The 46,378-nt window shown below is 45.5% G+C and carries 41 protein-coding genes and 2 tRNA genes; 26 read left to right on the plus strand and 17 right to left on the minus strand.

The window, feature by feature from the left end; genetic code table 11:
- The first annotated feature begins 411 nt into the window (after positions 1 to 411).
- From der to topA, 5 genes are all read left to right on the plus strand, one after another.
- Positions 412 to 1,968 (plus strand): ribosome biogenesis GTPase Der, encoded by a 1,557-nt coding sequence (gene der / locus PHE24_04265; protein MDD4902327.1) that lies wholly within the window; start codon positions 412 to 414, stop codon positions 1,966 to 1,968.
- Positions 1,969 to 2,081: 113 nt separating this feature from the next.
- On the plus strand, positions 2,082 to 2,621 hold the full coding sequence (gene pth / locus PHE24_04270) for an aminoacyl-tRNA hydrolase (GenBank protein ID MDD4902328.1): 540 nt from the start codon (positions 2,082 to 2,084) through the stop codon (positions 2,619 to 2,621).
- A 98-nt stretch (positions 2,622 to 2,719) separates the two neighbouring features.
- Complete coding sequence (locus PHE24_04275) at positions 2,720 to 3,115, plus strand: NUDIX domain-containing protein (GenBank protein ID MDD4902329.1); 396 nt, start codon at positions 2,720 to 2,722, stop codon at positions 3,113 to 3,115.
- A gap of 529 nt (positions 3,116 to 3,644) precedes the next feature.
- Positions 3,645 to 4,745 carry a DNA-processing protein DprA gene (gene dprA, locus PHE24_04280; protein MDD4902330.1) on the plus strand — a complete coding sequence of 367 codons (1,101 nt, stop codon included), beginning with the start codon at positions 3,645 to 3,647 and terminating at the stop codon, positions 4,743 to 4,745.
- 106 nt (positions 4,746 to 4,851) lie between these two features.
- Positions 4,852 to 7,110 (plus strand): type I DNA topoisomerase, encoded by a 2,259-nt coding sequence (gene topA / locus PHE24_04285; protein MDD4902331.1) that lies wholly within the window; start codon positions 4,852 to 4,854, stop codon positions 7,108 to 7,110.
- 471 nt (positions 7,111 to 7,581) lie between these two features.
- On the opposite strand, the gene PHE24_04290 is transcribed toward topA, so the two are convergent.
- The 8 genes from PHE24_04290 to PHE24_04325 form a co-directional block, all read right to left on the minus strand.
- Positions 7,582 to 8,649: a nuclease-related domain-containing protein gene (locus PHE24_04290; GenBank protein ID MDD4902332.1), complete on the minus strand. Its 1,068-nt coding sequence runs from the start codon at positions 8,647 to 8,649 to the stop codon at positions 7,582 to 7,584.
- 51 nt (positions 8,650 to 8,700) lie between these two features.
- Positions 8,701 to 9,084: a hypothetical protein gene (locus tag PHE24_04295; GenBank protein ID MDD4902333.1), complete on the minus strand. Its 384-nt coding sequence runs from the start codon at positions 9,082 to 9,084 to the stop codon at positions 8,701 to 8,703.
- A gap of 94 nt (positions 9,085 to 9,178) precedes the next feature.
- On the minus strand, positions 9,179 to 9,571 hold the full coding sequence (locus tag PHE24_04300) for a hypothetical protein (GenBank protein ID MDD4902334.1): 393 nt from the start codon (positions 9,569 to 9,571) through the stop codon (positions 9,179 to 9,181).
- A 260-nt stretch (positions 9,572 to 9,831) separates the two neighbouring features.
- Positions 9,832 to 12,261: a phenylalanine--tRNA ligase subunit beta gene (pheT, locus tag PHE24_04305; protein ID MDD4902335.1), complete on the minus strand. Its 2,430-nt coding sequence runs from the start codon at positions 12,259 to 12,261 to the stop codon at positions 9,832 to 9,834.
- A gap of 52 nt (positions 12,262 to 12,313) precedes the next feature.
- Complete coding sequence (locus PHE24_04310; protein MDD4902336.1) at positions 12,314 to 12,685, minus strand: four helix bundle protein; 372 nt, start codon at positions 12,683 to 12,685, stop codon at positions 12,314 to 12,316.
- A gap of 41 nt (positions 12,686 to 12,726) precedes the next feature.
- Positions 12,727 to 13,755, minus strand: a complete 1,029-nt coding sequence (pheS, locus tag PHE24_04315; GenBank protein ID MDD4902337.1) for a phenylalanine--tRNA ligase subunit alpha — start codon at positions 13,753 to 13,755, stop codon at positions 12,727 to 12,729.
- 100 nt (positions 13,756 to 13,855) lie between these two features.
- Complete coding sequence (locus tag PHE24_04320) at positions 13,856 to 14,224, minus strand: hypothetical protein (GenBank protein MDD4902338.1); 369 nt, start codon at positions 14,222 to 14,224, stop codon at positions 13,856 to 13,858.
- A 143-nt stretch (positions 14,225 to 14,367) separates the two neighbouring features.
- A complete protein-coding gene (locus PHE24_04325; protein MDD4902339.1) occupies positions 14,368 to 17,556 on the minus strand; it encodes a class I tRNA ligase family protein in 3,189 nt (1,062 codons plus the stop codon).
- Between the two features lie 398 nt (positions 17,557 to 17,954).
- On the opposite strand from PHE24_04325, the gene PHE24_04330 reads away from it, so the two are divergent.
- The 10 genes from PHE24_04330 (at position 17,955) to PHE24_04375 (ending at position 24,632) form a co-directional block, all read left to right on the plus strand.
- Positions 17,955 to 19,127, plus strand: a complete 1,173-nt coding sequence (locus tag PHE24_04330; GenBank protein MDD4902340.1) for a DHH family phosphoesterase — start codon at positions 17,955 to 17,957, stop codon at positions 19,125 to 19,127.
- 205 nt (positions 19,128 to 19,332) lie between these two features.
- Positions 19,333 to 19,409 (plus strand) — tRNA-Ile (locus PHE24_04335).
- Positions 19,410 to 19,527: 118 nt separating this feature from the next.
- Positions 19,528 to 19,604: transfer RNA gene (locus PHE24_04340), tRNA-Val, on the plus strand.
- Positions 19,605 to 19,782: 178 nt separating this feature from the next.
- Positions 19,783 to 20,772 (plus strand): DKNYY domain-containing protein, encoded by a 990-nt coding sequence (locus PHE24_04345; protein MDD4902341.1) that lies wholly within the window; start codon positions 19,783 to 19,785, stop codon positions 20,770 to 20,772.
- A gap of 106 nt (positions 20,773 to 20,878) precedes the next feature.
- Positions 20,879 to 21,190 carry an RNHCP domain-containing protein gene (locus PHE24_04350; GenBank protein ID MDD4902342.1) on the plus strand — a complete coding sequence of 104 codons (312 nt, stop codon included), beginning with the start codon at positions 20,879 to 20,881 and terminating at the stop codon, positions 21,188 to 21,190.
- Between the two features lie 10 nt (positions 21,191 to 21,200).
- Positions 21,201 to 21,515 carry a hypothetical protein gene (locus PHE24_04355; GenBank protein MDD4902343.1) on the plus strand — a complete coding sequence of 105 codons (315 nt, stop codon included), beginning with the start codon at positions 21,201 to 21,203 and terminating at the stop codon, positions 21,513 to 21,515.
- Between the two features lie 63 nt (positions 21,516 to 21,578).
- Complete coding sequence (locus PHE24_04360; protein MDD4902344.1) at positions 21,579 to 21,857, plus strand: hypothetical protein; 279 nt, start codon at positions 21,579 to 21,581, stop codon at positions 21,855 to 21,857.
- Positions 21,858 to 22,042: 185 nt separating this feature from the next.
- On the plus strand, positions 22,043 to 22,456 hold the full coding sequence (locus PHE24_04365; protein MDD4902345.1) for an Hsp20/alpha crystallin family protein: 414 nt from the start codon (positions 22,043 to 22,045) through the stop codon (positions 22,454 to 22,456).
- Between the two features lie 35 nt (positions 22,457 to 22,491).
- Entirely contained in the window at positions 22,492 to 22,686 is a 195-nt protein-coding gene (locus PHE24_04370; protein ID MDD4902346.1) for a hypothetical protein, read from the plus strand.
- Between the two features lie 80 nt (positions 22,687 to 22,766).
- Positions 22,767 to 24,632, plus strand: a complete 1,866-nt coding sequence (locus PHE24_04375; protein ID MDD4902347.1) for a VanW family protein — start codon at positions 22,767 to 22,769, stop codon at positions 24,630 to 24,632.
- Between the two features lie 115 nt (positions 24,633 to 24,747).
- On the opposite strand, the gene PHE24_04380 is transcribed toward PHE24_04375, so the two are convergent.
- A complete protein-coding gene (locus PHE24_04380; protein ID MDD4902348.1) occupies positions 24,748 to 24,981 on the minus strand; it encodes an acyl carrier protein in 234 nt (77 codons plus the stop codon).
- A gap of 930 nt (positions 24,982 to 25,911) precedes the next feature.
- On the opposite strand from PHE24_04380, the gene PHE24_04385 reads away from it, so the two are divergent.
- The 8 genes from PHE24_04385 (at position 25,912) to PHE24_04420 (ending at position 31,256) form a co-directional block, all read left to right on the plus strand.
- Complete coding sequence (locus PHE24_04385; GenBank protein ID MDD4902349.1) at positions 25,912 to 26,184, plus strand: hypothetical protein; 273 nt, start codon at positions 25,912 to 25,914, stop codon at positions 26,182 to 26,184.
- The gene (locus PHE24_04390) at positions 26,181 to 26,450 is read left to right on the plus strand and encodes a hypothetical protein (GenBank protein ID MDD4902350.1); all 270 of its coding nucleotides are present in this window, start codon (positions 26,181 to 26,183) and stop codon (positions 26,448 to 26,450) included. Before PHE24_04385 ends, PHE24_04390 begins: the two co-directional genes overlap by 4 nt.
- An 87-nt stretch (positions 26,451 to 26,537) precedes the next feature.
- The gene (locus tag PHE24_04395; protein MDD4902351.1) at positions 26,538 to 27,251 is read left to right on the plus strand and encodes an ABC transporter ATP-binding protein; all 714 of its coding nucleotides are present in this window, start codon (positions 26,538 to 26,540) and stop codon (positions 27,249 to 27,251) included.
- 41 nt (positions 27,252 to 27,292) lie between these two features.
- Positions 27,293 to 27,616 carry a MazG nucleotide pyrophosphohydrolase domain-containing protein gene (locus tag PHE24_04400; GenBank protein ID MDD4902352.1) on the plus strand — a complete coding sequence of 108 codons (324 nt, stop codon included), beginning with the start codon at positions 27,293 to 27,295 and terminating at the stop codon, positions 27,614 to 27,616.
- Between the two features lie 41 nt (positions 27,617 to 27,657).
- Entirely contained in the window at positions 27,658 to 28,911 is a 1,254-nt protein-coding gene (locus PHE24_04405; GenBank protein ID MDD4902353.1) for an ABC transporter permease, read from the plus strand.
- Between the two features lie 105 nt (positions 28,912 to 29,016).
- Entirely contained in the window at positions 29,017 to 30,312 is a 1,296-nt protein-coding gene (locus PHE24_04410; protein MDD4902354.1) for an ABC transporter permease, read from the plus strand.
- A 159-nt stretch (positions 30,313 to 30,471) separates the two neighbouring features.
- Positions 30,472 to 30,846 carry a hypothetical protein gene (locus tag PHE24_04415; GenBank protein ID MDD4902355.1) on the plus strand — a complete coding sequence of 125 codons (375 nt, stop codon included), beginning with the start codon at positions 30,472 to 30,474 and terminating at the stop codon, positions 30,844 to 30,846.
- A 107-nt stretch (positions 30,847 to 30,953) separates the two neighbouring features.
- Positions 30,954 to 31,256, plus strand: coding sequence for a hypothetical protein (locus tag PHE24_04420; protein ID MDD4902356.1), 303 nt, complete (start codon positions 30,954 to 30,956; stop codon positions 31,254 to 31,256).
- A gap of 96 nt (positions 31,257 to 31,352) precedes the next feature.
- Here the strand turns inward: PHE24_04420 and PHE24_04425 are convergent, their stop codons facing one another.
- Positions 31,353 to 32,723 carry a replication-associated recombination protein A gene (locus PHE24_04425; GenBank protein MDD4902357.1) on the minus strand — a complete coding sequence of 457 codons (1,371 nt, stop codon included), beginning with the start codon at positions 32,721 to 32,723 and terminating at the stop codon, positions 31,353 to 31,355.
- A gap of 167 nt (positions 32,724 to 32,890) precedes the next feature.
- Between PHE24_04425 and PHE24_04430 the strand changes: the two genes are divergently transcribed.
- Complete coding sequence (locus PHE24_04430) at positions 32,891 to 34,177, plus strand: TIM barrel protein (GenBank protein ID MDD4902358.1); 1,287 nt, start codon at positions 32,891 to 32,893, stop codon at positions 34,175 to 34,177.
- Between the two features lie 109 nt (positions 34,178 to 34,286).
- Here PHE24_04430 and PHE24_04435 read toward each other — a convergent pair whose 3' ends face one another.
- Both PHE24_04435 and PHE24_04440 read right to left on the minus strand, forming a co-directional pair.
- The gene (locus PHE24_04435) at positions 34,287 to 34,580 is read right to left on the minus strand and encodes a hypothetical protein (protein MDD4902359.1); all 294 of its coding nucleotides are present in this window, start codon (positions 34,578 to 34,580) and stop codon (positions 34,287 to 34,289) included.
- Positions 34,581 to 34,826: 246 nt separating this feature from the next.
- Positions 34,827 to 36,269, minus strand: a complete 1,443-nt coding sequence (locus PHE24_04440; protein ID MDD4902360.1) for a Mur ligase family protein — start codon at positions 36,267 to 36,269, stop codon at positions 34,827 to 34,829.
- 374 nt (positions 36,270 to 36,643) lie between these two features.
- Here PHE24_04440 and PHE24_04445 point away from each other — a divergent pair, with 374 nt between their 5' ends.
- Together PHE24_04445 and PHE24_04450 are read left to right on the plus strand one after the other, a co-directional pair.
- A complete protein-coding gene (locus tag PHE24_04445) occupies positions 36,644 to 38,500 on the plus strand; it encodes a hypothetical protein (protein MDD4902361.1) in 1,857 nt (618 codons plus the stop codon).
- Positions 38,501 to 38,968: 468 nt separating this feature from the next.
- Positions 38,969 to 40,897 carry a hypothetical protein gene (locus PHE24_04450; GenBank protein ID MDD4902362.1) on the plus strand — a complete coding sequence of 643 codons (1,929 nt, stop codon included), beginning with the start codon at positions 38,969 to 38,971 and terminating at the stop codon, positions 40,895 to 40,897.
- Positions 40,898 to 41,221: 324 nt separating this feature from the next.
- On the opposite strand, the gene pcm is transcribed toward PHE24_04450, so the two are convergent.
- The 5 genes from pcm to PHE24_04475 form a co-directional block, all read right to left on the minus strand.
- A complete protein-coding gene (gene pcm, locus PHE24_04455) occupies positions 41,222 to 41,818 on the minus strand; it encodes a protein-L-isoaspartate O-methyltransferase (GenBank protein ID MDD4902363.1) in 597 nt (198 codons plus the stop codon).
- A 36-nt stretch (positions 41,819 to 41,854) separates the two neighbouring features.
- Complete coding sequence (amrA, locus tag PHE24_04460; GenBank protein ID MDD4902364.1) at positions 41,855 to 42,409, minus strand: AmmeMemoRadiSam system protein A; 555 nt, start codon at positions 42,407 to 42,409, stop codon at positions 41,855 to 41,857.
- A 59-nt stretch (positions 42,410 to 42,468) separates the two neighbouring features.
- A complete protein-coding gene (gene amrB, locus PHE24_04465; protein ID MDD4902365.1) occupies positions 42,469 to 43,323 on the minus strand; it encodes an AmmeMemoRadiSam system protein B in 855 nt (284 codons plus the stop codon).
- Between the two features lie 89 nt (positions 43,324 to 43,412).
- Positions 43,413 to 44,459 carry an AmmeMemoRadiSam system radical SAM enzyme gene (amrS, locus tag PHE24_04470; GenBank protein ID MDD4902366.1) on the minus strand — a complete coding sequence of 349 codons (1,047 nt, stop codon included), beginning with the start codon at positions 44,457 to 44,459 and terminating at the stop codon, positions 43,413 to 43,415.
- A 134-nt stretch (positions 44,460 to 44,593) separates the two neighbouring features.
- Positions 44,594 to 46,378, minus strand: a 1,785-nt coding sequence (locus PHE24_04475) for a phosphoribosylformylglycinamidine synthase subunit PurQ (GenBank protein MDD4902367.1), incomplete at its 5' end; no start/stop codon positions are given.

Here is a 46,378-nt window from a genome sequence, read left to right on the forward strand (position 1 = left end):
CGGCCAGGAAAAACCCGACTTCGTCTTAGTGCTTGGCCAAGACGCGGACAAAACCAACTCGGGAACGGCGAATACACAGTAAGCAAAAAGTAATAAGTTAAAAGTAAAAAATTGGGGTTAACTATCCCTGTTTTTTATTTAAAAACATTACTAGTATATTAGTTAATTGGTTAATTGGTTGAAGCTGTTTTTATTTCCGATAAAAATAAATTAATTCCCCTTGTAGCACGCATTGAAAAATTTTGGATAAGACGCGCAGCGTCCCAAAATTTGTCCTTGCGCGCAGTTTTTCTTGTCCCGTCATTTTTGCGGGATGCGCCACTTTTTTTAAAAAAAGTGGCAAAGATTTTTGATGAATAGCCTTTTTTTATCTATTGCTACATCTAATTTTCTCCTCTATACTTGAAATATATGCCTAAAACTAAGAAAAAATTGCCCTTGGTGGTCATTTTCGGCCGGACCAATGTGGGTAAATCCACGCTTTTCAACACTTTGGTCGAAAAGCACCAGGCGATCGTCTCCGATATCGCCGGCACGACCCGCGACAGCAACGTCAATATCGTCCGCTGGGGCGGTTTTGCTTTTGAATTGATCGATACCGGCGGCATCATCAACCCTAACGAGGAAACACTTTTCGATAAACGCAAACCTATATCGACTGAAAACCCACCCCGCCTCGCCGGGCTCGGCACCCCTCCCAAGAGGGGAAGCGGCAAAGAGATCAAAACCGAGGAAGAGATCAATATCAAAGTCCAAAAACAGGCGGTGCAATATTTAAAGTTAGCCGACCTGGTACTTTTTGTCGTTGATAATAAAACCGGCATTTTGCCTGCCGACCGGCAAATGATCAATGTCTTGCGGAAAAATTTGACCGGCGAAATCGAAAAAAAAATAATGCTCGTTGCCAATAAAGTCGATTCACAGGCGCAACAGGCTGACGCGGCTGAATTCAACAAACTCGGTTTGGGCGAACCGTTTATGATTTCCGCCGTGACCGGTTCAGGCACCGGCGATCTTTTGGATCTCATTGCCAAATTCTTGAAAAAGAAAAAATTGTCCGTCAAAGAAAAAACCGAGGAAGAGGAAAAAATCTCCGTCTGCATGCTGGGCAAACCGAACGTCGGCAAATCCTCGCTTTTGAATTCTTTGTTAGGTTATGAAAAAGTGATCGTCTCGCCGATTCCCCATACGACCCGCGAACCGCAGAACACCGAATTGGAATATCTGGGCAAAAAAATTATTTTAATCGACACAGCCGGAATCTCCCAGCACGCGCACCAGGCCGAAGGTTTGGAAAAATACGGCGTGGAAAAATCTCTGGCCACGTTGCGCCGCTCGGATATCGTCTTGCTTGTTTTGGATATTAATGAAATTTTAACCCATCAGGATGCCAAACTGGTCGAAGAAATCGTGGAAGCCGGCAAAAGTTTGATCATCATCGCCAATAAATGGGACTTGGTCAAAGAAAGGAATACTAAAAAATATACGGCGGAAATTCGCGATCATTTTCCTTTTGCCAATTGGGCGCCGATCCAATTCGCTTCGGCCAAGACCGGCGAGAAGGTACAGAAAATATTTGATCTGATTCTGGAATTGGAAGCGGCCAGAAAAATCCAATTATCCAATTCACAGTTGGCGCATTTTCTTTCCAAGATCGTCAAAATCCACCGCCCGGCCAAAGGCAAAGGAACGCGGCCGCCGCATATTTATGAATTCAAACAGGAGGGCATCGACCCGCCGGTTTTTGAAGTCCGCATCGGCCCCGATGACAATCTGCATTTTTCCTATACCCGCTTTATCATTAATCAATTGCGCGAGAAATACGGCTTCAACGGCGTGCCGATCAAAATTTTTGTGTCGAACAAACCGAAAGTTCACGGCCAAATGGGCTTGCCCGGCCGCAAGCGCGCCATCCCCGGCCGCCCGCCGGCCGTACCGAGAAGATTCAGGGCGGCAAGACGGAAATAAAACATGATGCGAATCCGCTAATGGGCGCGAATGCCGCAAATCAATGCGAATATTTTATTAGCATCCATTCGCGGCATTCGCGTAAATTTGCGGATTAGCATCATATTAAAAATATGAAAATAATAGTAGGCTTAGGTAACCCGGGCCAGGAATACGAAAATACGCGCCACAATTCCGGCTTTATGCTGGTCGATAAATTAGCCGCCGATGCCGGAGCGACTTGGAAATTCAACAAGCACTTCAAGGCCGAGCTGGCCGAAAGCCGGGGCGTTTTTTTCGTGAAACCGCAAACTTTTATGAATGAATCGGGCGTCGCGGTCGCTTTAGTCCTGTCTTATTATAAATTGCTTCCCAAAACTTTGGGAATTTTGAAAGCCAAAGGCGCCGATCTGTCCCAAATATTAACCGTCATTCATGATGATCTGGATATTGAATTCGGCACCTACAAAATTTCCGTTGATTCCCGCTCGGCCGGGCATAAGGGCGTGCAATCGATCATTGATCATCTCAAGACCAAAAATTTCCAGCGCATCCGCCTCGGCATCAAATCCGCCGACCGCGGCCAAATTCCGGCCGACAAATTCGTCTTGATGAAATTCAGCAATGAGGAAAAAGAAAAAATCGGTAATTTAATTAGAACTATAAAAATTTAATTTTTGCTTTGCCATGCGGCAGTCTCCCGATCAGGGGGCTGCCGCAGTCCGCCGACGCGAGACTGCGGCATGGCGAAAACTCTAATCACCAAATATTTATGGTGCGCAACGTAGCCGTTATAATTCTTTTCGACAAAGATAAAAAAATATTGCTCCAGCATCATGCGGATAATTTAAGATTGACGCCTGGCTATTGGGCATTTTTCGGCGGCCCGATCGAAGATGGAGAAACTCCGGAGCAAGCCGTAAAACGAGAGGCTCTGGAAGAATTAGAATACCCGCTTAGCAATCCAAAACTAATAATGAAGCAAAACTTTTTATCACACGGCGACAATAACGAAAAATATGTTTTTATGGAAGAGTATGATCTGAATAAAAAAATCACTTTGGGCGAAGGGCAAGATTTGGGCTGGTATGCTCTTCCTGAAGCAACCCAATTAAAAATTTTCGGCCACGATCTGGAAGTTCTCAAATACATTGCAAACAAATACTAAAAACCTATTTGCCTTGTCGCAGTCTCGCCTCGGACTGCGACGCGACCGCAATCAGCAGCAGTCCGCGGCGAGACTGCTGCATGGCAAAAACCGCAAAACAAAAAAACCGGCCTCGAACCGGATTTTATTTTAAATTTTTTACTTTTTGTTTTTTACTTTTTGCTTCTGCGTTCTGCCGCGCGCAATTCTGCTTAAAAGCAAGGTTGCCCTTTTTAAAGCTAAGCCGAATCAAGGAGGGGCGATCCAACAAAGCTACTTTCAAGCAGAACTCCAGGCGCCAGTCCCCCCAGGCTGTCGTCAAATATTAATCTTTCGTGATACAATAGATAACGTTCGCTTTGCCGCTTGCTTTACGGCGAGTGAATGAACAAGGAGGAATGCATCCACAAACCGATAAAACAGGCGGCAAGCCGAACGCTAAAAATCGTGAAATGAAAATATCAATTGTCGTATTATATTAACATAGTAAAAAATCCCGTCAAGTGCAAAATGATTATTGCTTTAATAATTCAAATATTAGCCAAATATTATGAATTTTGCCGATAAAAATTATTTGGTCGCCCTGACTTATTTTCGAAAATTCGGCCCGGTCAGCTTGAAAAAATTAAAAAATTATTTTCCTTCCTGGCAAAATATTTTTCATGCTCCGGTTGGAGAAATCGTTCGCGCCGGAATCGAAGAAAAAACCGCGCTGGAATTTTCTCAAGAGAGAAAAAATATCGTGCCGGAAAAAATCGCCGAATATTTGGCGCGGGAAAATATCCAGACCATTTCGCTTGAGGAAGATGAATATCCCGAATTGCTTAAAGAAATATTTTATCCGCCTTTTCTTCTGTATTATAAAGGTGATCTTGCGCTTAATGGCCTGAAAACTTTGGCCGTGGTCGGCGCGCGCAAATGCACTTATTACGGCCAGCAGGCGATCGAAAAAATAATTCCGCCGCTGGTCGCCCACAAGATATTAATAGTCAGCGGTTTGGCGATCGGCATTGATTCGCTGGCGCAATTGGAAACAGTTAAGGCAGGCGGCCGGACGATCGCCGTGCTTGGGTCAGGAATTGATAAAAAAAGCATCTATCCGGCGCAAAACTTATTGCTCGCCGAACAAATTATCGCCCGAGGCGGAAGCGTAGTTTCCGAATTTCCTCCCGGCACTCCGCCGCTCCGGCAAAACTTTCCCCAGCGCAATCGGATCATCGCCGGATTAGCCCAAGCAACGCTCGTTGTCGAGGCCAACCAGAAATCCGGTTCGCTCATCACGGCGCGCTTCGCCTTGGAAGAAGGCCGCGAGGTCATGGCCGTGCCAGGAAACATCTTTTCTCCGTCTTCCGAAGGCCCGAATAACTTAATAAAATCAGGGGCAAAACCAATATTTTCCGCTGATGATATTTTGGAATCTTTTGGATTTTTTTCCGAAAAAAATCCGGAAAATTCTCCCAAAGATTTCTCGCAATTCAACATCGATGAAAGGAAAATTCTGGAAAAATTATCCTGCGAACCGATTCATACTGACGAACTCATCCGCGCCACTCAACTTGACACAAAAATAATAAATAGTACACTAACAATATTGGAACTGAAAAAAGCCGTAAAAAATGTCGGCGGCGGGAATTACATACTAGCTAATTAGAATCTTTTCATAAAAAAACCTATATTGTTAAATTGTTGCATTGCTACATTGTTAAAACTTTAACTTCGTTGCGCAACAATGTAACAATTTAACAATGTAACCATTTATGGATCTAATCATCGTTGAATCTCCAACTAAGGCTAAAACCATCACCAAATTCTTGGGCAAAGGTTTTACCGTCGAATCTTCCTACGGCCACGTGCGCGATCTCCCTAAAAGCGAGATGGGTATTGATATTGAGCACGATTTCGCGCCTTCCTATATTATACCGACCGCGGCCAGAAAAAATGTCACTAAATTGAAAAAATTGGCGGCCAAAGCCGACAAAGTCATACTCGCGACCGATGAAGACCGCGAAGGAGAAGCGATCGCCTGGCATTTGCTGGAAGCTTTGGATATTCCGGCCGAAAAAACCGAACGCATCGCCTTCCATGAAATCACCAAGGAAGCGATCGAAGAAGCTTTGAAAACTCCGCGCGAACTGGATCTGAACCTGGTCGATGCCCAGCAGGCGCGCCGCATTCTGGATAGATTAGTCGGCTATGAACTCTCCCCTTTCCTTTGGAAAAAAGTCGCCCGCGGCTTGTCCGCCGGCCGCGTCCAATCAGTCGCCGTCCGCTTGATCGTTGAAAAAGAACGGGAAATCCAGGCCTTCAAACCGGAAGAATATTGGGATATCTTGGGTAAATTCTTGACTGCCAAGAGTGAAAGCTTTGAAGCGTCGCTCAACAAGATCGACGGCAAGACCGTGGAAAAATTGGCCATCAAGAGCAAAGAAGAAGCTGATAAGATTTTAGCCGATCTGAATAATGCTAAATATATAGTAGCCGGTGTCGAACAGAAGCAAAGCAAAAAAAATCCGCCCGCCCCGTTCACCACTTCGACCCTGCAGCAGGCGGCCAACTCGATCCTGGGCTTTTCCGCCAAACAGACGATGATGATCGCCCAGCAATTATATGAAGGTACGGAAATAGCCGGCGAGGGCCAGGTCGGTTTGATCACTTACATGAGAACCGACTCGCTGAATTTATCGATAAAATTCCTGACTGACGCCCAGGCTTATTTGAAAAATAATTTTGACGCTAAATATCTAATCGCCGAGCCGCGGACATTCAAGACCAAGAGCAAGGGCGCCCAAGAAGCGCATGAAGCGATCCGCCCGACCGAAGCCAGCCGCGCTCCGGAATCTTTGGAAGCATCGCTTACTCCCAACCAATTCAAGCTATATAAATTGATCTGGCAAAGAGCTATTGCCTCGCAGATGCCGGAAGCGATCGTCAACTCGGCTTCGATCAATATCGACGCGCAAAATACTCCTTATCAATTCCGCGCCACCGGTCAGACTTTGGTGTTCGACGGCTATCTGAAGATCTATCCGGAAAAAACTTCCGACAATATTCTGCCGACCGTGGCGGAAAAAGAAGAGGTTAAGCTTGAATCGCTCGGCGGCGAACAGCATTTTACCAAGCCGCCAGCCCGCTATTCCGACGCGACCTTGGTCAAACAACTGGAAGAATACGGCATCGGCCGCCCTTCCACTTACGCGCCGACCATCGCCACGATCATTGAAAGAAATTATGTCGAGCGCGATGATGCCAAGAAATTAAAGCCGACCGAGATCGCCTTTGTCGTCAATGATCTCTTAGTGGCGCATTTTCCTCAGATCGTTGATTTTAAATTTACCGCTGATATGGAAAATAATCTGGACGCGGTCGCCGAAGGCGAAAAGAAATGGCAGCCGGTGATCAATGATTTTTATCAGCCCTTCCATAAAAATTTAACGGCCAAATATGACGAGGTCGATAAGAATAAAATTATGCCTGAAGAAAAATCCAACGAAGTCTGCGACAAATGCGGTTCGCCGATGATCATTAAGACCGGCCGCTATGGAAAATTCCTGGCCTGTTCCGGTTTCCCCAAATGCAAGAACATCAAATCGATGGACAAAAACAAAGACGGCAAAAACGACGGCCAGGACGAAAAGATCACCGCGCAGATGGACGCCCTAAAAGAAAAATACAAAGCCGAGGTCTGCGAAAAGTGCGGTTCGCCGATGATCATCCGCAACGGCCGCTTCGGTATGTTCCTCGCCTGCTCCGCCTACCCGAAATGCAAGAATATCAAGAATATGGAAGAGAATAAGGTCGGCACCGGCATCACCTGCCCGGCCTGCGGCAAAGGCGAAATAGTGCAAAAACGCTCCCGCCGCGGCATCTTCTACGCCTGCAACAATTATCCTGAATGCAAGAACGCCTACTCCGGCAAACCGGTTGAAGAGAAATGCCCCGAGTGCGGCGCACTCTTAATGGAAGGCAAAGACGGCCTCAAATGCTCGAGCAAGGAGTGTGAATACGAGAAGAAGTAATTAGTTGATTAGTTAATTGGTTAATTAGTTTTAAAAATTTCAAGTTCTCTCTATAAAAAAATCGTCTGCCTAGGGTAGACGGTTTTTTTGTCCCCCTCCTTACGAAGGAGGGGCTAGGGGTGGTTTTCCCCTCTTGGGAGGGGTGCCGAGCCCGGCGAGGCGGGGTGGGTTTATTCCTCTGACATTATTTCAAAAATCTTTGCCACTTTTTTAAAAAAAAGTGGCGCAAATAACACACCCCGCCCTCGCTAATCGCTCGGGCACCCCTCTCGAGAGGGGACTTGCGCGCTGAACAAATTTTGGGACGCTCCGCTATGAAACCTAGCCCCGCCGCTGGCGGGGCACGGTTTCCTTGCCCCGCCAGCGGCGGTGGTACGCTGCGCGTCTAATCCAAAATTTTCCAATGCGCACTACAATGAATATTATTTAAAAAAATCGCCAACAATTTGCTAACGATTTTTTTAAAAATGATTATTCTTCTGCTCTTAAATATTTTACCAACGCATCAACCTCTGTATTTGAAAAAACTTTATTTCCATAAATAATATGTCTGTTAATCTCATTAAGGGATAATATTTTTACATATTGAAACTCTTCTGATGGTTTATGATTCATCAATAAAATAATATTCTTTGGTGATATCTTTTGACCGCCCCAACTTATGTTAAATACATTTAATTCACCGTTTTCTACGGCTTGGTTTAATAAAACGAACATGGCAAAACTGGAACGGCGCAATTGCTTTACCGGGGAAAATAAATCAAGATTTTCAACAGACGCCTGACTCCAATTTTTCGTTTCAACGATATGGATACCAGTTGGACCAACCACTATATGATCTATTTGTATTGAATGAATCCGGTCATCATTTCTCTTGTCATAAATTGGCCGATAAAATTCTCTACGGTAATCATTTATAACAAAATAAGAATCGGGAAGTCTTGAAAGTTCACTAAAAGCACGTTCTTCCCCTTCTGCACCGTAAAATAAATTTTTATTCTCATCAAGAACTGATAACACAAATTTCATCCTATCTATTTCTGCTTCTGATAGGGAATCAATCCATTTTTCAGTATTATTGCTTTTATCTTCATGCTCTTTCTTTAATGCTTCAATTACCTTAATCTCATGACGAAAAGGTTTTTTAACTTCCTCTTCGAAATTTAACTCCAAAACTGACATCCTATTAAGTAATTTTTTTCTTTTAAACCAAGAAATGAATTCTGTTATAGGATTATTTGTTTTTTTCAAATAAGCTATTTTCTGAAAAATATCTACCTTTTCTTTTTCTAACAACTGCCTTCTTTCTTTTGTCGCTCTATCTAGCTCTAGCGAAAATTTTGCATATTCAGACTCCAACCTGCTTATGTCTTGTAATAAACGTTCCTTGTTTTTCTGTTTTATTAATTCTAAGGAACCCTGATAATTTCTTCTAAAAAGACGAATATCTTCTAAAGTTTGAAAATCGTCTATTTTTCGCTCGCCCAATTTACTTAAAAGTTCAGTTAGTGATCCAATTTGATTATATGTCGTAGCCATATTAATAAAAATAATTCAAAAACCGCCCCAAAAGGAGCGGCTTTTATATTTCTATTTCTCTTTAACCTTTACTTTCCGCGGCTTTTCTTCCTTGGCTTTTTCTTCGGCGCACTCCTGGCAATCGCATTCTTCATCGTCGTCGCATTCGCATTCTTCGCCGCCCTGCTTGGCGTGCCAGGCTTTGGCGATCTCGACGATTTTCTTGAGGCCTTCGCCGATTAGATATAAATATCCGGCGCTGGAATTGATTTTTTCCTTGAGCGCATCGACCACGCCCTCGGCTTTATCGATGATGCGGCGAATGTCTTTGACGATCTTAAAAAAGTTGCGCGCCATCGCGACAAGATAGTACATCCCCCAGCAGAGGAAGATCGTGAAGGCGGCGACGCAGGCGGCGATAGTCAGAAGCAAAATGTCGTGGCTAGTCGAAAACATAAAATTGAAAGTCATTCCCGCGAAAGCGGGAATCCAGAAAATCATTTCGAGGCCCGAAACTGGATCCCCGCTTTCGCGGGGATGACAAAGTAAATTAATATTTAAAAAGTTCTTGTTTTTCTTTGCCCGCCGTAGCCTTGGCGAAGGCGGGTTTCTCTTTTGTCCCCTCGCCAACAGTTTCCTCCGTCAATTCAACCTTCACTCCCCCGATCTGCCGGGCTAGATAATTATAGCAGGCGGCGATTACTAATCCGAGCAGCCAGCCCATGATGCCCGCAATAAGCGCGGCGGCGAGAGCAATCAGAAAACCCAAGCCCAAATTGGTCGCCATATATATAAGAAGCTTATCGGCCATCGGCTTTTGGGTGATTACGGTTAGCAAAGAATAAATTGTCACCGAAAAAGACGCAACAAAACCGAACAGCGCGTAGATTAAGGCGATGATATTAGCTAGGGATAATTTTTTGATTTTTTTAATTTCCTGCATAATTTCCGTAATATTTACTTCCGGCTGTAACACACCCCGGCGCTTCGCGCCACCCCTCTCTAGAGGGGACTAAATATATTATTTCGTTGCGAAGTCCCCTCTTGCCTGCCCCGCAAAGCGAAGCGATGCGTGGGAGAGGGGTGCCGAGCCCGCTTGCCCGCCTCGGGCGGGGCGAGGCGGGGTGTGTGAGGCGCGGCGTTCACAGCGGCAAACCACCCCCGCTCCCACCACCCCCAACCCCTCCTCAGGCAGGAGGGGAATTAAAAATTCCTGATCTGCGCGTCGTATTTTTCTTTAAGATGATTGATTAATTTTTCCTGCAAGGCATCGACTTCGGCGGATTCCAAGGTCCGGTCCGGCGAAGAATAGGTGACATGGAAAGCCAGGCTTTTCTGGCCAGCCGGCAGATTCTTGCCCTGATAAACATCGAATAATTCCGTTTTGGTTATCAAGATATCGAATTTTTCAATTTCAGCTTTGATGTTATTATACAGGACATTTTCCTTGACCACAAAAGCCAGGTCGCGCTCTAAGGTTGGATATTTATTCGGCTTGGCATACATCTTTCCGGGCAGCGACAGGATTATCTTGGTCAGTTTTTCCAGATCAATTTCCAGCGCGGCGGTTTCCTTTTTGACGCCCAAAGAAGCGGCGATCGCTCGGGGCAGATTAGCTACCCAGCCGATCTCCTCGCCGGCAACGATCACTTTGGCGAAAGTTCTCTTGTCTGCCCATTCCGGGGTCATCTCGCTTCCTTCAAATCTGGCTTCAAGATCAAAATTTTCCAAAAGATATTCCAACTTGCCTTTGACTTTATCATAAGCTTCCGCGGCCTTAGCGCCGGCCTCGATCAAGCCCAAATGTTTTATCTGAAAAGGTAAATTTTCTTTCTGATCAGAATCTTTATTGATTCGGCCGACTGAATCCCAGAAAATGCTGCCGACTTCGAACAGACTTAATCTGTCGTATTTGGCCTGGTTAGATTTGATGTTATCGACCAAATTTTCCAGCAGATTCTGCCGCAGCATGGTCTGATGGCTGGCGATCGGATTGACCAAACGGATATAACCCTTCGGGTTGAGTTTCAATTTGCTCAATTTTTCCTCGCCGACGAAAGAATAATTATAAACTTCAGTCGAACCGGCGCCCAAGGCCAGGATATTTTTTATCTTGCGCTCCAACTTTCTTTCTTCGTTGACGAGCGGCGCTCTCATTTCCAGAACCGGCATGCTGATCGGAAAATTATTGTAGCCGTGGACGCGGGCAATCTCTTCCAGGACGTCTTCGCGGATGGAAATATCTTTGGTGGCGCGCCAGGTCGGGATCGCCACGCGCAAAAGATGCGCGCCGGCGCTGTCCACCTCAAAACCCAGCGCTTCCAATATTTTAATAATTTGTTTTTTACCTAAATCTTCCCCTAATCTTTTCGCGGCCCAGTTCAGATCAAATTCGATCGGCCCGGTCTTGATGGTGAAATTGCTCAAATCAGCGACTTGGCTATCGACTTCAGCTTCCTTGCAAGTTTCCGTAATCAACTCGAAGCAGCGCGCCAGGGCCGCGTCGCAGATATTCGGATCAAGCGCTTTTTCAAAACGCATCGAGGCTTCAGTGCGCAAACCGAGTTTAGTGGAAGTTTTTCGAATCGATGAGGCATCAAAATTCGCCGCTTCCAAGATAATCGCTTTGGTTGATTGGTTGATTTCGCTTCCTTCCGAACCCATCACGCCGGCAATGGCGATCGCCTTTTCTTTATCGGCAATAACGAGCATCGAATTATCCAAAATGCGGTCAATACCGTCCAAAGTCTTGATGGTTTCATCTTTTCCCGCGCGCCTTACGACAATATCCTGAACTAGGGCGGCGTCAAAAGCGTGCATCGGCTCACCTAATTCCAGCATCACATAATTTGTCGCATCGACGATATTATTGATCGGCCTCATTCCCGCGGCGGTCAATCTTTGCTGCATCCATTCGGGCGATTCCTTGATCTCCACGTTGGAAATTTTCACCGCCGCGTAGCGCGGACAGAGCTTATCGTCTTCGACTTTGACTGATAATTTTCCCAGGCTCTCGCTATCTTCAATTTTGCCGGTCAAAAATTTTTTAAATTCTTTGGTCGTTTTAGAATCCAGGAGCACGGCGATTTCTCTGGCCATGCCGAGGTGCCCCCAGAGATCCGGGCGGTTGGACAGACTTTTATTATCAACTTCAAAAACAACATCGTCTAATTTTAGATATTCGGCGAACGGCTGGCCGACTTTGACTTTCTTGCCGAGCACCATTATGCCGGCATGTTCTCCGCCCAAACCCAATTCGTCTTCAGCGCAGATCATCCCAAAAGACTTTTCGCCGCGGACATCGCGCTCCTCGATTTTCATTCCATTGGGTAAGACTGCGCCGACTTTGGCCACCGGCACCAATTGACCCGCCGAAACGTTGGGCGCGCCGCAAACGATCGCGAGCGGCTCTTTGGCACCAACATCAACGCGCGTCAAATTAAGCCGATCGGCATTAGGATGCTTTTTGACTTCCAAAACTTTGCCGACCACGACATTATCAAACCGCGCCGCTTGCTTTTCGATCTTCTCGACTTCGACGGTGTAGTTAGTCAATTTAGTTCCAAGTTCTTCCGGCGATACCGAGTTGGGTATGTTCACTAGATCTTTAAGCCAATTGAGGGATAAAAACATATATTAGTTGATTAGTTAATTAGTCACTTAGTCTACAAGAAACCTCCATTAACTATTTTAATTTTTTATGTTTCAAAAAATTTATATAACAATTTGTTTGCTTTAATAATTCAATATATTTATTTACTGCGAATTCAGATAATTCTTTAGAAATAAAACCCTTCAAAAAGGCGCGTTCTAGCCCGCTTTTCGTTTCCATCATTTCTCCCCTGGCAATGAACAAATTATTTATCTTAGCTCCAAATGAATATTTTCCGTAACTTTCGGCTATATTATCAGATGACGAAGATGACGATCTCTTTAACTGGTCAGAGCCGCGAAATTTTTCTTCCTTGGGAAATTTTTCGTCAACTACGCGATGAACAAAAACTTCCAAGCGGACTGATAGCTTATAGATTTTTAATTTCTCTAAACCCCCTCCCATAAAAACTAATTGACTAATTAACTAATTGACTAAGAACCTTGCTAGAATTGCGAAAGAAATCTCATATCTCCGCTCATCGCCAATCTGGCATCGTCTATTCCATATTTAAGTTGGGCTAAGCGGGATAAGCCGAAGCCGAAGGCGAAGCCGGAATAGATTTCCGGATCAATTCCGCCGGCGCGCAAAACATTGGGATGAACCAAGCCGGCGCCGATGACTTCCAGCCAGCCGGAATTCTTGCAAAGGCGGCAGCCCTTTCCCTTGCACAATAAGCAAGTGTATTCGCCATTAGTTCCGGGTTCGACAAAGGGGTAAAACTTCGGGCGCATGCGCAACTTCGTATCCGGACCGAATAATTTTTTCCCGACCATTTCCAGCACGCCTTTGAGATGGGAAAAATTTATATCTTTATCGATCAGCAATCCTTCAAACTGATATAAAGTGTGCTCGTGGCGGGCATCGGTCGCTTCCGAACGGAAACAGCGGCCGGGCACCACGATCTTCAGCGGCGCGCCGTATTTCTGCATCGCCCGCACCTGCACCGGCGAAGTGTGCGTCCTAAGGAGCAGGTCATATTCGCCGTCGGCGTTTTTCTTGTCGATGTAAAAAGTGTCCTGCATGTCGCGGGCCGGATGAGTCTTGGGAATATTCAGCGCTTCAAAATTATAATAATCGCTTTCCAATTCCGGTCCGTCCGCCACCAAAAAACCCATCGAAATAAATAGATCCTCCATTTCCGCCTGAATTATGGAAATCGGATTAAGGTGGCCTCGTTCGATTTTTTTGCCAGGCAGCGTGACATCGACAAAATCAGCGGGCGTTTCCTTGCCTTCGACTTCCCGTTTGATCTCCTCGAATTTGGCGGTCACGTCATTTTTAATCGAATTGGCCAGCGCGCCGATTTCCTGACGCTCCTTTTCGCCTAAATCTTTGATGGTGCGCAAAATATTGGACAATTCGCCTTTGCGGCCGAGATATTTTATCTCCAGCTCGTTAAGCAATTCCCCGCTCTTGGCCTTATCCAATTCCTCCAAAATTTTCTTCTGCAAATCTTCTAATTTATTTTTCATATCGAATATATTATTAAATTGTTACACTGTTGCATTGTTACATTGTTGCGCGACGATCTTAGAACAGTTAGCAATGAAACAATGCGACAATGAAGCAATCTTACTTTGTCCTTAATATCCTCGATCTTGAATAAGATATTAAAAATAATTCTAATAAAGCAAGGCCGGCTATCAAGAAGGTTATATTCAGCCAGGTGAAAAGATGATGGGATAAAAGGAATAAGGCGGCAATGATCAAAATGGCGAATAAAAATGATTGCCGAAAAGCTTCCCCTACCGCCCGAAAGGCCAGCTGTTGTTTTAGCAACAAAAAACGGAATAAAAAGCCGAAGATCGTACTCGTACCCAGTATGGCTAAAAATAACGAAGCATAAAACATAATGAACCCCGGCCAGTTGGTAGTATTCGGATCAATAGTTATCACCACGCCGACAAAAATCCCCCAGCAGACCAGGGTGGTGAAAATCATTAGTAATAAGTAGCTCTTAAGCGTCATTTTTTTAGTTAATTGGTTGATTAGTTAATTAGTTTTATATTAAACAGGGGCTCGGTATTCTTCAACTAATTAACCAATTAACTAATTAACTGCCCTAAAATAGAAAAAATGCTTTTTTATTTTAAAGCTAATAATTGTTCTTTAAGCTTATCTAATTCAATCTGTGCTTTGGCCAATTTTTCCTTTTCGACGGCGACGACTTTTTCCGGCGCTTTGCCGATAAACTCTTGGTTGGATAATTTTCCCTGCAGAGCCGCGGCGAATTTTTCCAGACTGGCAATCTCTTTTTCCAAACGCGCTTTTTCCTTAGCCGCATCGACCGCGCCCAAAAGATAAATCTCAATTCCGCCGACCGTGGCATAGATCGCATTGGGGATTTTCTCTCCTTTGGCCAAGATTTTCAGATCACTGATCCCGGTGCGCAGACTCTTGATCAAAATTTCATTTTCCCTGATCAATTTCGCGTCCGATCCGGCATAAATGACCGCTTCGACTTTTTTGGCCGGCTCAACTTTATTTTCGGCGCGCGCGTTTCTGATCGCCATGATAACTTCTTTGGCCAAATCAAAACTATTGCTGACTTCGAGTTCGTCAGTGCCAAGCATCGGCCAGGGCTCGACCATCAATAAAGAATCATTGAATTTTTTCCAGATCACTTCCGTGACGAACGGAGCAAAAGGATGCGCGAGTTTCAAGACTTTGCGTAAAATCTCCAGCAAGATGGCTTTATTATTTTCACCGTCTTCGAATTTACTCGCTTCCAGATACCAATCAGCCAGATCATTCCAGACAAAATCGATCAATTTTTCACCGGCTTGGGAAAAAGAAAATGATTCAATATCCTTGGTGATGGCGGCAACCGCGTCATTGATCCGATACGAGATCCAAATATCAGCGGTGGTTAAATTATTCACATCGACTTTTCGATTAAAATTTCCTTCTGCTCGGCTTAAAATATAACGGCTGACATTCCAAAGCTTATTCACAAAATTACGCTGTGCCTCGATCCTCTCCCAGGACATCCGCGAATTATTTCCCGGCGTGCTGCCAATTAATAAGGCCAGACGCAAAGAATCAGTACCGTATTTGGCAATCACGTCCAGCGGATCAATGCCATTACCTTTAGATTTAGACATTTTTTTGCCCTTGTCGTCCAAGATCATCCCGTGCAGATAAACATCGCTAAACGGCTTTTCGCCCAAAGCGTAATAAGACATCAGAATCATCCGCGAAACCCAGAGCGTCAAAATTTCAAAGCCGGTTTCCAGCACGGCCGTTGGATGAAATTTGGCCAGATCGCCTGATTTTATCCCATCTTTATAAGTATCCGGCCAGCCTAAAGTCGAGAAGGTCCACATCCCTGACGAAAACCAAGTGTCCAGAGTATCTTCATCCTGAGTCCAAATGTCCTTTTGCAGTTCTTCCAAAATCTTTTGATTTTCTAATTCATTGAAGTGCGAGGCGGCCTCGGGGACTTTTATCACTCTCGCGCCCAACAACCGAGCCAACTCTTCCTGATCTTCCAGCGGGACAGCATGATCAATCCCCGGCTGAAAGCAGACGATTTCGCCGACATTTTTTTTCACCTTGGCAAAATCAATCACCAGATTATCATAATTCTTTCGTCCCAGCTTAACGGGCGTTTTTAAGGCCGGGGAAATTAAAACTAATTTTTTTATTTTCAAATCATGCTCCTCGATCAGTTTCAGCGCGAGCGTGCCGCCACGGGAATGAGTCACCATCACGGTATCCTCGTTAATTTTGGCGTTCTTTAAAACAAACTCAGCTTGTTTAAGACGATCGGGCTGGTCGATATTCGGAAGCACGTGCCAAAAATTATCCGGGCGATTTAATTTACCGTTCAACCAGGCCAAAGGATCCTTACCAACTACCGATTGATATGAACCATGCAAAAAAACAAAATTGGTTTTATCTTCCGGCGCATTTTCCCCCACATAAACTTCTTCATTTTCGGGAATTTGGAATTTGGAATTTGGAATTTGGGAATTTTTTTTATACCAGGCGGGAATTCTATGGCCGTACCAGATCTGGCGCGAGACGCACCAATCATGCAGATTATACATCCAATTTTCATACTGGCCCCGGAATCTGTCGGGAGTAAATTTTATTTCTCCGCTGGTTGCCACGGCCAAGGCAACTTCTTTTAAAGATTCTCCGCCCAGCCGATCTAATTTTTTATCAACATCAACAAACCATTGCTTCGACGGAATCGGCTCGACTGAAGTATCGCAGCGATAGCATTGCGACAAATTATTAGTGATATCCTCTTCTTTTTCCAGTAAACCGGCTTCGCGCAAGCGCTCAACGATCTTTTCCCGGGCTTCCAAGGCGCGCAATCCGGAGTATTCGCCAAAACCCGGATGAATTTTCGCGTCCTCATCAATAACTTTGACCAGCGGCAATTCGTTTTTCTGCGCCATCTGCCAGTCAACCATCGAATGCGCCGGCGTCACGCCCAAAGCGCCCGTGCCAAAATCTTTTTCCACGCCCCGATCGGCGATAATTTTTATTTTTAAAGGCACACCGACAAAATCAACTTCAAAAGTCTGCCCGATATATTTTTTATAGCGCTCATCGGACGGATTTGCCGCCACGGCCGTATCGCCCAATTTCGTTTCCGGCCTGGTCGTGGAAATCGCGATCGGGAAATCCTTGGAATATTTAAAAGTATATAATTTCGCCGTCTGCTCTTTATATTCGACTTCATCATCAGCCAAAGTCGATTGGCAGCGCGGACACCAATTGATCACCCGCTCGCCGCGATAGATCACGCCGTCATTATACATATCGATGAACATTTTCTTGACCGCCTTGCCGCGCTGTTCATCCAAAGTAAAGGCCAAGCGCGACCAATCCAAAGAAGCGCCCATTTTTTTGATCTGATTCAAAATAGTCTTCTGCGTCACTCCAGCAAATTTATTTACTTCGGCCAAAAAAGCCTCGCGCCCTAAATCGTGCCGCGTTTTTCCGGTTTCTTTGAATAATCTTTTTTCCACGACGTTTTGCGTGGCGATCGCCGCGTGATCCGTTCCGGGGAGCCAAAGCGCGCGAAAACCGTTCATTCTTTTATAGCGGATCAACAAATCTTCTACTGCAACCATCACCGCATGGCCGACATGCAATTTATCGGTGATGTTCGGTGGCGGCAAAACTATTGTGTAGGCGGGTGCGTTTTCGGGCAACTTCAAATTATCCGGATTAAAAAAACCGGAAGCTTCCCATTCCTTATTAATTGCGTCTTCGTAATCGGCCGGATTGTACTGTTTGTCTAGTTCTTTGTTCATAATAAACTTGGGTATACAATGCGAATACTGCGAATTTTACGCGAATACTACGAACGCTAACCGGATCGAAAAAAAGATTTTTCGCGCATTTCCATCAATGCATTCAGCTAATATTTCCTTTATTTTATAATATAAGATTATCAAAACAAAGGGGTTTTGGCAAGGCGAAATAAATTAAAATTGTTCCGCCAGCCGGTGGATTATAAATTAAGAATTTTTCCAGGGAAGGTTGTATTTTAAGCCAATTTTTATTATAATGTAATGATGCTTAATTATTATTGACACCCTAATAAATTAAGTATAAGATTAGATTTTTGAATAAAATTAATTGAAACCCACCCCGGCCGCGAGGCGCAGCCACCCCTCCCGGGGAGGGGAATTAACAGCACAAAAAGCCAATGCTGAGTCAGCACCAGCAGATTTTCGAACAGATAAAAAAGGCGAAAAACATCTTGATCGCTTTTTCTTCCAATTGGAACGGCGATAATATCGCCAGCGCTTTGGCGTTTTATTTATTCCTGAAAAAAATCGGCAAGAAGGCAGAAATAATTTCCAGCAAATCTGAAGACGGCACGGCCATGGAAATAAAAAGCAAGGCTTTTTCCTTTTTGCCCGGCTTTGCCGAAATTAAAAGAATCGCCCGGGAGATGAATAAATTCGTCATCTCGCTCAATTTGGGCAAAGCGAAAATCAAGGGCGTAAAATACCGCCTCGAATCCGGCGCGGCCAAATTCATCATCACTCCGGCCAAAGGAAATTTCACCGAAGAAGACGTGAAGATCGAAACCGAAGGAGCCAAATATGACCTGATCATCATCTTGGATACGCCGGATATGGAATCTTTGGGAAAAATCTTTTCCGAGAACACCCAATTTTTTTACAGCACGCCGATCATCAATATCGACCATCACTCCTCCAACGAAGAATTCGGCCAGATAAATTTGGTGCAAATCAATGCGGTTGCCACTTCGGAAATTATTTTTTCTTTATTAAGTTCTTATGAAGAAAATTTAATTGATGAAGATATTGCCACCTGCCTTTTGACCGGCATTATTTCCAAAACTAAGAATTTCAAAACCGCCAATGTCACGCCGGATACTTTAGCAGCCACTTCGTCCCTGATTTCCAAAGATGCGCGCCGCGAAGAAATCGTCAATAAATTATATCGTTCCCGCGGCATCGGCGTCCTGAAGCTTTGGGGAATAATCTTGTCCCGCCTGACTTACGCCAAGAACGGCCAAATCATCTGGTCGGCCGTCACTAATAATGATTTCATCAAAACCGACACTTCTAAGAACGATTTGAACGATATAATCGACGAATTAATCGCCAATATTCCCGAAGCTAAAGTAATCATAATTTTTTATGAAATTTCCGATGCGGCAGGAAATTTGACCACCAGTTTCCTGGTCCATTCCCCGAAAAACATCAACGTGCTTGACTTGACCAAAGATTATAACCCGAAAGGCGATGAAAAAATGGTCGAGATCGAAACCAAAAAACAGTTGGAAGAAATCAAGGAAGAAATAATCGAACTAATCGATAAAAAAATAAATCAGTATTCAGCTTAAATCAATTAGGCTTGAAAAAACTGATTTTACGTGTTAAATTGGTTATTGTTATATGCGTTCGGATTATGAGAGCGTCCTGAAGCTGCAGCTGGTTATCCGCGACGTCGCCTACGGCGCGCGCGGACCCGCTCACGGCCTTCGGCCGATGTAGCGGGGATCACGGCTCTTACTTGTCCCGCCACATTTTTCAAGTTTTTTCTACCCTGGGTGCGTAGCTCAGTTGGTTAGAGCACGGCTCTTATAAAGCCGGGGTCGATGGTTCAACTCCATCCGCACCCACCAATTACTAATTTGAAAAATGTGGCGGGATAAAGCCGGGGTCGATGGTTCGCCACGTCATCCGACGTGGCGCCCTGTCGAATGACAGGGCGAATCCATCTGGACGCACACAAAATATTAAGGGCAATTAGCTCAGTTGGTTAGAGCGTTACATTGACATTGTAAAGGCCACTGGTTCGAATCCAGTATTGCCCACCAAAATAAAAATGCCACTGCTTAGGTGGTTTTTTTAATATAATTATACATAAAAATGTGCTTTTGATATACTATAGGCATGCCCAAACAATGTTATAAAAAATCGAAAAAAAATATAAAAAGATTGATAATTTTTATATCTTTTATTTTTATCACAATCTTTAGCCTATTTTATTGGATAATGATACCAAAATATGCAGGCGTTGGATTGAGCGGGTTGTCATATTACCATCTCAACAGCCTCAAGAAATCAAAGCTCGTTAAAGTTGGCGATGTATATGTAAAAAATTCTAAAACCGTTTACTGTAAAGAAGCTGTAAATTGTAGCTTTTTTGGTTGCGATGAACCAGCATATGCAGTTATCCAAGGCGCAGATGCTAAAACTTTCCAAAAAACAGACGATTCAGCTTTTTATTATGCTAAAGATAAAAATCATGTTTATTACTACTGCAACAGGATAAAAGAATCTGATCCGGAAACTTTTAAAACTGTAAACGGTTATTACGCAAAAGATAAAAATAACGTCTACTACGGCATTGAAGCGTTGCAAGGAGCTGATCCAACCACCTTCACTTTAATTAAAACAATTGGATTTTCCAGCTATGCTAAAGACAAAAATAACGTATATATTAATAACGTCGTAATCCAAAGCGCTGATCCCTCAACTTTTACTTTGTTTAATTTTGGTTACGCAACCGATAAAAAACAAGCGTACTACAACGGCAACGTCATTCCGGATGCCAATCCCGAAACTTTTGAAGTAATCAAAGAGCTTAACTATGGTGCTTCAAAAATTGACTACGCCAAAGATAACAAAAATGTTTATACTAACGGTTCGATACTTCCAGGCGCTGATGGCAATACTTTCAGAATTATGGAATATTGGTACACTGCTGACAAAAATAACGTATACCTACATAACAAAATCATTCCTGAAGCCGACCCATCAACCTTTGAAGTTATAAAAAGAATAAGTGATAATATTGTTTACGAAAAAGACAAAAATAATATTTATTTTAATGATTTAATCATTCAAGGTGCCGACCCGGAGACCTTCCAGCTTATCGATGGCGACGCTTTTAATTACTATACAAAGGACAAAAATTACGTATACCATAACGACAAAATTGTGGAGTGGGCAGACCCCGCATCTTTCAAAGTAGCAAAATAATAACAAAACAATTTAAAAAATAAAACATACTACACGAAAAAATAATCAGTTCGAAAAATAAAAATATAAAAACACACCTGGTCTAATTTTAATTTTTAACTTTTTTATGCCTAGAAAATTTCAACGAAAAATCGAGGATTTTGTCTGCGAGAATTGCGGGGCGAAAGTAAAAGGCAACGGCTACACCAACCATTGCCCGGTTTGCCTTTGGAGCAAGCATGTCGACATCAATCCGGGCGACCGGGCAGCCGAATGCGGCGGACTGATGAAGCCGATTGACATCGAGCTTAAAAAAGGAGAATATGTTCTGACACAACAGTGTGCCAAGTGCAAGCACATTCGTAAAAACAAAATAACCAAGAAAGACAATATAAAAAAAGTAATCGAACTTTCGAAAAATAAAATCTTCACCATCTAAGGAGGAATTTATGGCGGCAGCCGGAGTAATAACCTTTGACGTGTTCGCCCAATTAATCTTTAAGGGAGACATGCTCTTGTCGCGCGGCGGATTATACGGAGAAATTGAGGGCATCGGAAAGATTGCCGAAATGGGGATGGACATAAACATCCGAATGTCCAGAACGGCCGCTACCGCCCATATCAGGAGAAAGGATGCCTTCTTTTTCCTGGAAACTGACGGCTGCGTGCAGCTCGTTGCCCAAAGAAACGGCGTGGATACCTTTATCGTCTCTTTGCATAGAAAAAAGTGGCGAGACATCCAGCCACTGGTGGAGAAAAAGTGATTCTGACCCCAAAAAACGGAAATGTCCCAAATCAAAATTTTCACCATCTAATCAGGAGGTGTAATGAATATCGAACCGATCGGTGCCGGCGGTTTTTTGGAAAAAATTTCTCCGAATGATCCGATCTTTTGTGCCGGCGGTCCGTCGGGATATATCGAGAGGATCACTAACGAGACTTTCACCATTTCGCTGATTATCACGATTCCGGATGTTAAAGTCGTAACTCATAATCTGCAAAAGGTGAATAGCTTCTTCCTGATAAAAACCGAGGAAGCTATCGTCTTGCTCTCGATTTCCAAAAGCGGCGACGTGACTGTCGTCCGGCCGCAACGCATCCAATAAAATTATTGTTTCACGGCAAATATGACATCGGAAGTCCTAACGGCTTCCGATTTTTTCTTGCTTAAAATGGCTAAAAATTATATAATATGGACGTAAAAACAATTCGATCATTACGAGGGGAAGCAGCGACAAAGCAGCTCCGACGGGATTGCTTCGCGAGGCGCTCGCAATGACAAATTAATATTATGTTCAAGCTATTTAAAAAGGGGTCGGGCCAGGATCTGCAAAACGCGCCCGAAAAACCGCATGCCTGGCAGCCGGAAGATTTCGAGGAAGGGCAATTATCGATCGACGTTTACGAAACGGAAAAAAATATCATTATCAAATCCACCATTGCCGGCGTCAAACCGGACGATCTGGATATCACTATCGATAATGATATGCTAACGATCCGCGGCAAACGCCATGACGAGGCGGAAAAAGAAGGGCGGGATTATCTCTATCAGGAATGCTATTGGGGCTCATTTTCCCGTTCGGTCATCTTGCCGGTTGAAGTGGACGCCAAAAAGATCGACGCCTCGCTGGAAAACGGGGTCTTGACTATCACTTTAAAAAAGGTTAAAAAGGCTGGTAAGGTGGGAGTTAAAGTTAAAAGTTAAAAGTAAGAAAGTTATAAAGTATTAAAGTTTTTTTCATGAAGTTTATTTTTAATATTGATAAAATTGAGGATGATGAAGCCACTCTTAATGACGGCGGAGGAAAAATAATCAATTGGCCCATAGACAAATTGCCTCTCGGCGCTAAAAAAAACGATAAGATAACTTTCTCTGTCGGCGAGGAGGATAATTTGGCCAAGGATATTTTAAATGAAATATTAGATCGGGGTTAAATTGTTACATTGCTAATCTTACTATTTTCGTTGCGTAACAATGTGGCAATGAGACAATTAAGCAATCACCATAATTCAATATGTTTTCCCATTCTCAAGAAATGACTGAAACAAATAAACTTCACCGGCATTGGCCGCTATACTCGGTGGCTGTTTTTTTTATTTTAGCCGATCTGGTTGCCGCGTCATATCTGATTTTTGAAGAATATTATCAGAACAAAATTTATCCGGGCGTGAGCATCGGCCAAATCCGCTTAGGCGGAAAAACCGCCGCTGAGGCGAAAAATATCCTGGAAGCCAAGATCAACGACATCAATCAAAACGGCTTAAAATTCAATTACGGCGAAAATGGAGCGACGATCATGCCGATAATTTCCTCTTTTAACGGCGATATCGCCCTGCAAATCATCACTTTTAACACTGATGATATAATCGAGCGCGCCTTGAGCGTCGGCCGCGGCCAAGGAATTTACCATAATACCGCGGCACAGCTGCGCGCCGCGCTTAGCGGCTGGAAAATTTTCTCTTTTTTTTCCTCTGACGACGAGCTGATCAAAAAAATGCTGGTCGACAATTTCGGCCAGTTCGCGGCGCCCGCGGAAAACGCCAAGCTCTTCGCCACCACCACGGTCCGATCGGAAAAAAAAGAAATTGTTTTGGGAGTAACCGACGAAAAGCTGGGCTATCAGTTTGATTATGACCAGGCGCTGCTTAAAATGAAAACCAATCTGGAAAAACTGGATAACTCGCCGATCGAATTATTCTCCGCCAAGGGTTATCCGGACATTAACAAAAAAGAGCTTGAGCCGTTTGCGGTTGATGCGCAAAAATTCTTGGATAATGCCGCCTTAACCTTGGTCTATGCTGATAAAAAATGGCCGGTAGCCAAAGAACAATTCGCCGATTGGCTAATGGTCGGCCGCGCCACCGGCAGCGAACTCGTTCTGGGTTTGGACGAAAATAAAATCAATGATTACCTGAAACAAAAGGCGGCGCCGCAAATCGAGGTGCCGCCGACTGACGCGCGCTTCGAGATCAAAGACGGAAAAGTGGTCCAATTCGTCAATAGCCGAAACGGCAAAAAAATCGACTTGGACCGGACTTGCCAAAATTTAAAAACCGATTTCTTGGCTGGAGGAAAAAATACGGTGACGATCGCCGTGGCCACGGTAACGAGCGCGATCACGGCCGACCAAACCAACAATCTGGGCATCACCGAGATCATCGGCACCGGCCATTCCAATTTTGCCGGCTCGCCCAAAAATCGCGTTCATAACATCGGGGTGGGCGCCGCTTTCTTGAACGGAATTCTCATCGCGCCGGGAACGGAATTTTCCACTGACAGTTCCCTGGGCGAAGTCACCGCCGCCACCGGCTATCTGCCGGAAATGACGATCATGGGCGATAAAACCGTGGCGCAATACGGCGGCGGCTTATGCCAGATCGGCACGACCGTTTTCCGCGCCGCGCTGGCTTCCGGCTTCCCCATTACCGCCCGCCAAGCTCATTCTTATCGCGTCGTCTATTACGAGCCGGCCGGCACCGATGCCACGATCTATCAGCCCTGGCCTGATTTGCGCTTTATCAATGACTCGCCGAATTACGTGCTGATCCAAACCCATTCCAGCGGCACTGATCTGTATTTTGATTTTTGGGGGACGAAAGACGGGCGCGTCGTCGAGCAAACCGCCCCGACCATTTATAATATCGTCAAGCCTCTGCCGACCAAATATACCGAAACTTTAAGTCTGCCGCCCGGCCAAAAAAAATGCACCGAACGCGCCCATAACGGCGCCGATGCCTTTTTTGATTACAAAGTCACTTATCCCGACGGCACGATCGCGGAAAAACGCTTCAAATCCCATTACGTTCCCTGGCGCGAAGTCTGCCTGATCGGCGTGGAAAAATTATCCACTTCAACGCCGGCCGCTATTCCGGTAAAATAATGATAATTATAAAAAGAAGGCTCGCTTGATCCCTCTTTTTTATTTTTTGGGTCAGCAACATAAAAAAGCGGCTGCCGGAGGGGGCAAACCGCTTGTATTAAACATTATTTTGAGCTTATTTGGTGGCATTTTCGACAAAGTCGAAAATATCCTTGACGGTTTGGATTTTTTCCGCGTCTTCGTCCGGAATCTCGATTTGAAGCTCATCCTCAATGGCCATGATCAATTCGACTTGGTCGAGCGAATCCGCTCCTAAATCATCAACGATGCTGGCCTGCGGGGTTACTTTGTCTTCTGCTACTCCCAGCTTTTCGACAATAATTTTTTTGATCTTCTGTTCCTTTTCCAACATGGCGCCTCCTCTTCTTGAGGTTTAGGTGAAAAATTGATCGGGATAGATTGAGATGGTTACAAAATTATTTTTACTGCAATTTGCTATTTTCAGCCGATACTTCGTCAAACTGGCGCAAAATGATTTTCACCGTAATGTTATTACGGCTCAAATCATTTTGCTGGTTTTCCTCGTCTCGGCTGAAAATATCTAAATTTCGTTACAAAATAGTTTTGTAACCATCTCATTTTAAAAAGCTAAAAAAGATCAATCAGATAATTATCTCATAATAAACCCTAAATAATTTTCTGTCAATGCTTTAAGCCAAACAAAAAACCGCCCTAAAGACGGCTTTTTCTGTTTTATCCGATATCTGATATCTGACATCCGAAATCCGGTCTAAGCCCGGCTCAAACGGGAAGGCAAGAAAATTTTCGTTAGGGTTCTTCGAGCCTGGTTCTGTTAGCGACGTTTTATCGTCACATCTTTCCAAAATAAATTTCGGAAACATTGAAACTTGTTAAAAAAGTTTCAAACACAACCAGGCCCAAAAATCCTAAGTGAAAATCCCCATGCTTGTCGTGCCTACCCCGTTTCAACCGGCCTTGATGATAATCCTAATCTACGAATGCATCCAAATCTACGAATATTCGGATGTTCATTTTCGGATTTAAAATTTTTTAAAATTACCAACAGATCATTACTGTAAATAATCAACAGACACTTTCAGAAAATCTTAATATAATATCACACCAATAAATAATTGTCAAGTGCTATTGTGGCCAAAAAAACCTAATTTTAGGCTTTATTTAAAAAATCGGCTAAAATTAAATGATTTTAACCAGATATTTCTCCGCCTTTAGGGCAAATTTTAGCCTATTTAGACCAAATTAAGTTGACAATGATCATCGGTTCGGATAGAATTTAAAAAACAAAAGGGGGTGAAAATTGAAAAAACAAAAAGTTGTCATCATCCAATTGTGTGTGGAAAACGGAAGCCGGGAAGGATTTAAGAAAGTTTCTTGTCTTGAAGAAGTTTCTGCTCAATCGGAAAACAAGCAATGGCAAAAAATTTCTTTGCAGGAATTGCTCGACGTGGGCTGGGAAATTAAAAATGGTTGGCCAATGGGCGGGGGAAATATTTCTACCGGCCAATGCGACGCAACAACTAAAATCGGCCCATTTGTGTCAATGATCCTGCTGGAAAAGGAGGTGCCATGAACTTTTTAAAAGTGTTGGCGCAGGAACTTTTAGTCATCATCGGCACCATAGTAATGGATCCGTTTTTGTTCAAGGTTTTTATTATCAGCCTTTTGCTCAGCGGGTTGGCGGCTAAAAGTCATTTTCCTTTCCATATTTTTTGGCCGTTGGATTTTCTGCTTGTTTTTATCGTTCTTTGGATTATTTTTTTATTTCTCATGGTCTTATCAATTATCAAGGCCTTGATTTCCGGCGGAGAAATAAAAATGAACGGTAAACGATCATGATTTTAAAGTCAGATAAAGAGGGCATTTCCGGCAAGCCCTCTTTTTTAATTTATGATATAATATAATCATTATAATATTAATAAAACAATGCTAATTGAGGTAAAAAATTTGGTCAAAGAATATCACAACGAAGACGTGGTCACCAGCGTGCTGCACGGCCTTAATTTTGAAATTAACAAGGGCGAATTTGTTTCGATCATGGGCCCAAGCGGCTCGGGCAAATCAACCTTAATGCATATTCTCGGCTTGCTGGAAAGGCCAAGCGGCGGAATTTACAAATTTGACAACCGCAACGTAGAAAATCTGGACGATAACGAGCTGGCCAGGCTGCGCAACGAAAAAATCGGGTTTGTTTTCCAGTCTTTTAATCTGCTGCCGCGCACGACCGTTTTAGAAAATGTAAAACTGCCGCTTTTGTATTCGGAGAAAAAAAATGACCCCGATGCCCGCGCCCGCCAAGTTTTGGAATCGGTCGGCCTGGGCCATCGCCTGGGATATTTCACTAATCAGATCTCTGGCGGCGAAAAGCAGCGGGTGGCGATCGCCCGCGCCTTAGTCAATGAACCGGAAGTTATCTTCGCCGACGAACCGACGGGAAATTTGGACTCTAAATCCGGCATCCAAGTGATGGAAATTTTCCAAAAATTGAATGACGATGGCCATACGATCATTTTAGTCACCCACGAAACCGCCACGGCCGAATATGCCGACCGGATCATCAAGATCCGCGACGGCGAGATCATCGGCGATGATAAAGTCCACAATAAACGAAGGGGCGATGGGAATGGCATCCTAAAGTAAAAAGTAATAAGTAAAAAGTTAAAAATATGCAACTAGATGACTTGAAAAAATTTATCAAAAAGGAAGATTTGAGACTGAAAAAACATTATGGCAACTATGCGGACGAAGAAAAGCGCATGCTTGTCAGAACGGTAAAACTTACCGAAGAATTAGGCGAGCTATGCGATGAAGTATTAAGTTTTAATTCCTTGCAAAGAAAAGACAAGCTGGATAAACATGATGTGGGCAATTTACCGGGAGAATTTGCGGATGTAATAATAACAACTTTACTGCTTGCGGAAACCATGAAAATTGATATCGAAAAATCCTTAAAACAAAAGATGGAAAAAATAAATAAACGTTATAACAAAAAATCTCGCGGTTAATTATTTAATTTTTACTTTTTACTTATTACTTTTTACTTTAAATGTTTAGCTTCATTAGACAATGCGCCAAGGCTTCGCTGTCTTCCCTTCTCGCCAATAAAACGAGAAGTTTTTTAACCATGCTCGGGATCATCATCGGCGTGGCCGCGGTAATTATGATCATGTCGCTCGGAGCCGGGGCGCAGGGTCTGATTATCAACCAAATTAAAACCTTTGGCACCAACAAGATCGGAATTCTGCCGGGCAAGGCCGAAGCCAACGGCCCGCCAGCTTCGGCTTTCGGCATCGTGGTCACCACGCTCAAATATGATGATATGCAAGCCTTGCGCAATAATCCCGACCTGCCTTATATTTCCGGCGCGGTGGCCTATGACAATTCTTCGGAAACCGTCAGCTATCACAACATTTCTTATACCACGACTGTCCAAGGCATAGCCGGCGATTATTTTACGGTCGAGGGCGGAGAATTGGCCGACGGCCGGTTTTTAACCGACACAGATAACCAAAGTTCAGCCAAGGTCGCCGTGTTAGGCGATCTGGTGAAAAAAGAGCTCTTCGGCGATTCGCCCGCGATCGGCGCCAATATCAAGATCGCTAACCATATTTTTCAAGTCATCGGCGTCATGAAAAAACGCGGCAAAATCCTAATCCAGGATTATGACGATCTGATCATCATCCCCAACCAGACTATGCGCAAGACGATCCTGGGTATTGATTACTTGAATTTCATCCGCGCCTCGGTCGGCAATGAAAGCCGCATGGCGGAAACGGTCAATGAAATAAAAATGATCCTGCGCACCCGCCATGATATCACCGACCAATCGGGAAACACCGATGATTTCAATGTCCGCAACAGCGCCGACGCCTTGACCTTGATTGAAACAGTCACCAATGCCTTGAAATTTTTCTTAACCGCCATGGCCGGACTTTCGCTCTTGGTCGGCGGCATCGGCATTATGAATATCATGTTAGTCGCGGTGAACGAGCGAACCCGCGAGATCGGCCTGCGCAAAGCGGTCGGCGCTTCCAGTACCAATATCATTACGCAATTTTTAATCGAAGCGATAATCATCACCACTTTGGGCGGGATCATCGGCATCATCGTCGGCACGCTTTTATCTTTCGTCGCCACTTTAATTATCAGGAGCTTGGGTTATGATTGGCAATTTTCCATCACCTTATTTTCCATCGTTATCGCCATCGGCGTTTCCGCCACCATCGGCCTGATCTTCGGCAGCTATCCGGCCGGCCGCGCTTCCAAGCTTGATCCGGTGGAAGCGCTACGCTACGAATAAATGTAATACGAATGCCATACGAATACATACTAATTTCGAATATGTTTTTAGCAAGCATTCGTTATATTAGTATGTATTCGTATTCATTAGTATTACAATATAATTGTGAATATCTACGGCCTCTCCAAACTATCGCTCAAGTCAATGTCGTCGAATAAGGTTCGGACGTTTTTAACTTTGCTCGGCATCGTCATCGGCGTGACCAGCATCATGATAATTTTCTCGGCCGGAGCGGCGGTCAACGGCTTGCTTTATAACCAGATCGCTTCCTTCGGCACTAATATCATCGAAACGGAGATCAAGGTTCCGGTAGACAAGAAAAAATCCGGGACCGGCGGCGAGATCAGTTCCGGCATCAGTTTGGTGATGGGCACGCAGATCACCACCCTGACTCTTGAGGACATGGATAAAATAAATAAATTGCCCAATGTCATAGCGAGCTACGGAGCAATCATGGGCCAGGAGCAGATCACTTTTGCCAGCCAGAGAAAGATCATCACCCTCTTCGGCGCCAACGCCAGCTTTATCAATATCGACCAAAGCAAAGTCGGAGAAGGCCGTTTTTTTACCGATACTGAAGACCGGACGCTGGCGAAAGTCGTGGTGATCGGCTCCAAAGTCAAAACCGACCTATTCGGAGATTCCGCGGCCGTAGGACAGGAAGTAAAGATCGGCAAATTGAAATACACCGTGATCGGCGTGATGAAATCCCGGGGCGCGGCCAGCGCCGGCCTGGATTTCGATACTTATGTCTATCTGCCGCTCCGCACCATGCAAAAAAGAGTGCTCGGCATCAATTATGTCATGTATATGGTCCACGAAGTGAAAGATTCCGCGCAAGCTGATGTCACTGCCCAGCAGATCACGGGAATTTTGCGCGACTCGCATCATATCACTCCGGACATTGACCCGGCTACGGGCCAGGCAACCACCAATAAAGACGATTTCCGCATCACCACCATGAAGGAAATGGTCAAAATGTTAGAAACAGTCACTAACGCTCTGACAATCTTGCTTTTAGCCATCGTGGCCATCTCCCTGATCGTCGGCGGAGTGGGCGTAATGAATATTATGTATGTCGTAGTCAGCGAGCGCACGGCCGAGATCGGTTTGCGCAAAGCGGTCGGCGCCCGCTATCACGATATCATCGGGCAATTTTTGGCCGAATCGGTCTTGGTCACTTTTTTTGCCACCTTGGTCGGCATTGTTTTAGGCGTGGCCATTTCCTTTTTAGTTTCAGTGGGCGCCAAAAGCCAGGGGATCGATTGGGTTTTTGACGTACCGCCGCAGGCTTTTGCCGTGGCTCTGGCTTTCTCGGTTATCTGCGGAGTTCTCTTCGGCCTCTTGCCGGCGCGCAAAGCCGCCCGCCTTGACCCGATCGTGGCCTTGAGAAACGAATGATAAATGATCAATAATGGATGATAAATTAGTTAAAATAATAGCTAATATTAAATATTTATCACTAATTGCTATTGACTTTTTATTATAAATGTTATATGATAATCAAGGTTCATTTTTATCCGAATATTCAACAATAAACTTCTTTCGGAGGAATAGAAAATGGAAGATCTTAATCTTTATCTGAAAAATTGCCTGCTAAATAAGACACCGATCCAGACAGACCTTCTTAATGCCGTGGCTTACGGCAAAATCTCCGGCAACGAAAAAACTGACACAAAATCGGGCGACGAGCACGCGATAAAATTTTATGGCATGCTTAATACCGAAAGCCCGGAGTTGCTCGAAGTGATCGGCGTGGCCGCGAATGTCGCGCTGCGGTTCAAGCAAAACAACGCGGCGATTATTCTTTTCGGCGAGGGCGGATATTACCCCCTTATTCACAAACATCATCAAAAAGGCGATGCGGTTAAAATCGCCAAAGAGGCGATTAATCCCGCTGGAGTCAAAAAAGATCTTAAAGTAGCGCTTGTTTAATACAAAATCATTTTTCTCTTTCAAGGAGGTTTCTTATGGGAGTTTTCATTCCGGAGCACCGTACGGTCGAGCAAGTTCTCAAGCTAATCAGCGAAAAGGGACTTGACATGGTCGTTGAACTTAACGGTGGCGGGAAAGCAGATGTCCGGCCCGGCTTTCAAATCAAAGACGGAGCGGTTATCGGCCGCTCGACAGGGGTCAATGTCGTCAGCATCCCGATCAGAAATATTCACGCCATTCTCAAAATCGACGGCAAGAACGTTCTGGGACGGGAATTGCCCCTGTCGAAGAAACATGTTTCTTGCTACCCCGGCGCCAAGGGTCATGCTGAGTCGCCCCTGGCCAATCCGCCATCAGCGTCAGAGATCGCCGAGGGTGTTGCAACCAGACCGGATGTTTCTTCGATCTAAATTTACAACAAGAACACAAAAGCCAGCAAAATAGCTGGCCTTTTTTTATTTATTATCTCTTCTCTGGCCGCGCCGCGCGTCCGCGGGCAGGCTTTCTTATTTCTTATTTGATCTAAGATATTTTCTGCCTTTCAATTCTTCCGGAAAATATTCCTGCCCGGTCGAATCCTCCAATGGCGTATATTTATAATCTTTGCCATAATTTAAATCTTTCATCAATTTAGTCGGCGCGTTGCGGATGGCCAGCGGCACTTGCAGGTTGCCCAGCTCGGTCGCGTCTTTTTCCGCCTGCCCATAAGCCAGATAAGCATCAATACTTTTCGGCGATTTGGCCAGATAAATTACCAATTGCGCCAAGTGAACTTTGCATTCGGGCAAGCCGAGATTTTTGCAGGCGTCCCAAACCGAAGTCGCGAGCATCAGGGCGCTGTTGTTGGCCAAGCCGACATCTTCCGAAGCGAACCTGATTAAGCGGCGGGCAATATAAATCGGATCCTCGCCGGCCACCAGCATCCGCGCCAGCCAGTACAAGGCCGCATCCGCATCGCCGCCTCTTAAAGATTTATGCAAAGCGGAAATAATATTGTAATGCTCCTCGCCGGTTTTATCATATAAGAGATTTGGATGAGCGATTACTTCCTTGACGAGTTCGTCAGTGATTTCATTTAACACACCCCCCACTTCGTTCTGCTCCGCAGAACTTCGCGGGGCAAGCCGTCCGCGCGGCGCGGCCACCCCTCTTTTTAGAGGGGATTTTTTGTGATCTCCTTTTTCGGAAAAGTCCCCTCTTGAGAGGGGTGCCGAGCCCGGCGAGGCGGGGTGTGTTATCACTTTCGAGCAAGCTTCCAAAATATTTAGACCGGTCCGGGCATCGCCGTTGGATAAATGGGCGAGCAAAGCCAGCGTATCATCGGAAATTTTTACTTTTAATTCTTTCGCGCCATGCTTGATTATTTTTTTTAATTCTTCTTCGGTTAATCTTTCCAAAACCACGACCTTGGTGCGCGAAAGCAAAGCTGAGTTAACGGCAAAGCTGGGATTTTCCGTAGTGGCGCCGATCAAAGTTAAAGTCCCGCGCTCGACATGGGGCAAGAGCGCGTCCTGCTGGGCCTTGTTCCAGCGATGGATCTCGTCGATGAACAAGATCGTTTTTTGCCCCAGCCGTTTATTTTCTTCGGCGCGCTTGATCACTTCTTTAAGTTCGCTTTTCCCCGACTCGACGGCGGAGAATTCAATAAAATCCGCGCCGGTCTTATTGGCGATGATCGCGGCTAAAGTGGTTTTGCCTGATCCGGGCGGACCCCAAAAAATTAGCGACGGCACTTCATCGGCTTCGATGGCTTTATATAAAAAGCTTCCCGGCTTGATAATCTTTTCCTGGCCGACAAAACCGCCTAAATCCTTGGGTCTTAAGCGGGCGGCCAAGGGCATGCCGGCGTAAATTGGTTGATTGGTTTTCTTCATCATATTTACCAAATTTTATCACTCGGCCGGACGTTTAGCAACCGGATAATTGCTTGACAAAAATATATTATTCAGATAATCTAATCTATTCTTTGTCCTTTCGCAAAAAACCGCTTAAGAATTTAGGCGTGGTTTATATACACACATTTAACCAAGTGAGGAGGTGTCTAATGGCACGACGCAGGAAATTGTCGGTAGGATTGTGGACGGTAGGGTACAAGGGCGTGGATCCTTTTGGCGGACCGATACTTGATAAAAGTTCGGTCATCGAGAATCTGAACATTCTCATCGTAGCCAAAAAGGCGGGGTGGATCGATTATTTCTCGCCGCACGATGACGATATCGTCACCTGGGATCCCAATAATCCCAATGACTATCTTGACGAAAAAAGCGCGGTCCGCAAAGAATTGGCGGAAATCAAAGCGATCCTGGTCAAGGGAAAACTGCCGGTAAATATGATGACCTGCTCGCTGCATGGCCATCCGATCTTCGCCAACGGCGGCTTCACCAATCCCAATCCGGTTGTCCGGATGATGGCTGTGAAAAAAGCGATGCGGGCGGCCTGGATCGGCAATTATCTCGGCGCGACCCAGGTTACTTACTGGGTGGCCAGAGACGGTTTTGAATCGCCGGTAATGATCAGCCCGGATAACGGCGATCCTTATACCTGGCTCAAAGAAGCCCTGGATACTATTTCTTCTTCCTGCCAGCAGAATAACTATTCCATCATACGGGGCACGATCGAACCGAAGGCCAACGAACCGCGCGGTTTCTCTTTTCTGCCGCTCGTCGGTTCGGCTCTGGCTTTCATCAGCAAGCTGGACAATCCGGCTTTCTGGGGAGTCAATCCGGAAATTCCGCAGCATTCGGCCATGGTTTGCGCCAGTCCCTTTCTGGAAATCCAGCAGGCGGTCTGGGCGGAAAAATTATTCTTCCTCCATGTCGGCGGACAGATTTCAGGACAGTTCGACAATGACTTTCCCCTGTTCTTCGGCCCGGACAATTGCAAGGTGATGGTCCATATTTTCCGTTTCCTCGAAGAAAGCGGCTGGGAGGGAATCGTGGAATTCGATTGTCATGCCCTACGCTCTGATCTGGCGGCCGGAAAAGAAAACTATCGCGAAATCATGCTGCAGTTCCTGGCCTACAACGCCAGAATGTATCGGATGATCGAGCAAATCCTGGTGCCCAGAATTCTGGCTAATGTAAAACTGAGCGAAGCCGTCTTAAGACTGAGCAGGCCGGAATATCTGGGGAGGGAATTAACCAGACAGTATGAAGACATCCTTTCTTCCGCTCCCGGCACGGAAAAAACGGAACTGATACTTAACCAGCGTCTTCCGGTGAAAGAAATTCTCATGAACCGGCAGAATGTTCTGGCCGCGGAAGAACAGTTCAACCTCTCTCTTTACGGAGTCACCGAAGAAATGCTCGACATGGTCATGGCGAACGAATAAACCTTATCGGAGAAAGAGACGATAAAGCCCGGAGAATTCTCCCCGGGCTTTTTTATTTTTTTTGAAACAAAAAAACGGCTTTTCGAAAAACCGTTAAATATTTTTGCTTTTAATCATCCCGAGGCTGATCCGCCTTGGGCGGATTTTTCACTTTTAACTTTCTACTTTTTACTTTTGTGGCCCGTCCCGTATGATAACTTAACACCCGCCAAAGGATATGCGCCACATAGCCGGCGATAAAACCGCCCAGCATATCCAGGGCGGCCAGGGAATTAAGATGAATGCCGAAAAGCGGGACAATCCACCCAAAAATATGCCAGCCTTTCAAAAATAAAACCAACCCGGCAAAAGCGCCCAGATAACTCCCCGCCATTTTTAGCGGATTGACAGTATCTTTATCCATAAATTTAATTGTCTTTAATGCTTCATCGCATCAAAAAATTAATTAATTTCCTTGCAGCGCGCATTGGAAAATTTTGGACCAGACGCGCAGCGTGGAAACCGTGCAAAATTTCACTGTTTGAGCGAGCGTCCAGCGAGCGAGTTTGAAATTTTGCTAGGTTTCATAGCGGAGCGTCCCAAAATTTGTCCAGCGCGCGATTTTTTGTGCCACTTTTTTCTAAAAAAAGTGGCAAAGATGTTGATAATATTATATCATCTTCCTCTTTTCCAATATATATTCTTCCGGAAACCATTCGCCGCGCAATTCGCCGGCCAGAAAAAAAGAACCGGTGACTAAAATCAAATCATCTTTGGCTGCCGACCTTTTGGCCGCGGCCAGCGCCTCGTGCGGATCAACAAAAACGCTAATTTTTTTCTTGCTCAATTTTCTGGAAATTTGGCTCATTTTACCTAAAAATTGAGTTTTCCTGTTTTCATGCAAAAATCTGGTCAAATAAATCCTATCGGCAAGCGGCACGATCTCCCGTAAAATTCCTTCGGCATCTTTATTTTTAGACAAGCCGATCACCAGATGCAATTTTCGGTAGAAAAACTTGCTGATGAATTCAGCGGTGGTTTTCATTTTATCGACATTATGCGCTCCATCCAAAATAACTTTTGCCTGCCGCGATATTTTTTTTCCTTGTCGGGCCTCGCCCGCCGCAGCCTTAGCGAAGGCGGGCTTGTCCACCGCAGCCTTAGCGAAGGCGGGCATTTCTTCCAGGCGGCAAGGAACGAAAACAGCGGCAATTCCTTTTTTAAACGCGCGGAGATCGGCGCCGACAATTTTTTTTACCGCCGCAAAGGCCAAAACCGCGTTAGCCGCCTGATGCTCGCCGACCAATTTGGTTTTAAATTTTTCACCTTCATATTCGAACTCGACGCCCGACAAATCGTTGGCGATGATTTTATAATCGCCGTTGATCCGCCGGAACGGAACTTTCTTAGTTCGGCAAATATTCTGAAAAATCCGACAGATCCGCGGATCGCGTTCAGCGGTAAAAAATTTTCCTCCCGGCTTAATGATGCCGGCCTTGTCCCGGGCGATTTTCTCCCTGGTCTTGCCCAAAACATCGGTATGATCCAAACCGACATTGGTGATGATTTGCACGGCGGATTTTTTTATCGCGTTAGTCGCGTCGAATGAGCCGCCGATACCCGCCTCCAAAACAACATAATCGCATTTATTATTTTTAAAATAAACCAAAGCCGCGGCCAGCATAGTTTCAAAAAACGACGGACAGCCATAGGGGCTGATCGCGGCGCAATGTGAAAGAAACGGCTTAAGCCGTTCGATAATTTCCAGGAGCTCCCGCGCCGAAATCAGTTTATTCCCCAAATGGATCCGTTCAGTAACAGAAGAAAGGTGCGGAGAAACGAAAGCGCCGACTTTAAATCCGGCCGCGGCGAGAATCGAGGAAACAAGCAGAGTCGTGGAAGTTTTTCCCGAAGTGCCGGTGAGGTGGATAAAACGCAAATTCCGATCAGGGTTGCCTAAAAGCTTGAGTAAAAAACGCAAGCGCTTGATAAAAAATCTCCTTTTATCCTTGCGGCGCCGGCCGCGGTTTTTAGCTAAAAAAGATATCGGACCGGGAATATTGACCAATGATTCTAAAAATTTTTTGGCAGCAATGAATTTGGCGTTTTTCATTTTCAGCTAATTTAAAAAAATAGATATGTGATTATTTTGAGGGCGGCGCCTTCGCGAGAGCGAGACCGATCGCGCCGGCATTTTTTCGCCTCCGATTTTAAGCGCCAGCCGCAATCATCAGTTTAAGCCATAACCGAACTTTTGTGAAGTTGGAAAAAATTAAAATATTTTCCCGGCCGGCGCGATCCAAATCCGTTTTATTTTTTAATGGTGATAAACGGCTGATTCGCCAAATTTATGGCTAAAAATAATAAAATTTACCATTTTTAGCTGTGCACTTTTTTTCCACACCGCAAAAACTTTAACATCCCGAGTTTTTGTGTTATAATTTACGTTGTAACAAAACTCACAATAATGAATAAGTAAATAATCTTATGAGGAGGATAAGAAATCTTTTTTTGTCGAGCGACGGTAAAATTGTTTCGCTTTTTTATTCGCACGGTTCAGGCGCCCAACAAGTTCACAAATTGGCGGAAAGCGCGGACACTCTGACTTTTACCCCGACGGCAAAAAAATTATCGATTGACGGCGAAAAGATCGATAAGTGCCATAATTTTCGCCTCAGCAAATTGGGCAACAAACATCTGCTTTCCTATGAAAAAGGCGGAAGATTTTTTAGCGCCGTTTCTGACGCGCTAAATCACTGGAAAACGGTCACGGCCTTGAATGGAATCAAAGCCGTCGGCACGGTTGTGCCTGATTTTTATTATGACGAGGACCGGGTGATGTATCTTGGGGAAAAGAAAAGCATGAAGATCGCCTATTCGGTTGATTTGAAAAAATGGCGTCTGGCGAAAATCGAATTATTAAAGACTCGGCCGGGAAAATTCGACGCGCTAGCGGTCGTGCCGGCCGCGGTGTTTGTCCGCGACGAAGGCCTGGCTTTGGTTTATTACGCCGAGGACAAGCAAAAAAGATTTTCCTTAGGCATAGCTTTTTTCAACAAGGATAATCCCGAACAACTTATTTGGCGCTCCGACCTGCCGCTTTGGACGCAAGACGACAAGGAGAAAATTGATCCGATCTCGATCGTCGAATGGAAAGGCAGTTTGGTCTTTTATTACGAAGATTCCAAAGGCCAGCTGATTTCCGTTTTCTTGCCCGCCGTTTGGTATGGGAAAAACGCCAACCCGTCCCTGGCCAAAAAACTTCTCAAAAAATCGAAAACCAATCCTCTGTTCGGGCCCCGGGCCGAAAAATCTTGGGAGTCGGTGGCCGCCTTTAACCCGACCGCTTTCCAGCATGACGGCAAGATTTATCTGCTCTATCGCGCCATCGGCGACGACAATATTTCCGTGATCGGCTTGGCCACTTCGACTGACGGCATTCACATCGATGAACGCCTCGACGAGCCGATTTATATGCCCCGAGCCGGCTTTGAGGGAACTTCGGGCAATATCGATTTCCAGACCGCGGCGCGCTATTCTTCCGGCGGCGGCTGGGGCGGCTGCGAGGATCCGAAAGTCGTCAAGATCGGCGACCGGGTTTATATCGTTTATGTCGCTTTCAACGGCTATCCGGAAACCAATATCGCTTTAAGTTCGATCGCCTTAAAAGATTTTCTTAACCGCAAATGGACGGCTTGGAAAAGACCGGTCTTGATCACTTCGCTTGATCTGAACACCAAAAATCCGGCGATCATCAAGGAATATCTGGAAGATCGCCCCTGGGTGCGGAATATCGGCATTGGCGCCAAAAACCCGGCCATCTTGCCGGAAAAGATCAGGGGCAAATACGTGATCTTCCATCGCATCTGGCCGAATATCGTCATTGATTATGTTGATGATCTGGATTTTGACGGCAAAAAATTTCTCAAGGGCCAACACATCATTCCCGCCCGGCCCAATACCTGGGACAGCCACCGGATCGGCATTGGCGGCTCGCCCTTGAAAATCAAAGAGGGCTGGTTGGTATTCTATAACGCGATCGATCGGCGCGACATGAGCAAATACAAGATCGGCGCGATGATCTTAAAACACGACGAGCCGGAAAAAGTGCTTTATCGCACCACGCTTCCGGTGCTTGAGCCGGAAGAAGATTATGAAAATAGAGGGCACAAATACGGCGTGGTTTTCGCCGGCGGCTCCGCCATCAAAGACGGCCAGCTCTTCCTTTATTATGGCGGTTCGGACAAATATGCCTGCGTCGCCACCGCCCCGCTCAATAAGTTCGTCAAACAGCTGATCGAAGGCGAAGCGCCGAAGATGAAGAAGGTAAAATTGGATCACTAATAACAAAAGCTTTAGATCATAGAGCAAAGATCAAAGAACAAGAAACAACTTTATATTTTTTTGCTCTTTGTTCTTTGCTCTATGATTTTTTTTAGCAGCAGCAATGGAAGTTTTTATCGTCGTTAAATTTTAAAAATAAATGGTATTCAACCGCAGGGCAGGCACTCGCACCCATCTTTTCTAAAAGGTATCCTCGCCGCAAGCGTCTGCCAGCCGGCGGAGAGATCTTTATCATCGCTCGCTCGGAAATAATCCCCCGCAAAATGCGGGGATTATTTCGCTCGCTTCGCTTGATAACCAATCTTATCGGCGCTCGCTCGGAAATAATCCCCCGCAAAATGCGGGGATTATTTCGCTCGCTTCGCTTGATAACCAATCTTATCGGCGCTCGCTCGGAAATAATCCCCCGCAAAATGCGGGGATTATTTCGCTCGCTTCGCTTGATAATAAATTTTAATATTTTATCTTATGGCTATCGCCAAACGCTACCTCAATAATCCGATCCTCCTGCCGCTCAAATATCACGCCTGGGAAGCGGAAGAAGTTTTTAACGGCTGCCCGGTCAAAGAAGGCGGAAAGATCCATCTTTTTTACCGCGCCATGTCCAGCCGGAGGAATATTTTCGGCGCGGATATGAACATTTCCTCTATCGGCCATGCCATCGGCCGATTCCAAAAACCTTTTGTTAGCCGCCAGCAATTCATCAAACCCGGCGATGATTGGGACAAATACGGCTGCGAAGATCCCCGCGTCACCAAGCTCGACGGCAAATATTATATTTTTTATACCGCCCTTTCCCGCTATCCGTTCACGGCTGACGGCATCAAGGTCGGCGTCGGCGTCACCCGCGATTTTAAGACCGTGGAAAAACACCAGGTCACGACTTTCAATTCCAAAGCCATGGCGCTTTTTCCGGAAAAGATCAACGGCAAATATGCCGCGATCTTAACCGCCAATACTGATCAGCCGCCGGCCAAGATCGCCTTGGCTTATTTTGACGAGGAAAGAGAAATTTGGTCAAAAAGATACTGGAACAACTGGTACAAGAATATCGACAAATACAAGATCAATTTCAATCAGCCGCAAGAAGATCATATTGAATTAGGCGCGGCGCCGATCCGCATCAGGGAAGGCTGGCTCCTGATCTATTCCCATATCCGCAATTATTTCCGCGGCAATCCGACCTTTGAGATCCGGGCCGTCTTGCTTGACGCCGAAAATCCGGCCAAGATAATCGGCCGCACGGAAAATGCCCTGCTCGTTCCGGAAGAGCCTTATGAAGTTTACGGCAAAGTGCCAAAAATAGTTTTTCCGGCCGGAGCCTATATCGACGGTGATAACTTGCATATTTATTATGGCGCGGCTGATACGGTTTGCTGCGCGGCCAGATTCCTTTTGAGCGCCGTGGTCAAGGATCTGCTTGCCACGCCGGAAACGGAATTTTCTTTGAAGCGTTTTGAAAAAAATCCGATCATCAAGCCAAATCCAAAACATCCGTGGGAGGCAAAAGCAACTTTTAACGCCGGCGCGATATACGAGGGAGGGAAATTTCATATCCTTTATCGCGCCATGTCGGCTGATAACACTTCCGTCCTGGGATATGCTTCTTCGAAGGACGGCTTTACTATCGATGAGCGCTTGCCCCAACCGGTTTATGTTCCCCGCGAAGATTTTGAAAAAAAAGGCGTGCCGGGAGGGAATTCCGGCTGCGAAGATCCGCGCTTGATGAAATTCGGCGACCGCATCTATATGCTTTACACCGCTTTTAACGGAGCCATTCCTCCGGGCATAGCCATTACCTCGATCTCCCGCGATGATTTTCTGGCCAAGCGCTGGAATTGGGGAAAACCAGAAGTAATCTCGGGCGCGGGCAAAGACAATAAAGACGCGGTTATTTTTCCGGAAAAGATCAAAGGCAAATATTATATCCTGCATCGCCTGAACAATGGCATTGATATCCATTCCCGCGATGATCTGAATTTTGAGCGGAACGAATTGAGCGAGGAAACCGGCTGGGCTGAACCGAGGGCCGGCAAATTCGATAGCCGCAAGATCGGCATCAACGGCGTGCCGATCAAAACCAAATACGGCTGGCTGGCGCTTTACCACGGCGTTTCCGACGAAGACAGTTCCTACCGCTTCGGCGCCTTTCTTTTGGATCTGGATAATCCGGAAGAAATATTGGCGCGCACGGAAAATCATATTTTTGAGCCGGTGAAAGATTATGAAAAAAGCGGCCAAGTCCACAATGTGGTTTTCTCCTGCGGTTCGGTCTTGCGCGGCGACACGATCTTCGTTTATTACGGCGGCGGCGATACCACCTTGAACGTCGCCACTGTTTCGCTGAAAAAATTATTGGCCGAGCTTTATGCCAGCTGCCATGGCTGTGCTTGGTAATGGATAATACTAATTCCACGAATCTAAAAAAATAATTTTTCAGTAATAAAAAAGGAGATGTGATGAACATCTCTTTTTTATTGCTTTTTTATTGCTTTTTTATTATCAAGCGAAGCGAGCGAAATAATCCCCGCATTTTGCGGGGGATTATTTCCGAGCGAGCGCCGATAAGATTGGTTATCAAGCGAAGCGAGCGAAATGATCCCGCGCCTCGCAGGGATCATTTCCGAGCGAGCGATGATAAATACTTCGTCCGGCGGCACGCGAAGATACCTTTTAGAAAAGATGGGTGCAGGACTCTGCCCTGCGGTTGAATACCATTTATTACTTGGTGACCAGCGGAACAAAAACAAACCCGGGGAATTCTTTAATGGCTATTTTGCCGTTGGTTTTCACCGCTCTGATAATGGAATTATTTACCGGGCAAACCAATATTCCGCCTTCAGCTAGTTGCGCGATCAATTCGCGCGGCAGCTCGGTTCCGGCGGCCGAGACCAGAATGCGGTCAAAAGGTTTTTCCCGGGCAAACCCCAATACTTCAGTCGCTTTAACAAGATGAATATTAGGACGGGAAGATAAAATTTTTCTCGAACTCTCCACCAGACTGTCGATCATTTCCACTCCGTAAATTTCAGAATTGCCGGATATTTCGCTCAATAATTCCAGAACATATCCCGAACCGCTGCCCACTTCCATGATTTTTTGTTCATCTGCTATTTTCAGCAGAGCGAGCATAAAGGCGATGGTGGAAGGCTGGGAGATTGTGGCGCCGTGCCCCAGCGGGAAAGCCTCGTCATCGTAAGCGAATTTTTTGAATTTTTCGGGAAAGAATTTTTCCCGGTCCACTGCCGCGAAAGCAGCCGCTATTTTATCGGAAAATCCTTTTTCCTTCAATTTTTGAAGTAACTGATCTTTATTCATAAAATTTCAACTTGAGAGAAATCCTTGCCGTAAATATCAAAAAACTTGGGCCGTAAAAACTTCCAATTTCACATTAGGGTCATTTTTGTAGCAATCGGGCGGCAAGCCGGCTTTCTGAAAACAAAGCTGGCTCAAAAATTCTTCTAAGCCCCAGCCGGTTTCAACCGCCACTTGGGGCAAAAACACTCCTTTGTTCCGTCCGCGGGAAACAATTACGCCATCTTGGCCTAATTTTATTTCTTGCCAATTTTTTATTTCTTTCGGTTCGGACAAAACGCTGATCTCGTAATCCAGTTCGGACAATTCTTCGGCGCTTACCGGCTCAAAGCGATTATCTTCGGTCGCGGCCGCGATCGCCATCGATCTGACATTTTCCCAAAGCGGTTTGCCGGTCGAAATGATCAAGCCGATACAGCCTCTTAACTCGCCTTTTTTATTGATCGTCACAAAAACCCCCTCCGGCCTTTTTAACCGTTCGTCAGTTATTTTAAAATCCGTGATCTTTCCGTCCTTAACAAAATTTTCTACCGAAATTTTGGCAATATTTCGCAATTCTTCCCGTTGCTCTTTATTCAAAAAGGCCTCGCTCATAATATTTTTAATTTGTCCCGAGGCAAGCTCGGGATGCCGATTTTACATCGGCATAATTTTTAATTTGTAATTGAAAATGCGACCGCCCCATAGCCCACCACCGATTCTTTGTCGCCGATCGGCACATCGCCGCTATTGGCGTACTTTAAGATTTTCGCTTGCCAGCTTCGTTTATCGGCTAAGTCCATTCCTGTTTTTACCGCCTCCCAGCCGCAAAGCAGGGTTTCTTCGCCCGCGACTCCCGATGCCATTATCGCCGAAATATGTTTATCTAATTCGCCGATTATTCCCTGTTCGATCAAGGCTAAAGTCTTTTGATCGATCCGCTGGGCGTCTTGGTAGGCGGGATAATGCGACATATCGGAACTGATTACCAGCAAATCATCTTTGGTTAATGTTGTCTCCAGAGCGTCAGCTAACTGCCGATAGTTATCATTTTCCATATTACCCAAAGCGATCGGCACAATCTTGAAACCGGGCGTTAAAACAGTTTGCAGCCAGGGCAATTGCACTTCGATCATATGATCCTGGTCATGGATCGAACCGAGGATCTTTATTTTTTTCTCCTTGGCGATAAGTTTAGCCGCAAATTCTCGGTCAACTTCAATGTCTCCCAATGGCGTTTGCCAAGCGTCATGATCATCGATCACTGCCCCGTTAAAATAAGAAGTGTGGGAACTGCCGATCAGCACCACCGTTCTGAATTTCCGTCCGGCGATCGCCTGATAGGCATAAGCCGCCACCGGTCCGCTAAAATTATAACCGGCATGCGGCACCATGATCGCGCGTATTTTATCGCTTGGCGCCTTCGGTTTGGCCGCTGCCAAGTATTTTTTTATTTTTTGCGCCAGCGCTTGCGCCTCGGCCGGATAAAAACTTTCCGCCGCGGCCGGCTGCCTGATTGAATTTTCCATAACTTTCATATAAATCTGTTAAATATCCAATATCAAATAATAAATATCCAAAAAAATAATTAAATATTTAAATATTTTTTGGTTATTTATTATTGGTTATTTGTAAATATTTGTTCACCGCATTTAAGACATTTGCCGTTCTGATCAAACCGTTTTACTTGGTAATAAATCCGCTCAATGGCGAGCTCGCCGCAATTGGGGCAATAAGTATTATCTTTGTAGCCGGAAGCATAAACAAAATTTAATCCTGCCTCTTTGCCGATCTTATAAGCTTCTGCCAAAATTTCCCGGCTGGTTTCCGGCAACTCTTTTAATTTCCAGGAAATTTCCGGGGAAAAACGGGATAAATGCCAGGGCGTGTCCTTGCCCAATTCCTTGGCGATAAATTCCGCGATTTTTTTAAGCATCGCCAGATTATCGGAAAGCGTCGGGATCACCAGCGTAGTAATTTCCAGATGAACGCCTTTTTTTCCGGCTCCGTCAGAGTCTCGCGCAGCGGACTCTGACGCGATTCTCTTCAGATTTTCCAGGATCGGTTCGACCCGGGCATGGCATACTTTATTATAAAACGGATCTGCCATTGATTTCAAATCAATATTGGCCGCGTCCAGATAAGGAATAATTGCCTCAAGACAGTCAGGCGACATAAAACCATTGGAGACCCAGATGTTTTTTAATTTCTCCGCCCTGGCCAATTTCATAATATCCAAAGCATATTCAGTAAAAATGGTCGGCTCATTATAAGTATAGGCGATCGATTGGCACTGGGCGCGCTCGGCCCCGGCGATAATTTCCTCGGGCGCGACAAATGGCAATTTTGTCTTATCTAATTTTGATTGGGTAATCTCATAATTATGGCAATTGGCGCAGCGGAAATTGCAGCCCAAAGTGCCCACCGAAAAAGCCGAAGAGCCGGGCAAGAAATGATAGAGCGGTTTTTTCTCGATCGGGTCGATATTGATCGCCGCCGGCCGGCCGTAAACCAAAGAATATAATTCACCGCCGATATTTTTCCGCGCCGTGCAAATTCCCACGTTATCCGGCAGGATATGGCAAAAGTGATTACAAAGCCGGCAATCAACCGCGTTGTCCGATGACTTTTGATAAAACTTCGCTTGGATTAAATGATTTTCCATAAAAATTTATGGCAGGAACGCAAAATCTTGCGTTCCTACCCTCTATTTTATGCGCCTCTGGTTTTGTCGTCAAATCAAATAAAAAGGCCCCGTAACATGATAGTCGCGGGGCTGTTATACTTCCCTTTCTATTGTTATGAATTTTTATCGCACCATTCTCTCGCATTCTGAAACATCTTTAGCCAGGGCGAGGCCTTCCATTTCTTATCTAAGGTCTCGGGCAACCAGGCCCACTGCCATTTCAGAAACGCCCGTTCCGGATGCGGCATCATTCCCGTATGCCTGCCGTCCGGGGTGCAGAACCCGGCAATTGCTCTGGGTGAACCATTGGGACTGAACGGATAACGCTGTGCCGGTCGACCCTTGTCGTCAATATAGACTATAGGGACGAGTCCTTCCTGGAATGCTTTGGGTATCAAGGTTTTATCCGGGAAAAACACTTTGCCTTCCCCGTGTGCGACCCAGACGCCCAGAATGGAATTTTCCATACCTCTGGTCAAGATCGACTTACTCTTAAGGATTTTGATCATTGACCAGGTCGACTCGAACTTCTTGGAATCATTTTGCACCAATCGTGGCTGCATTTCATCCGACAATCCCGGCCAAGGCATTATGCCCAGTAAGGTATCGCGCTGAAAACCATTGCAGACGCCCAGACTTAGGGTGTCGGGCCGAGCGTAAAACCTTTGCGTCATCTCCCAAACTTCGGGATTGAAGCGCGTTTTTGCCGCCCAGCCTTTGGCGCTTTCCGGAACATCAGTATGGGAAAATCCTCCGACATCCAGATTGAACCTGAACTCATCCAGATTGACTTTGCCTTTCATCATGTCAGTCATGGCCGCGTCAGTCGTTTCAAATCCGGCCTCGAAACAGGCGGAAGTCATTTCGCGGTCGCCGTTACTGCCTTCCTCCCGCAGGATGATTGCCTTCGGCTTTTTGGCCCGTACCAGAATTTCCGGAGCCGTCGGTCGCGGCGCGAATCCCAGATGATACTTCGGCTTACGGCGTTCAAAGATATTCTCTTTTTCCGCGTCAGCCGTATCCGGATTCGACTGCAACCGCTTCAGCTGATAAGAAGTTTCCTCCCACCAGCTGCGCATGACCGGCATTCTTTCTTCAAGAATATTTCTGCCGTCCTGCTTGATCAGGATCTCTTTGCGCTTTCTGGTTTCGCCCAAGACGATCGAGCTAACGCCCCGGTCGCCCAAAATCTCAATCGTTTTTTGCAGATTTTTTTCATGGCATTCCAGGACGGCGCCGAGTTCTTCGGCAAAAAGATATCCCAGAGCAGATTTGTCATCGCGCAAATCGATCTTCAAGCCGCAGTCGCCAGCGAAAGCCATCTCCGAAAAAGCCGTGATCAATCCGCCGTCGCTGCGATCATGATAAGAAAGCATTAAGTTCTGCCTGATCAATTCCTGCACGGCGGCAAAGGCAGCCTTGAGCTGCTCCGGACTTTCCATATCCGGTGATTCATTGCCGATTTGTTTGTTAACGCGCAACAGCGCGGACCCGCCCAAGCGATTTTTTCCCTGAGCCAGATCAAGAAACAGTAAAATGCTTTCACCCGGCTTCTTAATGTCGGGCGTCACTACTCTTCTGATATCCGGCATGGTAACATAATTGGAAACGACCAATTGTCGGAGCGACTTGATCCATTCCCCGAGAATTTTTGTTGCCATGGCCAGACTGTCCTTGCCGCCGTCGATCGCAACACCCAGTTTGATCATCACTTCTTCGGCGGCCAGAACCGCACGATAGAGAGCTGAACCTTCGCCCGGCAGCTTCGGCGCCCACATCCAGTTGCCAGAGGACTTGATATCAGCCAAATCGCTGATCAAAGCCCCCATGATATTGGTAATGGATTCGCCAACCGCCATCCTGGCTCCGGCTTCCGGACTGATGAGCATTTTTACCGG

It is taken from the genome of Patescibacteria group bacterium (assembly GCA_028707065.1).
In the GTDB taxonomy this organism is placed as follows: domain Bacteria; phylum Patescibacteriota; class Patescibacteriia; order Patescibacteriales; family WJLG01; genus JAQTUZ01.

Bases quoted from the DNA above. Each gene is read 5' to 3' on its own strand.
- der (MDD4902327.1), top strand. From the start codon at position 412: ATGCCTAAAACTAAGAAAAAATTGCCCTTGGTGGTCATTTTCGGCCGG.
- pth (MDD4902328.1), top strand. From the start codon at position 2,082: ATGAAAATAATAGTAGGCTTAGGTAACCCGGGCCAGGAATACGAAAAT.
- PHE24_04275 (MDD4902329.1), top strand. From the start codon at position 2,720: ATGGTGCGCAACGTAGCCGTTATAATTCTTTTCGACAAAGATAAAAAA.
- dprA (MDD4902330.1), top strand. From the start codon at position 3,645: ATGAATTTTGCCGATAAAAATTATTTGGTCGCCCTGACTTATTTTCGA.
- topA (MDD4902331.1), top strand. From the start codon at position 4,852: ATGGATCTAATCATCGTTGAATCTCCAACTAAGGCTAAAACCATCACC.
- PHE24_04290 (MDD4902332.1), bottom strand. From the start codon at position 8,649: ATGGCTACGACATATAATCAAATTGGATCACTAACTGAACTTTTAAGT.
- PHE24_04295 (MDD4902333.1), bottom strand. From the start codon at position 9,084: ATGTTTTCGACTAGCCACGACATTTTGCTTCTGACTATCGCCGCCTGC.
- PHE24_04300 (MDD4902334.1), bottom strand. From the start codon at position 9,571: ATGCAGGAAATTAAAAAAATCAAAAAATTATCCCTAGCTAATATCATC.
- pheT (MDD4902335.1), bottom strand. From the start codon at position 12,261: ATGTTTTTATCCCTCAATTGGCTTAAAGATCTAGTGAACATACCCAAC.
- PHE24_04310 (MDD4902336.1), bottom strand. From the start codon at position 12,685: ATGGGAGGGGGTTTAGAGAAATTAAAAATCTATAAGCTATCAGTCCGC.
- pheS (MDD4902337.1), bottom strand. From the start codon at position 13,755: ATGAAAAATAAATTAGAAGATTTGCAGAAGAAAATTTTGGAGGAATTG.
- PHE24_04320 (MDD4902338.1), bottom strand. From the start codon at position 14,224: ATGATTTTCACCACCCTGGTCTGCTGGGGGATTTTTGTCGGCGTGGTG.
- PHE24_04325 (MDD4902339.1), bottom strand. From the start codon at position 17,556: ATGAACAAAGAACTAGACAAACAGTACAATCCGGCCGATTACGAAGAC.
- PHE24_04330 (MDD4902340.1), top strand. From the start codon at position 17,955: ATGCTGAGTCAGCACCAGCAGATTTTCGAACAGATAAAAAAGGCGAAA.
- PHE24_04345 (MDD4902341.1), top strand. From the start codon at position 19,783: ATGATACCAAAATATGCAGGCGTTGGATTGAGCGGGTTGTCATATTAC.
- PHE24_04350 (MDD4902342.1), top strand. From the start codon at position 20,879: ATGCCTAGAAAATTTCAACGAAAAATCGAGGATTTTGTCTGCGAGAAT.
- PHE24_04355 (MDD4902343.1), top strand. From the start codon at position 21,201: ATGGCGGCAGCCGGAGTAATAACCTTTGACGTGTTCGCCCAATTAATC.
- PHE24_04360 (MDD4902344.1), top strand. From the start codon at position 21,579: ATGAATATCGAACCGATCGGTGCCGGCGGTTTTTTGGAAAAAATTTCT.
- PHE24_04365 (MDD4902345.1), top strand. From the start codon at position 22,043: ATGTTCAAGCTATTTAAAAAGGGGTCGGGCCAGGATCTGCAAAACGCG.
- PHE24_04370 (MDD4902346.1), top strand. From the start codon at position 22,492: ATGAAGTTTATTTTTAATATTGATAAAATTGAGGATGATGAAGCCACT.
- PHE24_04375 (MDD4902347.1), top strand. From the start codon at position 22,767: ATGTTTTCCCATTCTCAAGAAATGACTGAAACAAATAAACTTCACCGG.
- PHE24_04390 (MDD4902350.1), top strand. From the start codon at position 26,181: ATGAACTTTTTAAAAGTGTTGGCGCAGGAACTTTTAGTCATCATCGGC.
- PHE24_04395 (MDD4902351.1), top strand. From the start codon at position 26,538: ATGCTAATTGAGGTAAAAAATTTGGTCAAAGAATATCACAACGAAGAC.
- PHE24_04405 (MDD4902353.1), top strand. From the start codon at position 27,658: ATGTTTAGCTTCATTAGACAATGCGCCAAGGCTTCGCTGTCTTCCCTT.
- PHE24_04415 (MDD4902355.1), top strand. From the start codon at position 30,472: ATGGAAGATCTTAATCTTTATCTGAAAAATTGCCTGCTAAATAAGACA.
- PHE24_04420 (MDD4902356.1), top strand. From the start codon at position 30,954: ATGGTCGTTGAACTTAACGGTGGCGGGAAAGCAGATGTCCGGCCCGGC.
- PHE24_04425 (MDD4902357.1), bottom strand. From the start codon at position 32,723: ATGATGAAGAAAACCAATCAACCAATTTACGCCGGCATGCCCTTGGCC.
- PHE24_04430 (MDD4902358.1), top strand. From the start codon at position 32,891: ATGGCACGACGCAGGAAATTGTCGGTAGGATTGTGGACGGTAGGGTAC.
- PHE24_04435 (MDD4902359.1), bottom strand. From the start codon at position 34,580: ATGGATAAAGATACTGTCAATCCGCTAAAAATGGCGGGGAGTTATCTG.
- PHE24_04440 (MDD4902360.1), bottom strand. From the start codon at position 36,269: ATGAAAAACGCCAAATTCATTGCTGCCAAAAAATTTTTAGAATCATTG.
- PHE24_04445 (MDD4902361.1), top strand. From the start codon at position 36,644: ATGAGGAGGATAAGAAATCTTTTTTTGTCGAGCGACGGTAAAATTGTT.
- PHE24_04450 (MDD4902362.1), top strand. From the start codon at position 38,969: ATGGCTATCGCCAAACGCTACCTCAATAATCCGATCCTCCTGCCGCTC.
- pcm (MDD4902363.1), bottom strand. From the start codon at position 41,818: ATGAATAAAGATCAGTTACTTCAAAAATTGAAGGAAAAAGGATTTTCC.
- amrA (MDD4902364.1), bottom strand. From the start codon at position 42,409: ATGAGCGAGGCCTTTTTGAATAAAGAGCAACGGGAAGAATTGCGAAAT.
- amrB (MDD4902365.1), bottom strand. From the start codon at position 43,323: ATGGAAAATTCAATCAGGCAGCCGGCCGCGGCGGAAAGTTTTTATCCG.
- amrS (MDD4902366.1), bottom strand. From the start codon at position 44,459: ATGGAAAATCATTTAATCCAAGCGAAGTTTTATCAAAAGTCATCGGAC.